The organism is Segatella buccae ATCC 33574, from assembly GCF_000184945.1.
GTDB classification, from domain to species: Bacteria; Bacteroidota; Bacteroidia; order Bacteroidales; family Bacteroidaceae; genus Prevotella; species Prevotella buccae.
This window is the reverse complement of sequence record NZ_GL586311.1, coordinates 2545888-2592948: the sequence shown is the minus strand read 5'-3', so window position 1 is coordinate 2592948 and position 47061 is coordinate 2545888. Positions and strand designations below refer to the sequence as shown.

Sequence of the window (47061 nt, the reverse complement as noted above, 5' to 3'; positions counted from 1 at the left end):
CGGTTGATATTGACCTTACCTATATTCCGATAGAGCCACGCACGGAAAGTTTGGAAAAGATAAATCAATATCTCGGAGAGCTGAAAACAAGTATAGAACGTGCCATTCCCGGAATACATGTGATACATAAATCCAAAGTATGGAAATTGCAATGCACGTATGATGGCGCCACGGTGAAAATAGAGGTAAATGGTACTAAACGGGGCATACTTGGAGAGGTTGAAATCATGGAACTCTGTCCGAGAGCGAAGGAAGAGTTTCAAGCCAACTGTAAGGCACGCATAGTTCCTTATTCTCAATTGTATGGAGGGAAGATTACAGCTGCCCTCAGCCGCCAGCACCCACGTGACATGTTTGACTGCAAATACATGAAAGACCAAACACTTGAAGATGTAAAAGACGGGCTCATCTTATGCTTATTGGGAAGCGACAAGCCTATCGTAGAATCTCTGTCTCCTAATAGCATAAACCAAGAGGAGGCACTTGAAAACCAATTCAAGGGAATGTCAGATATTCCATTTACCTATACAGACTATGAGCAGGCTCGCGAATCCATCATTAAAAAGGTAAATGACAGCCTTACAAATACAGATAAGGAATTCCTCGTTTCCTTTGAGGATGGAACACCACAGTGGGAGAAATGTTGCGCAGGGGATTTAAGCCAATATCCATCCGTACAATGGAAATTGCTGAATATAGGCAAACTCAAGAAACAGGCTCCCGATAAGCACAAAGAGGGAATAGATAAGCTAAAAGGTTATTTACAGGTATAGTGATAAAAGTCAGACATCCATATTGAATGTCTGACTTTTATTTAGCCCCTCGACATGTGTTTAGTGTCTCCACTTGGGTCTGAAACTCTGTAAACGGCTATCCTCTTCTTTATCTTGGACAGGATTGTTCTCATTTTTCATTTCGACAGAATAATTATTGTTGGGTAAATTCTCTTCTTGCTCCTTTTCTTCCGTTTCATCTTTTTCCTCCTCCGGCGGTGCAAGCGTAAGCGCAATCCGTCTGTCCAGTTCGGCAGCCTCCCCTTTGAGTGCACGGAGTTCATCCTCTTTCTTCCAAGAACTATTAGCGATGTTGGTGTAAACGTCCTTGTTGGCCACAACCTTTGCCATTTCTTTTTCATGCGACTCTATCACCTTGGGAATACGCTCCAAGGCATTAACGAAGTTCTGGCAGGCGAGTTTCGGATCAGATGCCAACTTACCATTATTGTAGGTGTAGTAAATGCTCTCCTGCCCCTTGACAAAGAAGCGATTGATGGAACAATCAAACAAATCCTTGGCACTGCTCTCCGTCTTAACCATAATAGAAAAGCCATAAATCTCACCGATTTTGTTGTATTCCCCCTTGGTGCGTGCTTTCTCGTCGATCTCCTGCAGGCGTGCAGCAATAACTTTGATGTCCGTATTATCCTCCACACCTTTAATCTTGAGTTTATTAATGGCTTCGCCCTCTGCATTACGTTCCACACGCTGCCCAAAGCAAGCCAAGTCCGCCTTAGCCTCCTTAATCTTGTCCGAATGGAAAGATACGGAACTCTCTATTTCCGCTAACTTACCCGTTGCCGCATCACGCTCGCGGAGGAAGTTCTTGCGCTCTGATTCCAAGGTAGTGATTTTCTTGTCAAGTCTTGCTTTCTCCAAAAGGTCGGTATTGCCTGAAAGTACTGCTACATACTCGGAAAAGTTCATACCGCTGTCCTCGTCCATCGATCCCTCATCAATGGTGCGACTGCCAAGCGTGTTTGTCTTCAGCTGGTTGATGAACAGTTGCTTGTTGTGCAGCAGGTTGAACTTGTAGCTGTCCAACGACCGCTCGACAGCATAGATAATCACATCGACCTTATTGTCCGCAAACTCCTTAGCGATAAGGTTTCCCTTACGCACGGCTCGCCCGTTGCGTTGCTCAAGGTCTGACGGTCGCCACGGTGTATCGAGTTGATGGACCGCAACAGCCCGTTGCTGGGCATTGACTCCAGTTCCCAACATAGAGGTAGAACCGAAGATAATGCGGATGTCGCCACGGTTCATGGCATCGACCATTGCTTTCTTTGCTTTCTCGTTCTTGCATTCCTGAATGAAGCGTATCTCGTAGGACGGAATATGATAGTCCTCCACCAACTTACGCTTGATTTCCGAATAGACGTTCCATTCGCCAGGCTTGTAAGTACCTAAATCAGAGAAAACGAACTGCGTACCTTTCTGTGCATCGTACTTTTGGTAATAGTCATTGAGCAGCTTGGCGCAGTGGCTTGCCTTGTTGTCAATATGATCTGAGTACGCATTTTCATCAATCATGCGTAAATCAAGGCTCATCTTTCTGGCGTAGTCTGTTGCGATGAGCATTTTTGCCCTTTCCTCGCTCTCACTCAGTGGTGCTCGTCCCAAGATTGTGGCATCGCCACTCTTGGCAAACTCCATCAGCTTGCCGATAAAAACTTCCTGCTCGGGTGTCGGTGGTATGTTATGCAGTATCTCATTCTTCTCCGGTCTGTCGATGCCGATGTCCTTTGCCGTACGGAAGTCGCAAATCTCCGCATAGAACGAGGCAAGCTCCGGTACCTTGATAAAGGTACGGTAACGTTCCTTCTGGATAATCTCATTGGTGATGGAGAACTCGTAGTCAGTAGATTTCTTGGCAAAGACGGCTGCCCAAGCATCAAAACTGTTGATACCCTGCTTTTCCAAAGCCTGCGGACGAAGATACTTGAACAGAAGATACAACTCTGTCAGGCTATTGGAAATAGTAGTTCCCGAAAGAAAAGTGGCTCCCAAATCCTTGCCGGACCGTTCTTGTATGGTACGAATAGCAAAGAGCATGTTTAAGGCACGTTGTGAGCCATCGGGATTGCCCAAGCCCGACACACGGTCGTGGCGTGTGTTGAACATCAGGTTCTTGAATTGGTGGCTTTCATCGACAAAAAGGTGGTCGATACCCATCATCTTGAAGTCTACAGCATCGTCCTTACGCTCAGCGATGCTATCCTGTATGTTCTGTAACTTGGCTTCAAGTGTCTGCTTGCGCTTCTCCAAGCCTTTGAGCATACCACGGGAGATGTCTCTTCCTTGTTGTCGCAACACTTCGAGATTTTCTTCCACAGAGTCCAGTTCCTTTTGCATAATCGCTTTCTGTATCTCCAATGCTTGCGGTATCATTCCGAACTGCTCGTGCGTGAGGATGATGCAGTCCCAATCATTGTTCTTGATGTCGTTGAAAATACGCTGGCGGTTCTGCTTATTAAAATCGTTTTTCCCGGGATAGAGTACCTTAGCATTAGGATAAGCTTTCCTAAAGGTATCGGCAATGTCGAATACGTTTGCCTTTAGTCCGATAATCATCGGCTTGTTTGAGAGTCCCAATCGCTTCATCTCGTAGGCAGCCGTACACATGATGAGTGTCTTTCCCGCACCCACCTCGTGGTCACAGATGCCGCCACCGTTGGTTTTGAGCATCCACACGGCATCCTTCTGACTCTTGTAGAGGTCTGCAATACCCAATCGTCTGAGGTCAAGGTCGGGAAACGTCTGGTGCGTGCCGTCAAAATTAGGTCGCACAAAACAGTTGAAAAGGCGGTTGTAACGGTCGGATAACTGCTGCTTGAACGTGTCAGGTGTCCGTCCGAGCCAATCGACAAAGCCCTGTCTGATTTCCTCAATCTTGGCATTTGCCATCTGGATGGCATGTCCGTCCCTTACTTTGATGGTCTTGGTCTCTCCCGTAACCTTGTCCGTCACCTCCTTGCTCTTGTTGATGTCGGGAATGGTATTGTGTAGGGCATGCTTTAAGAGATTGATACCGTCATAGCGGCGGAACTCACCCTGTACGGCATACTTGTGCCAGATATTGGCATTCTTATGGTCACATACAATGCTGTACTCGTCCATGTTGGAATGATAGGACACGCCAATGTCCGTCCCGAAGAACTCCGAAGCGAACCTGCCATAGACTTTAGCAGGTATCCAGCGTTCACCGAGATTGAAGTCAAGGTCTGCAAAGGGAATGGGTGTTGGCGTGGCTGCACGCAAGGCAGCAAGGCTCTGTTTTGCCTCTTCGTGGTCGGGATGGTCCAAGAGCCATGACTCGATACGCTCCGCCTTCTCTATTACATTGCCCGAAATGAACTTGTCCGCTACCTCGTAAGCATTTGTTTCAGGATTAAAGTAGATACGACCTTCCAAGGAAGAAATAATGTCGTTTTCCTCCATATCAGGTAAAAGCGAACTCATGTAGTCAAGTTCCACCGTGCCGTATTTGTTGAGCGATGCACCCAGTGCCTCCATCGGGTCTGCGGCAACGGTCAGTTCCGTGATGGCAAATGCCGTCGGATGGTCGAAGATGTCCGCCTTGATATATTTGCCGTTTTCAGAACGTTCCAAGAACAGCATTTCCACGCCTGTAGCATCCATCTTGATGATGTCGGTGTTCGCCTTTTGGTTGAAGAAGCCCCACCGTCCCACATAGCCATCGTAAAGGCGGTTGAGTTTCTCGCGTTCCTCCCTGTCCTCTGCATGATTGTTTGCTTCATAGTCATACAATCTGTGATAACTATCCCTGATGTCGATATATGCCTTGAGCCGTGAGAGTTGTGAATAAGGCAAGTCCATCGGGTTAAAGGTTGGATGTCGCTTTAGGTCAGAAAGAAACCCCACCTGACCTTTCTGCACGACAATGGAGCCGTCTCTTAAGTGAGAGTCAGGCGAAGAGAGAAAAGGGCGCGGGGAAGCGTCAAACTCCTTTCTGACTTCCGCTATCGGCTGCGGCTTGCGCTCCTCGGCTTCGTTCATGAAGTCAAAGAGTGACGGCTCACGTGGAGAGGAAGAAACTGCCTTCCTGCTGCCACGGGTACGCCGTCGGGGAACAGCTACTGACTTTTGTATCTTGCTGTCCGATGATTTTTGGGGAGCAGTTTGAGTTATAGGACGATGCGCCTGTGAAGTTCCTGAATTATCCTTGATTTCATTGTTCACACGGCTGACCTCTCTTGTCCAAAGGCTGTATTCCTCAGGGGCAAACAGTGACAGCTGCTCCGGTTGTCCGATGTCTTCCATATTATTGTCCATCACCGGATGATGATCGTCGTCAAAGAATATTGTCTGCCCATTCATCTCTCTTGGGGCTTCAATATCCGTACGGATTTCTTGTTGTTCCTGCTCGTATTGATGATGAAGTGTCAAGGCGGGTACGCCTTCGGGAGCAGGTTCAACAGTTATGGAAGGCTGTTCTGATACTAATTGTTGTGGGGCAGATTCTGATGATGACGGCTGTAATGGAATTGTCTCTCCGCCAGGAACGGTATCTTCCATTATCTGCGTATCGTTCTCAGAAGCAATGGTCACAGTCTCCTTAACCTTATTCTCTGTTTCTGTCTTTGTTACCACTTCTTCCTTGATTTCCTCTGCCACCACTTTTTCTTTAGTATATTGTCCCCTTACGATTTCTTCCAGTTCGGCTATCTCGTGCAATTTCTTAGGAGAGAAATACAAGTCGCGTTCAATGCCCAGTCCTCTTACTTTCACGCCTTCCATTTCATCGAGGGACATATTACCAAGCTCCCAGCCGTAACCCATCGTGACAGCACCGAAGCCAATGCGGCTCTTAGGGTCATATTCCAGAAGGTAGGCTGTGTATGCTCCCATCGGGAAGAAATAGCGTGCATAGGCAACCTTGTCGCCTATGAGTTTCTTTTCCGTGCTGTAAAGTTTAGGCAATTGTTTCCTGATGCTGTCGGGCATGAGATTATAGGCGTTATCCGCCTCCTTGTCCGTTTTTGGCTCCTCGTTGGGCAAATCAACCGTTATACCCAACTTCTGCAGTTGTTTCTCCGCTTCTTTCTGTCGTTCCTCTTCCGTCATCGGTATGCCAGTTTCATAGAGCTTTCGGTCAAAACGTTGCTCAACTTCCAAGGAGAGTTGTGTCCTGATACTCTCCGCCAGATCTTCAATGCTACCATCAAAGTGATACTCCCATGCAGGTTTGCCGTATGGGTCCCTGCCCATCGTGCGTTCCGTGGCAATGGTTCGGTGGGCTATATCCTTCCATTCACCGTCAAAGAGCGAATTGTGCTTGAATACGACAGAAGAACCTTCGGCTATGGGAGCGGATACGGATTCTATAAATTGCTGCTCGATGCCCTCGGAAATTATCTTTCCCGATTGTTTTTGCAGGACAATGAGGTCGCTGCCCACTTCCGTTCCAGCGTTCTCTGAAAACAGACCCGACGGCAGGCGGAGGGCAGAGATAAGCCGGCTGTTCTGCATGAGGTAACGGCGTATGGCTTCATTGCGGGGACTGTCCAAAACGCCTTGTGAGGTGATAAATGCCAGTAAGCCACCTTCCTTGATGCAGTCCAGACCTTTCACGAAGAAGTAATTGTGGATGGCACGTGTGGACTCGCGCTTTAGTGTATCCTTACCTCTACTGTACTCTCGGTCATAGACCATGAAATCACCGAAAGGAATGTTACTTGTTACAAGATCATACTTGTCCTTGTCTTCCAGCTCTCCAATGGCTTCAAAAGGCTCATTCCGGACGAAAATGTTACCTTTGCCATAGGGGTGCATGGCTTGGCTGATTCGTGCCGTGAGCAAGTCCTTCTCCATTGCGTCCACAATTCCAGCCTGCCTTGCAAAGGTTTCGGCAAAGGCACCCATGCCAGCCGAAGGATCCAAACATCGACGTATGGGTACATTTACAGAAGTGAGAGCATCGGCAATGGCGGTGACGATACGGGTATCGGTATAGAAGGAGGTCAGTACACTTGCCTTGATGCCCTCCCAATACCGCTTGGCGGTATTGGCATCTAAGGCTTCACGATAAATCATCTGCTTGAGCTGTTGGGTAGGTTCAAAGAGATTCTGCTCAGACTTGCTCCAATAGCGTATGTCGTCGGGGGTGTCCGTGCGATTAAGCACGCATTTCAAGCCACCGAAGCCCTGATAGCCGCGCAATATGCCTTTCTCTGCTTCGGTGGCTTCACGGCGTTCTTTCTCCAAGCGCAGCACGACACGGATTGCTTCCGTATTGGCTGCCAAGACTGCTTTCTTATTGTATGCCATAGTGTTTTCTTTTTAATTAAGGAGGAGGAAAAAAGTCGGGAGATAAAAATATATTACCTCCCGACCTTATCTGTTACTCTCCGTGTCTGTCGGGATTATCTCCCTCGTTGTTTTCCTTTCTTATTTTCAAATACAAAGGATGTGGTATATTCTTCATTCAGCACCAGACGGGCGTTGAACTTCTTACCGGCCTTGCTGGTCAAGCCATTGAGGACGGGTGTTCGTCCTGTGGTTATCAAGTCCTGGATATTGTCCTCTGTAAGCAGCGTGCCACAGATCTCACGGAAGACGTGGAAGTCGCAACCCTCGTTCCGACATTTTGCTACCTTAGCATAAATACCCACACTCTGCTGTCCGCACTTGGGACAGCGGTAGGTGGGATAGGACTTTTGTACCTGTGGGGAAAGGGCAAGGAGCTCTTCGCAGATGGTGCCAACGTATGAGTTAATGCCTTTCGCAAACTTCTCTGCCGGCATCTGACCTGCCTCGATAGCGGCAAGAGCCAGTTCCCAGCTACCTGTCATCTCCGCATTGGCAATCTTCTTGTCCTTGACAATCTCATAGACCGCCAAGCCTTTCTCTGTCGGGATGATGGATTTCCTGTCCCTGCGGATATAATCACGGAGGATGAGCGTTTCGATGATATTGGCTCTTGTAGCAGGTGTGCCAATACCGCATTCCGTCATTGCCTTCTTGCTTTCTGCATCCTCCACTTCCTTGCCTGCGTTCTCCATAGCGGAGAGCAGGGTGGCTTCGGTATAGAGCGGTTTCGATTTGGTCTTGTGTTCGGTAATCTCGGCATTGAGAAGTGGTAGGAGTTCACCCTCTGTTAAATTGGGCAATGTGGCAAGTAACTCTTCCTCGTCATCTGATTTGACTTCTTTCTGCACGGCTTTCCAGCCCAAGGAGATTTGTCGGCATGCTTTCCAAGTAAAGGTGTTGGTGCCGTCCGTGAACAGCACCTGCATACGTTCTTCCTCGGAGTCAGGCGAAAAGGCTTCGATAAAACGGGTTACCACCATATTATATAGGATTGCTTCATCCGTCAATAAGCCGGAAGGTGTTTCTCCCGTGGGGATAATAGCGTGGTGGTCGGTTATCTTAGCGTTGTCCACCGAGTGGCGGTTAAGCGGATTGGATAGGGGCTTACCTATCTTGTGGAGCAGGGCGGGTACTTCCTCAAAGACGTCCTCGCTGATGTATCGGCTGCCTGTGCGGGGATAGGTCGTGATTTTCTTCTCATAGAGGCTCTGAGCAATTGAGAGGGTCTTGTCTGCTGAAAAGCCGTGGCGTCTGTTGGCTTCCTTCTGCAAGGCAGTAAGGTCGTACAAGAGTGGTGGCGATGTATGCGTTACCTTTCTTGCGACCGATTCAACTTTAAGCCGGCTCTGACTGCGAAGCGTAGCGAGGGCAGTCTGTGCCGATGCTTCACTCTCATAGTCGGTAATGCCAATGGCTTTCAGCGACACGCCCTCTTTCTCCATCAGGGCGGAGAGTTTCCAATAAGGCACGGAAGAAAAATCACGGTTCTCTATGTATCGACGGCAGACCATAGCGAGGGTTGGAGTCTGTACCCGTCCCAACGAATAGCCTCCCCTGCGGGCAATGGAAAGGGCACGGCTCGCATTGATTCCCACGAGCCAGTCGGCTTCGCTTCTTGCCTTGGCGGAATAATAGAGACTGTCGTAATGGTTCCCTGACTTGAGATTTGCCATGCCCTCACGGATAGCTTTGTCCGTGAGCGAGGAAATCCAAAGGCGGTAGAAAGGCTTTCGGCAACCTAGATGTGCATAAATCCATCTGAATATCAGTTCACCCTCCCTGCCTGCATCGGTGGCGACGATGATGCGGTCTGCCTTATCAAAACAGGATCGTATCACCTTGAGCTGTTTTAGTGCTGCTGGATCGGATATATACTCCTTGTCCTTACGTACTTGTCGTACCACTAACTGAAAAGGATTGGGACGGATGGGTAGATCTTCAGCTTTGTAGGCAGAAAAACCGTAGGTTTCGGGCATGGCAAGGGCGATGAGGTGTCCCATTGCCCAAGTAACGAGATACCCGTTACCCTCCATATATCCGTCCTGTCTGCTGTTTGCTCCGACAATGCGGGCAATGTCTCTGGCTACCGAGGGTTTCTCGGCAATAATACAAGTTGTCATAGTCGATAATAGAATTAAGGGTTATATCTTACGTCCACGGGACTTCTTTTGTTTGTTTTCGTCCTGCTTTTGCTTCTGCTCGGCAGTAGGCTGTGTCTGTCCCGTCTTCAAGGGCTCTTTCACATTCTTGGTAGCTTCATTCGTCTTGCCGTGGTTGTTCACGGCTACCTGCGTTTTGTGTTCTTCGGCTACGGCAACCACCTTTTCCTTGCCGGTTTCCTGCTTCTTGTCAGGATTCCACTTGTAAAAACGTGGGCGGTTCTGCTCCTTGTCCATGCGGACATAGGCGTTGAATGATTGTCCCTGTTTGTCCACCATATTCTTTAGATATAGTGTACGACCGCTATCCAAGGCTTCACGCTGTTTATCTGACAGCTCCAAGCCGCAGAGCTTATGTGGTACGCCTTGCTGCTGTGTCTGCTTCTGGCGTTCCTTAAATCCACGGTTATTGTCAAAGATAAACTCAATGCCTTTCTTCTCGGCATTGACCTGAAGCGTGGCATCAAAGGACTTACCACTCTTGGCAGTCATGCCTTCCACCTTCACGGCTTTGCCTTCCACAAGTTCTTTGTACTGGGCATCAGAGAGCGTTACGCCCTTGATCTCCTTAGGGATGTTCACACGGTCGGCACGCAGGGCTATGATTTCATTCGTTTGCGGGTCAATAGAAACGTAGGCAGCAAAAGGCCCTCCGTTCTTTGGGGTTACCTCAATGGTCTTGCCAAGATTACCCGTAGCAAGGAGCTGTTCTTTTTCTTCGGGAGAGAACTTGTAGCCCATATAGGGAAAGTCAAGCTGTGGCTCTTTTCTCAGAGGATGAATTGCCAAACCGATATTGCCGTTATCGTCCGTACGGAACGCAAGGCGTGCTTCAGTGTAGATGGTGGTGTCGCCGATAGGAACAGCAATTGTGATGAGATTACTCTTCTGCCAGTTAAGCATTTTCTCTAATTCTCCACTCTGTTCCAATCTCTCACGGGACAGTCCAAGACTGTCGAGCATCTTCCAGTCCACTTTCTCGTGGTCGATGGCAGTGGTATTCTTCTTTTGCGGCAGATAATCATCAAAGGACACTCCAATCTCTGCCAGCTGCTGCTTGCTTTCGAGCTTCTCGCGGTTTTGCAGCATGGTACGCAGGTTGTCCACGCCCTGTTCCACATTGTCTGCCAATACCTTGTATAATCCGAAGTGAGTCGGGTTATTAAACTGCTTGAGGAAATTGGTCATGAAGTTCTTCAGCAAGCCGTCTTTGTTGTTGAACTTCAAGAAGGCTGCCTGATGCACATCTTTGGCTTCCGTTGTTTGGAGTTTGCCCTTGTCATCAATACCCGATACAACAGAAAGTTTGCCCGCTTCCTGCTCGTTCTTCACTTCCGTGCGGTCTTCCAAGACCAGTACATAGTTGTCATTGCTGTTTGATTCCATTGCTTGATAATTTTAATGATGAATACTGTTATCAAGCAGCTAAATTATAGGTATATGAAGAGATTGAAAAACTTTTGGGAAAAGCGGGAAATACAGGGAAAAAACAAGAAGCCATCATCCGAATCTGTATGGAAAGCGGATAATGGCATGTTATAAATAAATATGAACGTTTCCGGTAGAGGAACTTATTTATTTATTTCCTCCTTTTTCGAATATTCTTTTTCCATCAACAAATTGATGAGAAATTTCTGCAAGTCTTGGCCTGTGGGCACATTTAGTTTCTTACGGATATGGTTACGCGTCACGTCAACGTTGTTTTCGGTTTTGTCAAGCAACAGGCCGATTTCGCTCCGCTTCTTTCCTGCGAGAATGAGGCGGCACACATCCGTTTCTGATTTAGTCAGACAGGGAAAGTGGTGCCCCAGATCGCAGTCATCCATCAAGTGTTTTTTCAGATGCAGGCGCACGGCGTTGATAAGGTTGCGTTGCGATTTCGGCTTGAGCAAGGAAAACAAGCGGTCTGTGTCCTCGGGCGACGGGTGGTCGTTGCCGCTCATGCGCAGATAGGCCTCTATCTCCTGTCTGTTCAGCTTGACGGCGTGCATGAGTGTCGTCTCACGGTGATGTAGGTCAGTATTTTCCTTCGACACGCTCATCACATTGTGTCGCAGCAGTTCGCCCAGCGCACAGAGGAAAAACTGCACGAAGAGGAAGAAACCGAACAGGCGCCAAAGCGAAGGCTCTTGAAGATAGGCTGCCACACAACCGTAGCTAACCACACTGATAGCAGAGACGATAAAGGGGGTGAGCCGGACAAAGCTCAACACAAGGAAGAAGACGGCCAGCAGCGACGTTACCTGATTGATGAGGATGAGCTGCAGAAAATGGTCGGGACGTACGGTGGCGAAATAAAAGAAGCGCACGGCGATGGTACACTGCGCCACGAGCACCGTGAGTGAAAAAGCCTTGGAAAGTGTCAGCCACTGCGTGAGGTAGAGCAACAGCGAAAGAAGGCATGCCGCAAGGTGTATGCCGCTCATGGAAAGCGGCAGCCAGTCGTGCGAGCCACCCAGCCTCATGAACTGCAAGGAGATGACGGAAACAACGAGTACAGAGTGGAGCAAATACACGATGACGCGGTGCCGCTCGATGGTGTTTGTAGTGCGCGACCGTAGGAATGCCGATACCTTTTCTGTGAGAGAATGGATGATCATTGTTGCCATTTTTACTTTTTATAACGACCGCAAAGATACGTTTTTATTTTCTCTTTCCCAAACTTTTTATTAAGTGTTTTTAAGGGGATATTAAGGCTTTTAAGGGGTGGAAATACCTTTAAAATACTCTTTCTGCTATAAATCCTTAAAATAATAATTCGCTTTATGTTATTTTTGCATCATCTTTTGCTGCTCTCGCAAAGATTTTTCTTGTGGAATTGCTCAGAAGAGCACCATTAGACATACGAAATTCAGCAGAAAGGAATGCGAAATGAGAAAATGAGAACGTAGAAATATATTTAATTCATAATCAGCAAAAAGAGTTATTCATAAAGAGAATAAAATTATGGCAAATGAAAAACAACAGGTATCAATCAGAGGATTAGGCTCTGCACCAATCTCTTTGTCCTGGTACCAGTGGTACCGGCAGAGGTGAGAAACACTTCAAACAGGGCTGTCGTTGCTACAATCCGGAGGGATATACTTTAGATGAAAAGGACGAGAAGCCAATTGCGTCCATGAATCTGAGAAACTGAACATATACTGGAAATATACTATAAATGAAACATTTTATCACATTACTGTTTGTCATTACACTCTCCACAGGAGAAATGTATGCCGCCACTCCGGCAGACTCCATCCGCAAAGAGATGAAGCACCTCAAAGGAGAAAAACTTTTGCGGGCCTACAATAATCTTTGCCGATTGGCAGCCGCCGAAGATAATATGGGCTATGAATTACGCTGCATCCGTGAATATCTTGCCGAATCCTTACGCCAAAAAGACAAGGAGGCGGAAGCCCGGGCGCGCGTCACCCAGTTGTATTGCTATTACAACTACGAGATGACCGACAGCATCAGCTACTATTTGCCTGAAGTCCTCAGTGCTATGAAAAAGAACGGCACATGGGATTATTACTACAATGCGTGGAACGTGCTGATTGAGAGTTATCTCTACGAAGACAAGGTGCAGACTGCTTTGTTTGAAGCGCAAAAGATGTATGCCGACGCGCGAAAAAGAAGGAGCAACTATGGATTAGGCACTTCCACCTACGGCATGGCATGCATCTATCAGACAATGGGACGCTTCCGCGAAGCCGAGAAGACCATCGAGGAGAGCATTGTCGCACTTTCCAAGGTTGATGAAATCTCACAATTGCTCTCTGCCTACAACGTCTTGGGCGAAACGCTCGACGGGCTGCGGAAATATGAAAAGCTAAGAGCGAAATGCACGGAATGGAAAGCGGTCATCGACAAATACAAGAGCGAAGCCCTGCGAAAAGGCTACACACCCTCGCTCAACGGACGCTATCTCTACTGCACGCTGGCAACTGCCGTCGCTGAATTGGAAACAGGCCATTACGACCGCGCCAAGGAATTGCTGCAGCTCGCCGATAAATATGCCGAGGAACGCAAAGCCGTTGCCCGATTCAAGCTTCTGCAAGTGAAAGCCCGCTACTATGCAGCCACAAAACAGTACGACCGGGCGATTGCCTGCAACAACGAGAACATGGGCATCATGACTGCCGCCGGCGACTCCGTCAGCCTGCTCACCGTGCAGATGCAGCAAGCCGACCTCTACATGCAGGCCGGACGATACAAGGAAGCCGCAGAATTGTACAGCCTTGTCATCCCACACAAAGACAAACTGCGCAACACTGAGCTTGCCAAGCAGCTCGACGAACTGCGCACCATTTTCGAGGTTGACAAGCTCACACTCCGGAACGAGGTCATCACAACACGGCTCTATCTCTCACTCATCATCGTGGCATTGCTGCTTGCCACCGTCGTACTTTACATTATCTACACCCGCCGCTTGCGCCGCAAAAACAGGGCTTTGTACGACTCTATTCTATTATACCGCAAGGCGGAAAGCGACATGGAGACCGCGGCAAGGCTTGTTCCCGAGGAAGAACTCGACCGTGAAGGAAAAATCTATCGCCAGTTGTGCGAGCTGATGCAGAAAGAGAAAGTCTATAAAGACACGGAGTTGAACCGCGACATTCTCTCAAAGCGGATTGGAACAAATGCCGTCTATATCACCAATGCCGTGCGCAAGTATGCCGATGGAGCCACGGTCAACGAATTTATCAACGGCTACCGGCTGCGGCACGCGGTTTCGCTGCTCACCAACAATCCCGACTTGAACATCAACGAGGTGGAATATAGGTCAGGATTCAATTCCCGAGCCACATTTAACCGTTGTTTTCGGGCTTTCTTCGGGATGTCGCCTTCAGAATACAAAGCCGTTTCCAAAGAAAAAAAGAAAACGCAAAAGGGCTCATCCGAAGAGAGGGCATAGGTGTTCCGGACATTTATAAATCGTCAATTCTTAGTGAATTACAAATATGATACAAGTTTTTGCAAATATGAAACGCCCTGTTGGTCTTCGTAGAATAATTTTGCAACAGAATCAACAAACAGCAAACATGAAAAAGAACTGTTGGGTATATATTTTAAAAAATAAAACCGGAGAATTCATCATCGGCTTTTCACTCGATATGGATAAAAAGTTCACCGAAATCTCCACGCGAAAGGAAAAGCTGTCTTATCTCCGTCCGTTTGAAGAACCGTTTGACGGCTTGGCGCATAAGCATCTTTTGGATTCCCTTTCCAAAGATACGATCAACCATCTTGTACGACGTAATCGGGAACAGACAGAAATATACAAGGAAGTCTTCCGGAAAACGCAGTAACTACCCCCTCCAAAAAAATAACCAAAAGAATTTTAATTTCAATTTATATGAAAACAAAAAACATCATTCAGAGGCTCTGCCTCTTCCTCTCCGTCCTCGTGCTGGCCCTGCCGGCATTGGCGACAAATTATGGTCGTGAGGGCTACGAGATTTTCCGATCACGCGACTTAGGCAAGCACCAGACAGTAACAACACTCCGAAAGGGGAAGGTGGAAATCACATTCAGTAGTTGCACTACTTCAGGCAGCTCGGGCAACAGTGCCATCTACCAGCCCGCAAAGGGCTCTCGCATCACCGTAAAGGCCGACGACGGCTATGCCATCCGCTGGATTATCCTGCGCGACACGGAGGGTGGAAAGAGCTATCGCGACAAAGATGGCATCAAGCGCATCAGCAGCGTTACAGGGGGCTATAAATATTACTTCGAGAAGGAAGCCGTGTCGAATTCGGGGATAAAAGGACACAATGAGAATAATCTCAATGACGACGACAACAACATCGTCGTCTACCAGTACGATGCCTCGGCACAAAGCGTAGAGATCCGGACCCACAACAGGCGCGATTGGGACCAGTTCAAGGTGCGCGACATCATCGTGGGTTATGTCAGGGCACCCAAGGTGAGGTTCAAGAAGGACAGGTACGATATGTACTACATGCCAATATTTCATCCCCAAGCCAACTACGATGATCACAGCGGCTCTGTCGGGTACAAGCTGAACAACAACGATATTGCTACTGTCAACGCGAACGGACTCCTAAAGTTCAAGCGCCCCGGGACGGTAGTGCTCACCGCCACTTGCAGTGCCAGTGAGAACTGTGCCAAAGCGCAGTGCAAAACGACGGTCACGATGAAACGCGACCGCGTAACCTTTACCTCAGAAGGCCTGCCCGACGTGCTTTTCAACAATACCTCTTACAGCATACGTGACTATCTCAATAATAGCAAAACAAAGAGCGGCGAGAATTTTGATTATAACGATGAGTCCTTCAGCGTTACCAGCAGCAACAACGCCGTCCTCCGCTACGATAAGCCTTATCTCAAGTTCGGCGGCACGGCAGGCGAGGTGACCATCACCATCAAACAGGATCAGAGCAACTACTACGAGGCGGCCTCCCTCTCGCATACCATCATCGTGATGCGCACGGACCAAAACGGCACGATACTCATCAAGGACGCCAACGAATGGAAGGTGTTCTGCAAACTCGTCAACGAAAAGGGAAGGACTAATCTCAACGCCAAACTCGAAGCCGATGTCAACCTCGGCACCGACATCGCGATGCTGGGCTATGGCAAACGCTATTCCGGCACGTTCGACGGCAACGGACATACACTGAAGATTAACTGGAATAGCGGCGATAGAAAATGGATAGCTCCTTTCCAAACTGTGGACGGCGCCACTATCAAGAACCTGCGCACCGAGGGAGTGATCAATTCGAGCACCTACTTTTTGTCAGGATTGATTTACGAAGCCTTTGGCACCACCACCATCTCGGGCTGCATCAGCGCGGTGAACATCACGAGCACCTATAACGGTAGCGGATGCGATGTGGCGGGCATGATTGAATGCGTAAGACAAAATGCCAATGTTACCATCATCGACTGTGTCGTCAAGGGCAAGTTCCACGCCACGACGGAGAATGGTCGGAGGGGAATATCGGGATTTGTATATAACCAGTATGGCTCCTGCACCTTTACCAACTGCCTCTACGCCGGCGAGAACAACAGCTCCAGCGGCTACACCTTCTGCACGAACTCTTTCTCCGGCACCACCATTACGAACTGCTACTACCTCAACACCTGCGGCACGGCGCAGGGCACGAAAATAACCGAGGAGCAGCTCAAGAGCGGCGAGGTGGCCTATAAGTTGCAAAAGGGCAAAGGCAGCCAAGTATGGGGACAGACGCTCAAGACGCACGGCGAGCCGCAGCTCATCACTTTCACTAAAGGGGCAGAGAAAGTATATCAGGTCAGCTTCACCTACAACAGCCAGGTAAAAGCCACGCGCTATGCCAACAGCGGCAAGACCATCTACGGCTCCATGCCCACCTTTACCGCAAAAGACCTCTTGGGCAGCAGCTACAACGAGCACCATTATTACTCCGGAATCGCCTTTGAGGACGGCTTCAACGGCTCCACCACCGTAACATCCGACAAGCAGGTGCGCATCAACCTCACCGAAAAGGACTGCTACGAAATAGCCTCGGCAGACAACTGGAAGGAGTTCTGCAACATCGTGAACAACAGCGGACAGAACGCCGTCGACGCCAAGCTGACACAGGACGTCAACCTCGGCTCCGACATTTGGCAGGTGGGCAATCATTACGCCGGCACGTTCGACGGACAGGGACATACGCTGAAAATCAACTGGAATGACACATCAGGCTGGTTAGCCCCCTTCAAGACTGTGGACGGCGCCACCATCAAGAACCTGCGCACCGAAGGAGAGATTAAGTCAAGCTTGAACTTCTTGTCAGGATTAGTTCGCGAAGCCTATGGCAACACCACCATCTCGGGCTGCGTCAGCGCGGTGAACATCACGAGCAGCTATAACGATGGCGGATGCGACGCGGCGGGCATAATTGAATGTGTAAGAGACAATGCCAAGGTTACCATCACCGACTGCGTCGTCAAGGGCAAGTTCACCGCCACGACGGAGAAAGGCAAGAGATATATGGCCGGATTTGTAAATAATCAGTATGGCACCTGCACCCTGAACAACTGCCTCTACGCCGGCGAGAACAACTGCTCCAGGGGCTACACCTTCTGCACGAACTCTTTCTCCAGCACCACCATTACCAACTGCTACTACCTCAACGCCTGCAACAAGGTGCAGGGCACACAGATAACCAAGGAGCAGCTCAAGAGCGGTGAGGTGACAAAGAAGTTGCAAGCCGGCCGCACCGACAAATGCTACTGGGCACAGCAGTTGGGTGAAATGCCCGACTTCTACAACGCAGCCGACAAGAGCAAGGCGAACTACGTGTATTACGACGCGGCAAAGAAAGGCTGGGTGTGCGACGACTTCCGCCTCACCGACGGACAGCCGTTGCCCATCGGGCTCGACTTCACCGCCGCCAACGTTACCTACGAGCGCAAATTCAATGGCACGCAGAATGCCACGCTGTGTTTGCCTTACGACTTGTCTGCTCAGGGCTTCAAGGCCTACACCCTCTCGGGCGGCAACAAAAACGAAGTCCATTTCAAGGAAGTGGACGACAAGCTCACGGCATACACGCCGTATTACATCACGGCTAACGGTATGCCACAGCTCGGCGGCAGAAACATCGAGGTGAAAGCCTACAAGGCCGACAAGATGACGACCCCCGCCGCAGGTTACAAATTCACGGGTACGGTAGCCGGCGTGAGCAACGCCACCGCTGCCGCTGCCAACGCCTACATTCTGCAGGACGATGGCAAGTTCCACAAAGTAACGACGGCCAATTCCGCCGCCACCATTCCTGCCTACCGTGCCTACATCATCTGTCCACCGCAGGCGTCAGGTGCCAAGCAGCTCTCTGTCGTCCTCGACGGCGAGACCACCGGCATCGGCAGCACGACGAACGAGGCGACCGACGGAAAGAACGGTCCGGTGTATGACCTGCAAGGTCGCCGCGTGGCAGACCGCCTCGACGACGCACGCCACCGGCTGCCCGCAGGCGTCTACATCGTCGGCGGCCGCAAGGTTGTTGTGAAATAATGTCTCTCTTCTTATCGGGGGGGCGCTCGCCCACAGGCGGTGTGCTCCCCCGATACCCCGCAACCCTATATATATAATTAAGGTGAAAACGACAAACGCCGACAGCCTTGTCGAGGTTCGGCAAACGTCAAGACGTAACGGATGTTAAATGCCGAGGTTCGGAAAACGTCAAGGCATAACGGATGTTAAATGCCGAGGTTCGGAAAACGTCAAGGTATAATGGATGTTAAATGTCGAAGCTCGGCAAGCGTCCCGACAAACGACGGCAGACTTTCCGAAGCTCGGCAAACGTCAAGGCAAACGAGGGGACAAAAAACAAGAAATCATTTTTAATCATTTAATCAAAAAAAAAGAATTTATTATGGCAAACGAAAGCAAAGTGGCTCAGGTTGGCACCATTGACTTGCACAGCCTGACCAACGACGCTCACTTCATCTATATGAAGGACGTGGAGAAAGTGATAGAAGAAGACGAGGGGGCAAAAACCGTGGCGAGAATACAAACCGCCGTGAAAGCCCTCAAGGAAGCCGTGAAGGAGGAAGACGAACGCCTCATCCTCTCCAAGAAAAGCCAATACACCGAACAGATTGCCGCCAAGGACCGCGAGCGCGATTCCATTTTCCGAGGCTACCGCACCGCCGTGAAGGGAATGCTGCGCATGCCCGTGGCGAAAATGGCCGAGGCGGCCGCCGACCTGTGGCAGCACCTCAAGGACTACAACATCGACCCCGATATGCAGCTCGAACGCGAAACCTCGCGGATGATGAACCTCGTGGCCGACCTCGACTACAAGTTGGCTCCACAGGTGCAGCTGCTCGGTCTGAAACCCTACGTCGACGCCCTCAGGGCAGCCAACGACACGGTGGAAGAACTGCTCGCCACCCGCACCGACGATCGCTCGCAGCAGATAGCCGGCGCGCTGCGCAAGGCACGCTTGGCAAGCGACGAGGCCTATCTGGACACCGTGCGCCTGATCAACGCCATGGCCGTGGTGGGCACCGAGAAGAGCCTCACGCCGCTCATCAACTACCTCAACGCCAACATCAAGCGCTACAAGGAGCAGGTGATGACGCGCGGCAAGAAAAAGGACGACGACCGACCCGAGAAGTACGGCGGCGACAACACGACGACCGCCCGCACGGCCGACACGCTTACGGCAGCGGACGAGAATTCATAAAACAAAACTTTTACCAAAATAATAAGCAAAATGAAAACAAAAAATTTAATCGAGAGGCTCAGCCTCTTCTTGCTTGCCCTCGTGCTGACGATGCCGACGTGGGCGCAGGGCAACAATGGCATGGAAGTAGTGAGCATCTCCTCGGCTGCCGACTGGAAAACGTTCTGCCAGCGCGTGAACGACAACGGCGAGCCCTTCCTCAACGCCAAGCTGACGCAGGACGTGGACCTCGGCGGGGAGATCGTGATGCTGGGCTCTGTGAGCTACCCGTACTCCGGCACGTTCGACGGACAGGGACATACGCTCTCGTTCAACTGGAATGCGGGCGAAGATAACCAAATCGCCCCCTTCTATTATGTGGAGAACGCCACGATCAAGAACCTGCGCACCCAAGGGAAGATCACGTCGAAGGGTTACAGCTTGTCCGGAATGGTTTATGCAGCCTTTGGCACCACCACCCTCACGGGCTGCATCAGCGACGTAGACATCACGGGGGGGGGCGGTGGTTGGAATGATTCCAAAGCGGCGGGCATGGTTCAAGCTGTAGCCGACGGTGCCTCGGTTACCATCACCGACTGCCTCGTCAAAGGCAGCATCACCGACAATGCGGATGAAGACTATAGAGCGATGGCCGGCTTTGTCTTTTCTAATAGTGGCACCTACACGCTGACTCGCTGCCTCTACGTCGGCAAGAACAACGCCACCAACAACGGATACAGCAAAACCTTCGGCAAGGACGGCTACGGCGCCACCTTCACCGACTGCTACTACCTCAACACCTGCGGCAAAGTGCAGGGCGAACAGGTAACCGCCGAGCGACTGAAGAGCGGCGAAATGGCCAAGCTGTTGCAGGGCGACCGCACCGACAACGTCTGGGGACAGACGCTCGGCACGGACCTTGAGCCGCTGCCCACCACCGACGCCACGAAGCGGGTGTACGAGGTGAAGTTCACCTACAACGGCGAGGTGAAGGCAACGCGCTATGCCAACAGCGGAAAGACCGTCGAGCTGCCCACAGCAGAGGAACTCCTCGGCACGGGCTACAACCCTAAGATGACTTACACGCTCAACTTCGGCAACTTCACCGCCACCACGCCCGTAACGGAAGACAAGAGCGTGGACGTAACCGTGACTGGCACCTTCGACATCGCCACGGCCGCCGACTGGAAGGAGTTCTGCGCCCTCGTGAACGGCGGACAGACCACCCTCAACGCCAAGATGACCGCCGACGTCGACCTCGGCACCGACATCGCGAAGGTGGGAACTGCCAACAAGCCCTATGCCGGCACGTTCGACGGACAGAACCACGTGCTCACCGTCAACTGGGATGCCGGCTCGGTCAACAACATCGCCCCCTTCGGGAGAGTGAATGGCGCCACCATCAAGAACCTGCGCACCGAAGGCTCCATCCGGTCGGACGGTTACTACCTGTCGGGACTGATTGACGAAGCCTATGGCGGCAGCAACACCGTCGCGAACTGCGTCAGCGCGGTGAACATCACGAGCAGCTATACCAGCGACAGATGCGGGGCTGGAGGCTTGATTTCCTATATATTCCCCAGTGCCCGCGTTACCATCAACGACTGCCTCGTCAAGGGCAGTATCGACGCCACCACCGAGAAAGGGCAGAAAGGCATGGGCGGATTTGTATATAGCCAGAACGGCACCTGCACGCTGACCCGCTGCCTCTACGCCGGCACGAACAACGCGGACAACAGCAACAACAATTGTTACACCTTCGCCCCAACCAATACCTCCGGCGCCACCACCACCCTCAACAACTGCTACTACCTCAACACCTGCGGCAAGGTACAGGGCGAGCCGGTCACCAAGGAGCAACTCAAGAACGGCTATGTGGCTCATAAGTTGCAGGGCACGCGCGAGGAAACCGTCTGGGGACAGAAGCTCGGCACCGACAACGAGCCACAGCTCACCGCCGAGGCTGCGAAGCGGGTGTACGAGGTGAAGTTCACCTACAACGGCAAGGAGGTCGCGTCGCGCTACGCCAACCGAGGCGGCAATGTCGGCACCCTGCCCACCCCGCAGGAAATCCTGGGCGTGGCATACAACACCGCCAACACCTACAAGCTCGTCTTCGCCGATGGTTTCTATGCCGAATATCCCATTTATGCCGACCGCACCGTGGCAGTAGATGTCATCGTAAACAACATGTGCGAAATCGCCACGAAAGAAGACTGGAAGAAGTTCGGCGACCTCGTAAGATCCGGGGAGAGAAACCTCAACGCCAAACTTACCGCCGACCTTAACCTCGGCACGGACATCCTGAAAATAGGCAGCGAGAGCACCAGCTATTCCGGCACCTTCGACGGACAGGGGCACACCATCACGATCGATTGGAACGGTTACGGCGGTGGTTACTTCGCGCTGTTCCCCTTTGTAACAGACGCCACCATCAAGAACCTGCGCGTAACGGGGCAGATGACGACCGACGCTCCTATGGGCGTATTTGCTTTGAATGCGGATGGCAACACCACTTTCTCGGGCTGCGTCAGCGATGTGAAAATCACTAACGGCAACACGAACAGCTCCTACTGCGCCGCAGGAATGGTGCTCTCGGCATACAGCAAAGGCAAAATCACCTTCAAAGACTGCATCGTGTCCGGCGATCTCAACGGCACCACCGACAACAGCAAGCAGAACATGGGCGGCTTCGTATGTTCTCAAGCTGACGACGCCACCTGCACCTTCGACAACTGCCTCTACACCGGCACGAACAATTCCAAGGGCGGCTACGCCTTCGCCCCGAACCCCACGCTCAACAACTGCTACTACCTCAACCCCTGCGGCAAGGCACAGGGCGAGCGGATAGTCGAGAAGCAGCTCGCGAGCGGCGAAGTGGCCTATAAGCTGCAGGGCGACCGCACCGATAGCTGCCACTGGGCACAGGTGCTGGGCGAGTGGCCGGGCCTTTACCGCGAGACCGACAAGGCGAAGCCGAACTATGTGTATTATAACAAGGAGAACAACGGCTGGACGTGCGACGACTTCCGCCTCACCGACGGACAGTCGCTGCCCATCGGGCTCGACTTCACCGCCACGAAGGCTACCTACGACCGCACCCTCGCCGCCGGCAAGGCCACGCTCTGCCTACCCTACGAGCTGCCTGTACAAGGTTTCAAGGCCTACACCCTTGCCGACAGACAGGAAAGCCGCACCGCGGTGCACTTCAAGGAGGTAAACGGCACGCTCGGAGCCTACAGGCCCTACCTGCTCGTGGCTGACGGCACGCCACAGCTCGGCGGAGAGAACCTGCAGGTGAAGGCCGACCGTAGCAGCATCGTCCTATCTGCCGGCAACTACTACTTCAAGGGTGCGGTGCATGACGTGGTGAACTGGTGGCTCACTTCCGATCACGCCTACATCCTGCAGGCCGACGGCCTGTTCCACAAGGTAACGTCCAACAACCCCTCCGTCACGGTGCCTGCCTACCGCGCCTACATCAGCTACAACAGCCATGAGGGTGCCAAGCGGCTCTCCATCGTCTTCGACGGCGAGACCACCGGCATCTACGGCACGACAGACGGCACGACAGACGGTGCGACAGACGGTGCGGCAGACGGTGCGGTGTACAACCTCCAGGGACAGCGCGTGGCCGACCGCCTCGACGACAGCGTGCGCCGACAGATTCCCACCGGCGTGTATATCGTCAACGGTCGCAAGGTGGTAGTGAAATAAAAAAAGAAGTCTCTCTTCATCGGGGGTGCGGCACGCCGCAGGGGCGTGATTCATCACGTTCCGAATCCCACGGAAACGGGCGGTGCGCTCCCCCCGATGATTTAAAACAAACAGTTAATTAATAAAAAATGAACAATTACATCAAACCAGAAATCAAAGTGGTCCCCATCACATTAGAAAACTCTATTCTCGCCGGCTCCCTCAGCGTGGGCATCAGTGAAGACCCCGCCACGGGGCCTGCACTCTCGAAAGGCAACAACTTCTTTGACGGCGAGGAGGACGACGATGACTATGACGCCCCGAGCCGCCGCCCGTCATCGCTATGGGATGATTAAATCCATTTTTATCGAGGGCGTGGTGCATAACAGGTGCCACGCCCTTTTGATAATTAAAGAAAATGACGTACACATACAGTCCGAAAGATATTCTCTCGAACATATATCTTTCTATTCCCAATAGTAAGGTAACTTTTCTCGGAAACCTTTGCAAGGAACAGATGCTTTGAGACATCGGTTGGCAAACGGTCTACTCCTTAGACAAGTGAGCAAGAGCCGGGTCGGCCTTGATGCGTTCCTTCTCCGATTCCACAAGTGAGATAATCTCTTGTTTGACACGTTTATAGTTGGCTTCGATGGTCTCTTTGAGATTGTCGGAGCCATCTTCGTTTGTAAAGTCTGCGATTATAGGGATTGGTTGATAGGCTTTCATCTCGGCGGAGATTTTGGCACTATCCACGACTATCTCCGCATGGAAAATCTTTTGGTCGATGCGCTCATCGAAGTTGTCGGACACGGCACCGACAAACATGCCCTGTGTGAGGTTGGAAATCTTGCTTGCCGGGATAAGACTGTCCATCTGTGTGGAGATAGAGGTTGATTTGTCATTACGGTTAATGGTCATGGACTGCCGCTGCTGCAAGACCTTACCAAAGCGCTCACTCAATGTCTTGGCGGTTTCTCCCACGACTTGACCACTGAACACGTTGCCCACGGTATTTTGTATCACTTTACTTTCTTTGTCCCCATAATCGCGAGTGAGCTGTGAGAAGTCCTGAAAGCCCAAGCACACTGCTACTTTATTGCTTCGGGCGGTAGCAATAAGGTTGTCCAGCCCACGGAAATAGATAGTCGGCAACTCGTCGATAATCACAGAACTTTTGAGCTGTTTCTTCTTGTTGATGAGTTTCACGATACGGCTGTTATATAGTCCGAGTGCAGCCGAATAGATGTTCTGACGGTCGGGATTATTTCCAACGACAAGCACTTTCGGCTCATTAGGGTTATTGATGTCAAGTGAGAAATCATCGCCTGTCATCACCCAATAAAGAGCAGGTGAAATCATGCGTGAAAGCGGTATCTTGGCACTGGCTATCTGTCCCTGCAACTGGTCTTGTGCTCCGCCCTCCCAAGCATCCATGAAAGGAGAAAGATAATTGGCAAGTTCATCGTAGGAAGTGAGTATCGGAAATATCTGTGCATAGGGGCGGTTCAGGAACTCTATGGCGTGCGGAAAAGTGCAATACTTTCCGTTCTCATAGATTTTCAGAAACCAAATGATGGCAGCCAACAGGATAATTGGCGACTCCACAAAGAAGTCTCCCTGCTTTTGTATCCACGAGCGGTTCAGATTGAGCATGATGGTGTAGGCACTCTCATAGGCATCGGATATGTCCGTCATAAAGGCTGGATTGATGGGATTGCAACGATGGCTTCTTCTCGGGTCGTCAAAGTTGATGACATAGAACTGAGGCTTCACCTTGTAGGCATCCAAGTGATGAAGCAGGTGATTGTAAGCAATCTCGGAAAGGTCTGGAAACTTATAATCGTATATATACATGGCAAAGCCTTTCTCAATCTGTTGCTTGATGTAGTTGTTCACAATAGCGTATGACTTACCAGAGCCCGGTGTGCCGAGCACCATTGAGGCACGGAATGGATTGACCACGTTAATCCAACCTTTGTTCCACTTCTTTTTATAGTAGAAACGTGTAGGGAGATTGACAGAGTATTCATTCTCCATCAACCTTGTTTCCTGCATGAAGCTTTCATTTTCTGTGTTAAACACATCGTCCATTAGGTTGTTTTTGAGTAGTCGGCTCATCCATACGCCACCCATCAGCAGACAGATATAGCCAACGGACAGCGTGAAGATGTAAAGCGAAGCTGCCCCAATCTTGCCGATGGGCAATGCTAAGAGCCACCAGTTGAGGAAGAAAAGCACAAAACCGGAGAAAAGTATTGTCCAAATCTTCGGCCATGTAATTTTCTCTTCCTTCACGCCTTTCGTGCCCAAACAGGATAAAGCAAGAAATACTACACAAAAGAGTTTCGTCCAAAGGATGGAAGAAAACAATCCCGTCGTTCGCTGGAAATTCATCAGTATCTTATTGATGATACCAAGTGTGAAGTGCCACTGCTGAAATGCCTCGTAGCAGAACCAATAACAGTTGATAAGGAGGAATATCACCGATATACCTCGCATAAAGTCCATGACCTTACCTAACGCCCTTAAATCGTCTTCCTGTGCCATAATAATATTGTTTTGAAGCCTCCCCCAACCCCTCCGAAGGGAGGGGAGATAGAAATGCTCGTTTATTTAATGTTTTCTTCGTCTAAGTTTTATCTTACTTTGTCTGCGGAGTTTACGCTGCCATGCCGCTTCTTTCCAATCGTCGTTGCCCGCAGTTCCGAATGATTCACCCACCATATCCTCAATAAGTTCATCGACAAGGTTGTCGCTTTCCTCCGTATTTAGCTGCGAAGGGTGAACGGTTGCAGATTGATCCAAACGGACAGACGGACAGCCGTACAGCGTTTCGTCCAAGAATGGGTTGTCCGTTGGATTAGAGAAATAACCATTGAATATATTGGCAGCATATCCTTTGCCCAAGCGTGAGCCATTGAGCGCAACGCCCTCCTTGTCGTCAATGAAGGTGATCCCATAGATGCGCCCGCTTTCGTTCTTTAGGATAAACACACGCAAGCCTTGTTCCTCCAATCTGCTCCGCAGGTCTTTCTCTGTTTGAGGAGAGGTGCGCATAGCTTGTAACACCCTGTACCTTATGATTGATATCAATGGTTTGATAGCTTGTTTCGACTTCTGCATCCTGTTCTGTACAGCAGTATAACCCACACCACGACCTATGTCCGAGGCATGGATGGGTGTGCTTACTTTGCCTCCCTTGTCATCTGTTGGAACATAGACCAATCCGTCATATTTCTTTCCCCGAAACTCCGTCTTTACTTCTTCTACGGCAAGATTATATTTACTCAGTACGGCATTGAGCTCGCCCAAGGAACAGAAACAATAATGCTTCAGCACCATGCGGACAACATTTGCCACCTGTTCCTTGATATTTCCTTTGTTGGTGTCTATCTTGGGCGTTTCTTTCATCGCCTTGTCAGTAACCTTTGAACTTGGAATGAGACCAAATTTCCTTTCCAAGGTATCAGTAATCTTCTTGCTCCTTCGCTTTTCAAACTTGTCGTTGATTTTCTTTCCCTCACCGTCTATCCGAAGCGACACAATGTGGATATGCTCACGGGCGATGTCGTTGTGCTTGAACACAATGTAGGGCTGATTGCCATAGCCGAGTGCCTCCATATACTCCTTGGCTATCTGTGTGAGCCTTTCATCGGATAGTTTCTCGTCCGGGTGCGGATTGAGCGAACAGTGGAACACCGTTTTCTTGGTACGGCAGTTCTTCGGAATCAATGCCTCCATATCAGCAAGCACGTCCTCCATCGTATAACGTCCTTCCTTGCTCTGATACAATTCAGCGGCAAGAAGAATATTCGCTTCTCCTTTTTCCACCTTTTTGAAGTTGTAGCCGAGTGCTCCTCCGAGGTTCTCCGTTGCTGAAATTTTTGCTATCATTTTTCTAACTAAATTCTCAATACTTCTTCTTTCTATAATCAATGGTTAGATTGATAGCCTGCTCTTGTAAGGCAATGATTTGAGCCGACAATTTCTCCAACTTCTCAAGCATAATCTGTGCAGTCTTTATGCTGTGATAGCTGTTGATGGCACGCACGGCTTGGTTATACAGCACGCCAATCTTATGGATTTGCGTCGTCAGTTCTGAGAGCTTTCGGTAATATTCCACGGCAGACTTGTCCACCGTAATCACTTTGAAACTCTCTCCAAGGATACGACCACGCACAAAATCCGACTTGGTTTCCGCACCTGATTTATGGAACAAATCAATCGCCCGTTGCTGGTCTTTGGGCTTGGGAAGACGGGTATCCCATCTGTCCCATCGTTCTATCTTTTCGTTCATTGTTTTTATCCTTATCTAATTACGACTTTGGAGTAATTCTCTCCCCTTCGGGGCAAGGGTCTTTGTCGGCAGAAACGGAGTTTGTCGGACAAAGACACACCTTGCTGTTATCAAGAAATGATACGAGTGAAGTATCCACCCTTTTGGGGTGTCTGCTTCGAGACGTTACCTCCATGTATTATTCTCGCCTGCAAAGTTACGGCGAGTTTTCAAATATCTCATTATCAATGATATTCACTCTTTTTCCTTTCATTTCCCTATACTTCACAGGCATAGAAAAATCTATCGAAAAAGCTTTTATTTTGCAGACAGAACGAGCGGACAATCGGCCGGAAGTCCTATCAGATGAACGATGAGACGGACGATATTTTAATCGTTCAATCCACCGTCAGACAGAACAATCGGCATACCGACAAATCGACAAACAAAACGACAGATAGTTCGGCATATCGACAGATAGGAAAAACGATTACCCGTTCAGACGATTGGTCAAACGACCTGCCGTTCAAATAACAGTTCAAACGATTAAAATATCTATAGTATGGAACAGATACAAACATCACCCATATTTCTGGGCTTATCCTCTCAAAAAGGAGGTGTAGGTAAAAGTACTTTGGCAGAAATTGTCAGCAGCATCCTTTACTATGAAAAAGGTCTCCATCTTTTTGCTGTGGACTGCGACCTCTCGCAGGACTCTTTCTATAAACTCCGTGAAAGGGAAAAGGCTTGCATTGAGAGCGATCCACAGCTTTCCAGGCAGATGAAGCAGTACTTTTCCTCTTTGGGGCGTACAGCCTATCGCATACTTAAGGCAGATCCTAAGGATGCCATTGCAAAGGCAGACGATTATATCAGAAGACATCCGTCGGAGAAGTTTGATCTGGTCATCTTCGACTTTCCCGGTCATGCAGGTACCAGTGACCTTCTGCAACTCTCGCTGGATATGGACTATATCCTTTCGCCCTTGGAGCCGGATGTGCAGTCTATGGTTGCGTGCCTTACCTATATCAAAGCGGTAAACGACTTGGGCGTGTCCATGTCAAGTGCCCGCATTAAGGAAATCATTCTCCTTTGGAACAAGGTGGACCGGAGAGTAAAGAATACGCTCATTGAATACTACAGCAAGTATATCAGGAACGAAAATTACACGCTGCTCGACCGCCACGTCTATGCCACCCACCGCTTCAGCCATGAGTTGGAGCAATACGGATTTCGTGGAGTATTCCGCTCCACTTACCTGCCTCCCAACAAAGCCTTACGGACAGGGACCGGCATCGATGAGCTGACAGAAGAACTGCTTGCACACATCCAACTTAAATAAGACATCACTATGGCAAAAATACAGGAACAGCGGCAAAAACTGGAAGCCAAGCTCAAGGAGATGGCAGAAGACGGGGTGATGAAAACCCCACAGAAAGATACATTGGCTTTTGACCCGCCTGATGAGGAATATGAAGAGGATGTGAAGATTGAGGTCAGTCCCGGTCAAAAGGAAAAACAGCATCTGAACAAGGAGAACATGCCTGTCTCTGAAGAAACACAGGACAATCCCTTGTATAAGAGCTGCGGGAAAGGAAAGGAGAAAAGTACGGAAATATCCCGGATTTCCTTTGAGGATTACCGCACACGCTATTTGCAATCCGTCCGCCTCCGGGAGCGAACCAACTTCACCATGAGTGTGGATACGCTTCAGGTACTGAGAAACGTCTTGCAGGACTTGGGCGAGCGGGTGTCAATGGCATCCTACATCGACAACATCCTGCGTGAACACCTCAAGGAGTACAAGGAACTGCTCAACAATGCCACGGCAAAGCACCGGCGCAAGGTGGCAATAGACTTTTGAACAAAGAACCAACGACATATAAAAATCACCATTATGCAAACGATACTATTCAACATACTTCTATTTCTGATAGCGGTATGGGTGTTCATTGGAATACTCTTCCTTTGGCAGCAATTCCGCATAACGTGCCACAGATTGGAGAAAGCTTGTGAAAAGAAAAATGAGCAGGAACAAAAACAGAGTACGCTTTCTGTTACCCAAGACCAAATCGAGCAGGCACGGCAAATGCTTGTCGGCAAGAGCAAGTCGTATAGAGAACGCTATGCCGAAATCTCTAAAGAGATTACGACCAATTCTCAAAATATCCCAGCTATTCCCGATACTTCATCAAAAGAAAAACCAGCCGATAATCCCAATACCTTTGCGGCGGAAAACTCATCTATGCCCGAAGAAACAGAAGGCACGGAAGAGGACAACGAGATGCAGGTTGACTACACAATGGACGAATCTGACGAAGACAGCATCGTTCGTGAAGAGCTGCAAATCGCTGACGCTGCTTTACCCGAAGTCTCACCCTCCGCTATTCTTGCAAGGGAAGTAGTCCGTGTTACCGGCTGGCATAAGAATGATGACACGCTTGATGAGGAAAACGAAGCCGAAGTTCAGAATATGCTGCAAAGCATACGGGGCACGCAGCTTATGGACTATATCAAGGAGGCAACGCTCAAGCAGGAGAAAGACCATCAAAAGCTACTTGCTGCCATTCGCAAAACGGAGGAAGCGGAATTAGAGGAAAGTAATATTAGCTCTTCTTCTGACTTTGAAACGAACTCAAACGTAGAGAGCAGCAACAGCGATGTTTCGGAAGATGACGAGCATCCACTTTCATACTATCTGTAAAATAGTGTTTGTTCATATTGTACCGTGATCGAGGGGTGGCTCAAAAGTAAAACAATCAACCAATATCAGTCATACGATAAAACCGAGCCACCCCTTACCATCTCTACCCAAAAGAAAACAATTCATTTAACAACTTAAAATAAAAAGAACAATGAACAACAAAAAGAAAATCACAATGCTGCTCCTGATAGCTGCCACTGCCGTAGGAGCGTACGCACAGGGCAACGGCATTGCCGGAATCAATGAAGCAACGAAAATGGTAACCTCCTACTTCGACCCCGGCACGAAACTCATCTATGCCGTAGGGGCGGTGGTAGGTCTGATTGGAGGCATTAAAGTGTACAACAAGTTCTCAAGTGGTGACCCCGATACGAGCAAGACCGCAGCCTCTTGGTTCGGTGCGTGTATCTTCCTCATCGTGGCTGCCACTATCCTGAGAAGTTTCTTCCTGTAAGGCGATGGCAGCATTTGAAATCAACAAGGGTGTAGGCCGGACGGTAGAGTTCAAGGGCTTGAAGGCACAGTACCTCTTCCTCTTTGCAGGAGGTCTGCTGGCAGTCTTCATTCTCGTGGTTATTCTCTATCTCTGTGGAGTCAGCCAAATTACCTGTCTTGTCATAGGTGTAGTGGGTGCCAGCCTTGTGGTATGGCAAACGTTCACCATGAATAGAAAGTACGGGCAGTACGGACTGATGAAGAAAGGAGCAGTACGTATGCACCCACGCTACCTTGTGAACCGCCGTACGGTCTTCCACCTCATCCGTAACCTTCAACCAAAGAAAGCGAAGCAATGAGAAACAAAAGCAAGATAACAACTTTGGAGTCGAAGTTCCCGCTGCTCTCCATCGAGCAGGGCTGCATGGTGAGCAAAGATGCTGACATCACGGTCGCATTCCGTGTGGAGCTGCCCGAACTCTTTACCGTCACTTCTACAGAATACGAGGCAATGCACTCTGCCTGGCATAAGGCAATCAAGGTGCTACCCAATTACAGCATCGTACACAAGCAGGACTGGTTCATCAAGGAGGACTACCAAGGAAAGCTCTCCGATGGCGGACTGAGCTTCCTTGCCCGTTCCTCTGAACGGCATTTCAACGAGCGTCCGTATCTACACCATTCAGTCTATCTCTTCCTTACCAAGACCAACAAGCAGCGCATGGCACAGCAGAGCAACTTCTCTTCACTCTGCCGTGGACACCTGTTACCCAAGGAAATCACCAACAAGGAGGAGGTGATGAAGTTTATGGAAGCCGTAGACCAGTTCGAGCGCATCATCAATGATACCGAGCAGATAAGGATTGTCCGCATGACAGAAGACGAGTTGGTAGGCACAAATGAAAAGGGCGGACTGCTCGACAGGTATTTCTCTCTATCTGAAGAAGGGCATGCGTCTTTGGAGGACATCCGCTTGGGCGCAGACCTTGTGCGTGTGGGCGACAATCAGCTGTGTCTGCATACACTTTCCGATACGGATGACCTACCGACAACGGTCAGCACGGACAGTCGATATGAGCGGTTATCCACCGACAGAAGTGACTGCCGCCTTTCCTTTGCCTCGCCTGTGGGCTTGATGCTGCCGTGTAACCACATTTATAACCAGTACCTCTTTATCGAAGACAGCGATGCCAACTTGGAACGATTCGAGAAGCAGGCAAGGAATATGCACTCGCTGGCACGCTACAGCCGTAGCAACCAAATCAACGAGGAATGGATACAGGAGTATCTCAATATTGCCCATTCACAGGGACTGACCTCCATCCGTGCCCACTTCAACGTGCTGGCATGGAGCAGCGATAAGGAAGAACTTCGCCAGATCAAGAATGACGTGGGTTCTGCACTTGCTCTTATGGAATGCCACCCTCGTCATAACACCATTGATGCTGCAACGCTCTACTGGGCGGGCATACCCGGCAATGCCGCAGACTTTCCAGCAGAAGAGTCGTTCTATACTTTCATCGAGCCTGCCCTCTGCTTCTTTACGGCAGAGACGAACTATAAGGACTCGCTATCACCCTTCGGTATCAAGATGGCAGACCGCCTGTCGGGAAAACCTGTTCATCTGGATATATCGGATTTGCCGATGAAAAAGGGAGTCATCACCAACCGTAACAAGTTCATCTTGGGTCCTTCGGGCAGTGGTAAGTCTTTCTTTACCAACCACATGGTACGTCAGTATTACGAGCAGGGGGCGCACGTCCTCTTGGTTGATACGGGTAACTCATATCAAGGCTTGTGCGAACTTATCCACCGAAAGACCAAGGGCGAGGACGGCGTGTATTTCACCTATACCAACGAAAGCCCGATTTCCTTCAATCCATTTTATACCGATGATTACTTCTTCGATGTGGAGAAGCGAGAAAGCATCTGCACACTCTTACTGACCCTTTGGAAAAGCGCTGATGAGCATATTACTAAGACCGAAGCTGGCGAACTTGGTTCTGCCGTAAACTCCTATATCGAGCTGATATGTGCTGACCATAGCGTTACGCCCTGTTTTAATACTTTCTATGAATACCTGCGAGACGTCTATCGCAAGGATATGGAGAAACGGGACATCAAGGTAACACTCTCGGACTTCAATATCAACAATCTCCTGACAACCCTCAAGCAATACTACCGAGGGGGACGTTACGATTTCCTATTGAACTCGGACAAGAACATCGACTTGCTCAGTAAACGCTTCATCGTCTTCGAGATTGATCAAGTGAAGGACAACAAAGACCTCTTCCCCGTGGTGACGATTATCATCATGGAAGCTTTCATCAACAAGATGCGAAGACTCAAAGGTATCAGGAAAATGATACTCATTGAAGAAGCGTGGAAAGCCATTGCTTCGGCTAACATGGCAGACTATATAAAATATTTGTACAAGACGGTGAGAAAGTATTTCGGGGAAGCCATTGTCGTGACGCAGGAGGTGGACGATATCATCCAGTCTCCGATTGTCAAGGAGAGCATCATCAACAACTCCGACTGCAAGATACTGCTTGACCAGCGCAAGTACATGACTAAGTTCGATGGTATACAGGCGATGCTCGGCTTGTCGGAAAAGGAAAAGAGCCAGATACTATCCATCAACCAGAACAACGACCCGAACCGACTCTACAAGGAGGTGTGGATAGGTCTGGGCGGTATGCAGAGTGCAGTCTATGCCACGGAAGTGAGCATGGAGGAATACCTCACCTACACCACGGAGGAAACCGAGAAGGTGGAGGTAATGAACAGGGCGGCACAGCTTGGTGGGGATATCGAAACGGCTATCCGGCAGCTTGCACAAGAGAAACGGGTTGCACGAAATCGTTAATCGGACAAGACATGTAAAAAATGTATTGGTTTAGCCAAACGTGGATAAACAATTGGACAAACGTGTCCAATCAATTAGACAGTCGTGTCCAAATACTTGGACTAACTTGTCCAACTTATCCCTATAACAGCAAGCTGAATAGACATCCCTTAGTGGACATTCAGACAAACATAGTATTCACATCATAAACAAAAAGAACAATGAAAACAAGAATTTTAATGCTGCTGATGGGCATCGTCCTTTTATTCAGCGGAAAGGCCCACGCACAGTGGGTGGTGACTGATCCCGGTAACTTCGCCGGCAACATCGTCAATTCGGTCAAGGAGATAGCCACCGCCTCCAAGACGGTGAAGAACACCTTGGACGGGTTCAAGGAGGTGGAAAAACTCTACAACGACACCAAGAAGTATTACGATGCGCTTAAGAAGGTGAACAATCTCATCGGAGATGCCTACAAGGTCAAGGAGTGCATCCTGATGGTGGGCGACATCTCGGAGATTTACGTCACCTCGTATAAGAAAATGCTCTCGGACAAGAACTTCCGCCCTTCCGAACTCGCGGCGATGGCTTCGGGCTATGCCAAGCTTCTGGAGCAGAGCGGTGAGAGTCTTAAGGAACTAAAGTCCATTGTTAAGAGTAATGTCTTCTCGATGAACGACCACGAACGAATGCAGGCCATTGACCGCATTTATACCACGCTTAGGGAAAACCGCTCGCTCGTGTCATACTACACAAGGAAGAACATCTCCGTGAGCTATGTGCGTGCAAGGGAGAAGAACAACCTTGCCTCTGTTAAGGCACTCTATGGTAATACGGCAAGCAGGTATTGGTAAATCCACAGACAAAAAAAGAACTTGAAAGAACTTTCATAAAACACTTTTGCTTATGGATTTTGCCAGTTTACATGAGCTACTACGCGCCACCTATGACGAGATGATGCCGCTCTGCGCCCAGATGACAGGCATTGCCAAGGGTATTGCAGGCTTGGGTGCACTCTTTTATATTGCCCTTCGGGTATGGGCTTCCATAGCCCGTGCCGAGGCGATAGACGTCTTTCCCCTTCTCCGTCCCTTTGTCTTGGGTTTCTGCATCATGTTCTTCCCGACAGTCGTACTGGGTACGATGAATGCCGTTCTCTCGCCCGTAGTGCAGGGAACGGAAAGCATGGTGCATCAGCAGGAGACCAACTTGGCGGAGCTTACCGCCAAGCGTAACCGTTTGCAGGAGGAAGCCTACCTGCGCAATCCCGAAACAGCCTACTTGGTATCCAACGAGAAGTTCGACCAAAAGATAGAGGAAATGGGTATCATCGGTCCCGAAGACGCCGTGACGATAGCGGGTATGTATGCCGAGCGTGCTGCCTATCAGACCAAGCAGTGGGTGATGAAAATGGTGCACGACCTCATGGAGCTGCTGTTCCATGCCGCAGGACTTATCATCGACACGCTGCGCACCTTCATGCTCATCGTCCTTTCCATTCTCGGTCCGATAGTCTTCGGCATTGCCGTATGGGACGGGTTGTCGGGTTCGCTCACGGCTTGGTTCTCACGCTATATCTCTGTCTACCTGTGGCTGCCTGTCAGCTCTATCCTTACGGCACTGCTTACGAAGATACAGGTGCTGATGGTACAGAAAGACATCGAGGCGCTCAGCGACCCCAACTACCTGCCCGATGCGGGGACGTGGTACTACATCGTCTTCTTCCTCATCGGCATCGTGGGCTACTTCTGCGTTCCCACCGTTGCAGGCTGGATTATCGAAGCAGGTGGTGGTATCGGCTCTTATGGTCGTAATGTCAATCAGGCTGCACAGCGCGGTGCACAAAGTGCCTACACGGGCGGAAGATATGCCGCAGCAGGTGCCGGGTCGGTTATCGGCAATGTCGGTGGACGTATCAAGGGTGCACTGCTCAAAGGAAAATAGAAATGGAGCAATAATGCTTAATTCATCAACAGCTATAAAAGGAAAGAAAAAAATGGAATTCAAATCACTTGGTAATATCGAGACCTCATTCAGACAGATAAGACTCTACGCCTTTGTCTTTGCCATCGTCTGCGTGGCAGTAAGTGGTTATGCCCTCTATGCCTCGTACAGCTTCGCTAAGGAGCAGCGGGAGAAAATCTATGTGCTTGATCAGGGAAAGTCGCTCATGCTTGCCCTCAGTCAGGATGCAAGTCGTAATCGTCCCGTAGAGGCAAGGGAACACGTGCGTCGCTTCCACGAACTGTTCTTCACCATTGCACCCGACAAGGATGCCATTGAGAAGAATATGGAGCGTGCCTTCGTGCTGTGTGACAAGTCGGCTTTCAACTATTACAAGGACTTGGCAGAGAAGGGCTATTATAACCGTGCCATATCGGGCAATGTCAATCAGCGCATAGAGGTGGACTCTATCCACTGCAACTTTAATACTTACCCTTATGCGGTAACGACCTATGCACGGGAGTTTATCGTCCGTCAGAGTAACGTTACAGAGCGTAGTCTTGTTACGACCTGCACGCTGCAGAACTCAGTCCGTTCGGACAACAACCCGCAAGGCTTCCTGATGGAGAACTTCCTTGTGAAAGAGAACAGGGACATACAGACTTATAAACGATAAGGCTATGGCAAGGAAAAGAAACTTTTTACTCTCACGTCACTATCTGCGCTTTCACCTGTGGCTCCGCCATCGGTGTGAGAGGCTCACGATAAGGCAGAGAAAGGAAATCGTCTATGGGCTGAGTTTCATCTATCTGCTCTGCTCGCTCTGGATGATAGCGCAGTTTTTCCTTCCTCCAAAGAAGGAAAAACTACCCATCCCCACGGGAAAGCTGACGGACAGTCCGATACGGACGGACAGCACTTTACATGAGTTACACGGCAATTTTTACCTACTACATCATCAAACAATCAAAGAAAATGGATAATAAACAGAAAGAACAAATGAAGAAAGGCTTGGTTTTCGGAGGACTGGGACTGCTGTTTGCCCTCTCGATGTGGTTTATCTTCGCACCATCGGGCAAGGATAAGACTGCAGCGGAGCAGGGACTCAATGACAGCATCCCGCAGGCAACGACAGAAAAACTGACGGAGAACAAGCTGAAAGCCTATGAATTAGGTGACAAGGCACACGAGGAGGAACAGACCCGCGAGGAGATGGGCAGACTATCGGACTATTTTGCACAGAACACCGCTCCATCAGAGGAGCAGCGTGCAGAGACAGCTGCTTCTACGGCAAAGATAGAAAACTCTATGCATCGCTATGAGGAGAACAATCGCCTCTTGAACTCTTTTTACGCTCCCGACCCGCACGAGCAGGAGCGTGAAGCCTTGCGTTCGGAGATAGACAACCTTAAAAAGGAACTCTCTGTCAAAGACAGCAAGGAGGACAATGAAGAGAAACGACAGCTTGCCTTGATGGAAAAGAGCTATCAGATGGCAGCGAAGTATCTTCCCAAGGCTTCTGCCGTTCCACCATCTTTGGGTAATGACTTTACCGAGGGTAAAGGGCAAACGTCAACGAACAAAGGTCAGAGTATGGGCAGTAATATAAGCGGAGGTTCGGCCGACTTGCCTGCAATGGAAATCTTGGCGGAACGCAAACAGGTAGTATCCTCACTGGGGCAGCCGATGAGCGACGCTGACTTCATCAAGGAGTATGGCACGAAAGCACGCAACTTGGGCTTCCATTCGCTCGCAAGTGCGGCTGCACCCACGATGCGCAATACGCTCAAAGTGGTGGTGGACAGGACAACGACGCTCAAAGAGGGCGATAATGTCGTACTCCGTCTGCTTGAAAGTGCCAAAGTGCAGGGCTTGCGTATTCCACGACAGAGCCGACTCATAGCAGTCGCCAAGATTGAAGGTAACCGTATGCACCTCCTTGTTAAAAGCATAGAGGTAGACAGCCATATCATAGCCGTCAAACTCTCAGCATACGACACGGACGGACAGGAGGGTGTTTATATACCAGGTTCGGAGGACATCAATGCGCTTAAGGAAGTCGGGGCGAACATCGGCGGTTCAATGGGAACATCCTTTACCTTCGCTTCCTCTGCCAAAGACCAGATTATCTCAGAGGCTGCCCGTGGGGTGATGCAGGGTGCAAGTCAGCTGCTTCAGAAGAAACTGCGTACTATCAAGGTAACGCTTAAAGGTGGCTACCGCCTTTTCTTGGTTCAGTCCAAATAAAACAATCGAAAATGATAAGTAAAAAATAACATCAAAACAAAAGGAACAATGAAGAAAATTATTTTATCAATGGCTATGCTTGCCATGGTGGGAGCAACAGCCACAGCACAGGAAAACAATGATGGTCTGACACCAAGCCGTCCGCTTACTTCGGGAGAGCTTTTTCAAGGTATGAGCCGTTCCATTCCTAACGGGCGTGTCGTCCTGCCATACGGCTTGGACGTAACCTTTGACAAGACCGTGCATCTTATCTTCCCTTCTGCCATCCGCTATGTAGACTTAGGTTCGCAGAATATCATCGCAGGAAAGGCGGAGGATGCTGAGAACGTACTGCGTGTAAAGGCTTCAGTGAAGGACTTTGAGACGGAGACCAATATGAGTGTCATCTGTGAGGACGGCTCTTTCTATGCTTTCAACGTGAAGTATGCCGATGAGCCGGAGAAGTTAAGCATAGAGATGAAGGACTTCTTATCACCAACGGACGGACGCCTGCCAAGCAATCGCTCTGATATTTACTTTAAGGAACTCGGTAACGAGTCGCCCATATTAGTAAAGTTGATGATGCAGACTATCTATCAGAACGACATACGCAGCATTAAGCACATCGGTGAACAGCAGTTCGGTATGAAGTTCCTGCTTCGTGGCTTGTATGCCCATAATGGCTTGCTGTATTTCCACACTCGTATGGAAAACGGCACGAATATGCCTTACTCAGTGGATTTTATCACATTCAAGGTGGTGGATAAGAAGATGGCAAAGCGCACTGCCATACAAGAACAGGTGTTGCAGCCGCTTCGTGCCTATCATCAGGTGATGCAGGTGCGTGGCATGGGCAGTGAACACACTGTGTTTGCGCTCGAGCAGTTTTCTCTTGTAGAAGACAAGCAGCTTGAAGTGACGCTCTATGAAAGAAATGGCGGTCGTACGCTGACCTTTTATGTAACGGCAGAAGACCTGCAGCTGGCAAAGAAGATTGATAACCTCAAACTGAAATGGTAATGAAGAAGAACAATATTATTATGACAGTATGCGTTGCGGTGGCCATGACTTTCAGTCTACCATCGCAGGCACAGCGACTGATACCCAAGCAAAGGGGAATAGAGGTTGTAGGGAGTGTTCCGCTTATCAAGGGTGAAAAGTTCCTTGCAGCTGACAATTTCGGCATGGGAGCATCACTCACCCGCTATCTGGGACGTGAGAATTATACTTTTGTTATGGCAGAGTATGAACAACAGAATATGCTGTACAGAAGTTATAACGTAAAACTCAAGGATGCACTTTTGCACTTGGGCTATATGCACCCGATTGTCTCCGACAATGGCAAGAATGTATTTCTCTATGGGGGCATATCCGCTTTGGGTGGCTATGAGCAGCTGAACGAGGACAAGAAGCTGCTGCCCGATGGGGCGACACTGCTCGACCGTTCCCGCTTTGTCTATGGCGGTGCCGTGCATGGCTCGGTGGAAGTATTTCTAACGGACAGGGTTCTCTTTCTTGTCAAAGCGCAGGGACGTTTCCTCTTTGGAACGGACGTGCATCGTTTTCGTCCGGCTGTTTCTGCAGGACTAAGGTTTAACTTTTAAGTAGAAGAAAAGATGAAGAAGATATTGAATACGATTTGGGTAATGAGCGTGCTGACCCTTGCCGTGTTTTGCCTATCTGCTTGTGATAGGGATTTGGATGTTCAGCAGTCTTATCCGTTTACGGTGGAGACAATGCCAGTTCAGAAAGACATCATAAGGGGTCAGACGGCTGAGATACGCTGCACACTGAAGCGGGGCGGTGAGTTTGCTGATACTCGCTATGCGATACGTTATTTCCAGTCTGACGGCAAGGGCTTGCTAAGAAATGATAACGGCACTGTCTTCAAGCCGAACGACCGCTATCCGCTTACAAAAGATGTGTTTCGCTTATACTACACTTCGCTGTCATCTGACCGCCAGACGATTGACGTGTATGTGGAAGACAACTTCGGCAGAATGCAGCAACTGACTTTCAGTTTCAACAACGAAAAGGCGGAAAATAAGGAAAAGTCCTCCGCAACAGTTACCAAAGTATTGAAAGATGCAGACAACTAAACACTTTGCTTTATTCTGTATTTTATGTTTATTCTGCCAGCCCATCCTTGCCCAGCGTAGGGTGCGGTTGGCAGACTTGTCTCCTTTCGAACGTGGTGTGGTTGTTGTTAAATACTTTGAGGGACTTCATAATAAGCCGAAGGATTTTCCTTATGTAGGGTATGGTCATCAGTTGCAACCAGGAGAGCACTTCACGGCAAATATGGCGGAACGAGAGGCAGACTCACTGCTCCGTGCCGACCTTTGGAAATGCTTTGAACACTTCAAAGGCTATGGCAAGGATGCGCTGCTATTGACCTTACTTGCCTACAATGTGGGCGTGGGGAGATTGATCGGTTATGACAGGCATCCCAAGAGCCAGTTGCTGCGAAAGATAGAGGCAGGAAACAGAAATATCTATCGTGAGTATGTTTCGTTCTGCAGATACAAGGGAAAGGTCTTGAAAGGGCTGGAAAAACGAAGAAAGGTAGAGTTTGCCTTGTTTTATCTTCCTTGATTTTATAAATATACCTTTTGCACTTTTCGCGCAAGGGAACTTGTTTTTAATCGGAGAGATAAGAAAATCCATTTTTCTTTCTTAGATAAGCATTAAAAGCATTACCTTTGTAGTAATATGACAGAGAAACTACCCATACAGCAGGAACAAGTGTCCTTCGCCATTCTCATAGATGGCGATAATGTTGCTGCCGACAAACTTGGCGACATCATCTCCTTTGTTTCCTCATACGGCAATCCCATTATTCGGCGTATCTATGCCGATTGGACAAAGTCCGCGATGAAACGATGGAAAGAGGAAGCGAAGACATTCTCTTTCCGTTTGGTGGAAGCGCTTTCTTATGTCGGGATGAAGAATACGACGGATATGGCACTTGTCATCGATGCGATGGATTTGCTGCATGGAAAAACCGTGCAAGGTTTCTGTATCGTTTCCAGCGACAGCGATTATACGTTGCTTGCCCAGAGAATAAGAGAGGAAGGGCTATTGGTGTTGGGCTATGGCGAACAGAAAACACCGGCATCACTGCAAAACAGCTGTCATGAGTTCCGCTTTTCGGACAAGGCAGATCCCGTCCAACCAAATAATAACACGCCGGATTATTTCATAGACAGAGACCGTGCCTTGTTTGACAAGGCATTCGAGACGGCACGTAAAGGGGATGATACCGTAACGCTTTCACTGATTGGTGGTGAACTTAAAAAGCTGATGCCCAAGTATAAAATCAAGCGTTACGGCTGCAAGACACTCGGGCAACTTTATGTCAGATTGGGAAAATACGAACTGGTTAAGGTTGGTGACAAGGCTGTTGGCAGTGCCATAAGGATAAAACAATGAAAAGAACGATACCGAAACAGTAATTGAGAATGCTGTTTCGGTATCGTTGGTTATTGAAGACAGGGCATAGGCTTTCTTTGCTCCTTATCTTTCCCCGCCTGATTGCTCATGGAAAGAAAGGAGCGGACGGCGGATGTGCCGTCCGCTTGTACGCTGTCGCTTACTCCTTTTGAATGATTATTCGCGTTGTTTTTACTTTTGGGTGGGTAGAAAATGCCCAACTCACCTCCTCGTCGGGCAAGGTACTGTGAATGTTACCACCCATTACCAACCCACAATTTTGCAGGACTTTCTGCCGTGCGTCTTCCTTGCTTCCCGCAACCACATCAAACACTCCATCGAAGATGTATTGCGTTCGAACTCTATAAACCTTCTTCTTCATAATCTTAAAATTCAACTTTTAATAATCTGTATTCCTTTGGCTCTCCATTGGATAACTTGCGGTGTGTGAGCCAAAAGTGATGTGCGCCATAACCATAGGCGAAAAACTTGTCAAGTTCCGTTTCTTCGGCGATTTTGCCTATTGCCGTCCTTAACTCTTCCTCATTGTCGGATAGGGTTATCGCATTGATAACCCTGATGAGAATATGCGGTATCTCATCCGTCCAATTGTAGATAATGTTTTCTATCTCTGTTTTCATATCTCTGATATTTTAATGGTTCATACTTCATGCAGTTGCTTTCATTCTTCGGCTTATTAGTTCTCGATTAGCATTAACAAGGTTCACTATCTGTTCGTGATACTCCGTATTCTTGTTGCACACTCCACGACTTTGCACCACTTTGAGCGTGTCCAGATTGACCTCAATCGTTTCTATCCGTCTGCCCTCAATGGTTGCCGAAAGGATAAGCGAGTTTTCTTTGAGATAGTAAGCATTGTCGAACACGCAATGGTGCATTGATACTCCTTCCTCCAAATGTTCCTGCACACTCTCCAATACGTGAACTTGGATTGTGCCGTCCGTGAAACAGATACCGAAGAACTTGGATTTGAGTTCGTGGAAACGCTTCTCTTCCTCCATTGCCTTTTTGCGTTTCGCCGCCTTTTCTTCCTTTTCCCTTTGTCTGCGGAGTTCGCTTTGTCTTAGGTCGTGTTCCCTATGCAGGTCGGTGGGGCAAACATACTTCGGGCTGTGTATGTCTTTATTCAATCTGCGGAGCATATCCACATAGTCGCACCATAGAGAAATATCCTCTATCTCATAGCCGTTGCGAGTGGCAACTTTGTAGGACTGCCAACAAGCGTCAAATGTCGAATTGTTGTTGAGGAAATAGCGTAAATGCCCCATTCGTCCTGCTTTCATCAATGTTTCAGCCCGGCTGTCAGAAAGCAATGCAGGAATGAATATTGTCGGGGCTATATCGTGAAAATCATCCTCAAATCCATTCCTGCGGAGTGTGTCTGTAACCTTGAATTTAGGATATATCTGCGAATAGGCTGCATATCGGTAGGCTTCATTGTCGTTACGGATAGCCATAGGGGTATAGTAAGAAAAGGTATCAACATATCTGCCCAATGTGCGTGGAATGGCAACAATGGCTTGCCGTCCTTTTGCGTTCCACCAATACTGACCGATTTCAAGTGCGTGATATTGTGCCTTACTGCCTTTCTCCATTCCCACAACAAGGAGGAACATACGCAATACTTGATACTCTCCACAAGCGGTTAGCGTGGTGAAATACCGCTTCTGCTGCAATTTACGCTCAAAGGTTTCCTTGACCTGCAACTTTGCCCTGCAATGAGGGCAAGTGCAAGTTTCTCTATGTTTGTCCATTATCCAACTATGCCCACAATCCATACAAGTGGTGCGACCTTTTGGCAAGCGGTAGGCGAAATGGTCTATGCACTCACGGAAAGCCCACCTGCTTTGTGTCTTGGGCATCGGGCGAAGGTGCCTGCTCTCTGCAAGGACCGCCTTCTCAAACTCGTTTCTCGGTTTCATAGGCTTAAAAATCGAATAGGGATGGTTGTACTTGGGTTGCTATGTTCTCGGTCTTTTTCACTCGTGCGTTACGGCTCTGTATTTTGGCAAGTTCCTCACGCTGATATTGCTTAATGGCTTTCTGCCTTGCTTCGGCTTTTTCTTCCTCCGTGAGTTCTACAATGTGATTAACGGCAACTTGGCAGGAAACAGCCTTACCCACCTCTATATCGTCCTCATCGTAGTAGTGAACAGCCATAGAGAAGATTTCATCATCATCAAAGCCGTTACAACCGCTTTTCTGCACTTCATTAAGAATGTAGGTGATGCACTCCTCGATATTCTTGTTCGGCTTCATCAAGTTAGGGGCAAACAAGGGGTCTGTCATAGCACGCTGATTGAGATACTCGGCTATTGTCCGTGTGAAATGTTCTGTTCCTTTCATATTGCTTAGTGTTTTGGGATTTCTACTATTTGATTGATACGTCCATATAGGTAGGCTCTTAGGCTTGTTCTATCGGGTGCGTAATACTCTGTCCATTGTCCGTACTGATTGACAAGGTATTTCTTCAGCACGTCAAAGAAGTCAAAGCGATAGCCTTGTAGGGGAACGGCAGTACGGAAGTAGGTATTAGAGTTCACCGCTTCACATAGCCAATTCTTTTCCTCACGGCTCATACGCTCGCCACAATAGAGTTTCACACGTAGGAGATATACTTTGCTATTACAAAGGCTCTCCAAAGGGGGAACGTCCCATTGTACAAACTTAATTGCCAACACTTGCTCACTTTTTTCAGCCACAGGGTTAATGCGGTAATGAGAGGAGGAGCTATATCCTTTTCTTTTCATCGAAGATGTTGTATTTACTTTTTGCTTATCCATAGCGACATTTTTTTTATGCGTCCAAAGATCGGAGTATGCTGATTCCTTTTTGTAGCAAAATAGAGGTAGCGGGGCGAGGCTTGCACAAGGTTTTGGCGGAAAATACTACCCGTAGGTGTGGAGATTTTCCAGACAAACCCAGCGGCACTGACCTTTTGAAAGCCACAAACCCCGTACTACCTTTGCGGATAAAAAGGGAACAGCATCCGTCTTCTTCATTTCGCATATTGTGGAGCATTGGAAAGGAAGCAAAAGTGCAACGCTCGTAGTGGAAAATAGAAAAGGTGGCTATCTCAATATGCGAGATAACCACCTGATGAAATCAAATGGAAAGTTTTACTGAGCTGTGCTTCTCAAAGCACGCAAAGTAGGATGGCACAGAGAATTGCCAGCCAGAAGAGAATGCTCAGCAGCGTAATTGTCACTTTTAGAATTACCCTGACTATAAAGCGTAGTATCAGAAAACCTGCAATGACAGAGACGGCAGTTACGACTTGCGGCGTTACAATCTTCGAGATAAGCCAAATGGCACCGATAATGCTGGAAAGCAGGATAGCGAGTTCGATGAAGCGTGTCCAAGAGAAGCGGCGGACTTGCTTGGGAGAATTCGGCTGCTGCTTGATATTGTCGGTTTTGTTCGATGCGTCTGCCTTGATGAAGGCAGGTGTGTGAACGTCTTGATTCATGATGTTTATATTCATATCGGAGCTTTTAATAGTTCAAGAGCAATAACAAGATATTCTGCCTCACAAAGCCAAGTGTTTGCCCAAACTCTTGGTGTGTGGGGAAGAATAGTTATCTTGGCTCTTGACACTACAAAAGCTCCCGATGGTGTTACATCAAGTCATGTTCTCACTATCGACTGTTGGCAGACCATTAACCTCGATAAGCAGAACGATTGTCCCTGTCAGTTCGGTGTAGAGTTTCTCATACTCAGGACTCGCTCCAAAGTCGTCCGTCAGTTCATACTTGTTGAAAACGCTTTGTACGGTCTTATTCTTCAGAAGCATTGGTGTTAGTCTTTCGGGAAGAGGAGAAGGGAGTTCTTTCTCAAACTCATTCTCTAAAACTGAAACAAGGGTGTCGTACTTGGAGAAATGTAGTCCTTGATACAGAACTTCGCTTGCCATTACCTCTGCCTCCGGATGAGAGAATCCTTGTGCCATTGCATCACAGTAGGCAGTAAGGGCTTCATCAGCTCTTGCCGTTATGAATGGTTTGTCACTCAGCATTTCGGGGAAATGCTCACCAAGATAAGTCTCTAACTTCAATCGGAAGTAAGACATTTCTTTCTTTGTTTCCATAAATCTTTTATTTTAGGTATTACACATTATTGTATTAAACGCCCATTGCCGTATTGAACTTGCCGAGCTTACCAGCCAGTTCTTCCATATCATGCTCTATCTTCTTGTTGGTGATGCGGGCATAGATTTGTGTAGTCTTTATGTTGGTGTGCCCCAGCATCTTCGACACGCTTTCCATCGGAACGCCCTTACTGAGCGACATTGTGGCAAATGTGTGGCGTGCAAGGTGGAAGGTCAGCCTCTTCTTGATACCGCAAAGGTCGGCAATTTCCTTAAGATAAGCGTTAATCTTCTGGTTTGTAAGTACCGGAAGGAGTTTACCGTCCCGATAGGTCTTATGCCCATATTTGGTGATGATACGCTTAGGAATGTCAAGAAGCAGCACATTGGTTTCCACGCTTGTCTTCTGACGTTTGGTCATGATCCATTGCTTGTCGTCAAGCGTAACGATGTTGTCTGGCGTAAGGTTGGACACGTCTATATATGCCAGACCTGTAAAGCAAGAGAAGATGAAAACATCCCTTACCAGTTCCAGGCGGTTGATACCGAAATCCTTGTTGGCAATCTTCATGATTTCCTCGTCAGTGAGGAAGCCACGGTTTACCGGTTCCAAGTGGAAATGATGATTTATGAACGGGTCGTGGTTCAACACGCCCATCTTCCTTCCCAGTATGGTGATGGTCTTGAAAGTCTTCATCGTTTTCGTCGCTGTATTGGGGTTCTGTCCTGCGGTTGTACGCAGATAAATGTCAAAGTCATGAATGACGGTGAATGTCAGTTCAGACAGGCGAATGTCACAACGCTTGTACTTTTCGTTCAAGAAGGCCGCAAAGTGTTTCTTACACACGTTGTATTTCTGCAATGTTGCCACACTCACCGAGACACCAACCTGTTCCTGTATGTCCGTATTATGCTTTTCGAAAAGCTGCATGAGTGTGCAGACATTGTCCTGCCTGCCGAGATACTCAGACTTGATGCGTTCCAAGCACAGGTCGTCCGTCATTTCCAACTTGCGATAGATGGTTTGCAGGTCGTTTTGGATGCTGTCCAACTGCAAGTTCATGCTTAGGGCTTCGGTATTGCGTCCTTTTACCCGTTCTCGCGTACTGTCCCATTGGTTCTGTTCAACGGCGACTCCGGCTGAGCCTATGCACAACCGTTCGTTGTTAAGGTAAATCCTCAACATCACAGGGGTCTTGCCCTCCTTGTTTACATAGTTGCTTCTGAGATAGAAGACTGTTCTGAAAATTGATTTCATACATTGACTGTTTTTAATTGTAGCTGGATTCATGGGAAATTGTTCCACATCGAAAGGAATTTTATCGCCTAGATGGATGGAATGAACTTCCATATATCCCACTGCAAAGTTCTACATAATCATTTGAATAACAGCAATATATGAGTACTCTAAACAATCTCTGTATGTACTCTTGGTTACAATTTTTATTCGGTTCATCTTTTTGTAACCAGATTGTAACCGTAGGAGAGTATTTTGGGCGTTTCGGCACCCTCCTTACGTACTCTGAAAAAACGTGTAAGTATAAAACAAAAGTATCGTAACTTATTGAAGCTACGATACTTACTGATTTTTTGAAGTGTTTTCTGAAGTCTTCTCCAGAGTACTTCCTGCGGAGAGAGAGGGATTCGAACCCCCGGTACCTCTCGGTACGACGGTTTTCAAGACCGTTGTAATCGACCACTCTACCATCTCTCCAATGTGGAAAAGACTTCATGTGTTGGACAATTTTATATGTTGTTGTCTATTCTCTATTATATCAGAGAAACCTGCTTTCATGAAGTCAGTGCAAAGGTAAGAGAATTATTTTAGAAGACCAAATATTTTATTCTTTTTTTGTTTGAAATGTGATAAAGTAAGGGGGTAAAGAGTCAACCAGCAAGTGCAATATTACGCATAATATTTGTAAAACTCCTGCTTTGGTGTTGAAAAGTTCAATTTTTCCCTTGGTCTTCTG

General features: G+C 48.8%; 38 protein-coding genes and 1 tRNA gene. 23 read left to right on the top strand and 16 right to left on the bottom strand.

Annotation, left to right across the window (positions count from 1 at the left end):
* A partial coding sequence (locus tag HMPREF6485_RS10215; protein ID WP_004346361.1) for a nucleotidyl transferase AbiEii/AbiGii toxin family protein occupies positions 1-773 on the top strand: 773 nt, incomplete at its 5' end.
* 60 nt (positions 774-833) lie between these two features.
* On the opposite strand, the gene HMPREF6485_RS10210 is transcribed toward HMPREF6485_RS10215, so the two are convergent.
* The 4 genes from HMPREF6485_RS10210 to HMPREF6485_RS10195 all read right to left on the bottom strand — a co-directional run bounded on the left by HMPREF6485_RS10210 (position 834) and on the right by HMPREF6485_RS10195 (position 11868).
* Positions 834-7067, bottom strand: coding sequence for a helicase-related protein (locus HMPREF6485_RS10210; protein WP_004346360.1), 6234 nt, complete (start codon positions 7065-7067; stop codon positions 834-836).
* Between the two features lie 95 nt (positions 7068-7162).
* Positions 7163-9229, bottom strand: coding sequence for a type IA DNA topoisomerase (gene topB / locus HMPREF6485_RS10205; protein ID WP_004346359.1), 2067 nt, complete (start codon positions 9227-9229; stop codon positions 7163-7165).
* Between the two features lie 21 nt (positions 9230-9250).
* Complete coding sequence (locus HMPREF6485_RS10200; protein ID WP_004346358.1) at positions 9251-10654, bottom strand: DUF4099 domain-containing protein; 1404 nt, start codon at positions 10652-10654, stop codon at positions 9251-9253.
* 185 nt (positions 10655-10839) lie between these two features.
* A complete protein-coding gene (locus tag HMPREF6485_RS10195; protein WP_044126054.1) occupies positions 10840-11868 on the bottom strand; it encodes a helix-turn-helix transcriptional regulator in 1029 nt (342 codons plus the stop codon).
* Positions 11869-12428: 560 nt separating this feature from the next.
* Between HMPREF6485_RS10195 and HMPREF6485_RS10190 the strand changes: the two genes are divergently transcribed.
* From HMPREF6485_RS10190 to HMPREF6485_RS10165, 6 genes are all read left to right on the top strand, one after another.
* The gene (locus HMPREF6485_RS10190; RefSeq protein ID WP_004346355.1) at positions 12429-14168 is read left to right on the top strand and encodes a helix-turn-helix domain-containing protein; all 1740 of its coding nucleotides are present in this window, start codon (positions 12429-12431) and stop codon (positions 14166-14168) included.
* A 46-nt stretch (positions 14169-14214) separates the two neighbouring features.
* Positions 14215-14562: a hypothetical protein gene (locus HMPREF6485_RS10185; RefSeq protein ID WP_004346353.1), complete on the top strand. Its 348-nt coding sequence runs from the start codon at positions 14215-14217 to the stop codon at positions 14560-14562.
* Between the two features lie 47 nt (positions 14563-14609).
* Positions 14610-18260, top strand: coding sequence for a hypothetical protein (locus HMPREF6485_RS10180; RefSeq protein ID WP_004346352.1), 3651 nt, complete (start codon positions 14610-14612; stop codon positions 18258-18260).
* A gap of 361 nt (positions 18261-18621) precedes the next feature.
* Positions 18622-19437, top strand: a complete 816-nt coding sequence (locus tag HMPREF6485_RS10175) for a DUF6261 family protein (RefSeq protein ID WP_248622285.1) — start codon at positions 18622-18624, stop codon at positions 19435-19437.
* A 30-nt stretch (positions 19438-19467) separates the two neighbouring features.
* Entirely contained in the window at positions 19468-23133 is a 3666-nt protein-coding gene (locus HMPREF6485_RS10170; RefSeq protein ID WP_004346350.1) for a hypothetical protein, read from the top strand.
* Between the two features lie 128 nt (positions 23134-23261).
* The gene (locus HMPREF6485_RS10165; RefSeq protein WP_004343303.1) at positions 23262-23468 is read left to right on the top strand and encodes a hypothetical protein; all 207 of its coding nucleotides are present in this window, start codon (positions 23262-23264) and stop codon (positions 23466-23468) included.
* 190 nt (positions 23469-23658) lie between these two features.
* Here the strand turns inward: HMPREF6485_RS10165 and mobC are convergent, their stop codons facing one another.
* The 3 genes from mobC to HMPREF6485_RS10150 all read right to left on the bottom strand — a co-directional run bounded on the left by mobC (position 23659) and on the right by HMPREF6485_RS10150 (position 27412).
* A complete protein-coding gene (gene mobC / locus HMPREF6485_RS10160) occupies positions 23659-25662 on the bottom strand; it encodes a conjugal transfer protein MobC (protein WP_004346349.1) in 2004 nt (667 codons plus the stop codon).
* Positions 25663-25728: 66 nt separating this feature from the next.
* Positions 25729-27009, bottom strand: coding sequence for a conjugal transfer protein MobB (gene mobB / locus HMPREF6485_RS10155; protein WP_004346348.1), 1281 nt, complete (start codon positions 27007-27009; stop codon positions 25729-25731).
* A 16-nt stretch (positions 27010-27025) separates the two neighbouring features.
* Positions 27026-27412 carry a plasmid mobilization protein gene (locus tag HMPREF6485_RS10150; protein ID WP_004346347.1) on the bottom strand — a complete coding sequence of 129 codons (387 nt, stop codon included), beginning with the start codon at positions 27410-27412 and terminating at the stop codon, positions 27026-27028.
* Between the two features lie 541 nt (positions 27413-27953).
* Here HMPREF6485_RS10150 and HMPREF6485_RS10145 point away from each other — a divergent pair.
* From HMPREF6485_RS10145 to HMPREF6485_RS10075, 16 genes are all read left to right on the top strand, one after another.
* Entirely contained in the window at positions 27954-28733 is a 780-nt protein-coding gene (locus tag HMPREF6485_RS10145; protein WP_004346343.1) for a nucleotide-binding protein, read from the top strand.
* A gap of 9 nt (positions 28734-28742) precedes the next feature.
* Entirely contained in the window at positions 28743-29255 is a 513-nt protein-coding gene (locus HMPREF6485_RS10140; RefSeq protein WP_004346342.1) for a DUF3408 domain-containing protein, read from the top strand.
* Between the two features lie 33 nt (positions 29256-29288).
* The gene (locus tag HMPREF6485_RS10135; RefSeq protein WP_004346341.1) at positions 29289-30095 is read left to right on the top strand and encodes a hypothetical protein; all 807 of its coding nucleotides are present in this window, start codon (positions 29289-29291) and stop codon (positions 30093-30095) included.
* Between the two features lie 151 nt (positions 30096-30246).
* The gene (locus tag HMPREF6485_RS10130; protein WP_004346340.1) at positions 30247-30549 is read left to right on the top strand and encodes a DUF4134 domain-containing protein; all 303 of its coding nucleotides are present in this window, start codon (positions 30247-30249) and stop codon (positions 30547-30549) included.
* Between the two features lie 4 nt (positions 30550-30553).
* A complete protein-coding gene (locus HMPREF6485_RS10125; RefSeq protein WP_004346339.1) occupies positions 30554-30889 on the top strand; it encodes a DUF4133 domain-containing protein in 336 nt (111 codons plus the stop codon).
* Positions 30886-33399, top strand: a complete 2514-nt coding sequence (locus HMPREF6485_RS10120; RefSeq protein ID WP_004346337.1) for a TraG family conjugative transposon ATPase — start codon at positions 30886-30888, stop codon at positions 33397-33399. Before HMPREF6485_RS10125 ends, HMPREF6485_RS10120 begins: the two co-directional genes overlap by 4 nt.
* 200 nt (positions 33400-33599) lie before the next feature.
* A complete protein-coding gene (locus HMPREF6485_RS10115; protein WP_004346336.1) occupies positions 33600-34232 on the top strand; it encodes a DUF4141 domain-containing protein in 633 nt (210 codons plus the stop codon).
* A 52-nt stretch (positions 34233-34284) separates the two neighbouring features.
* The gene (gene traJ, locus HMPREF6485_RS10110; protein WP_004346335.1) at positions 34285-35322 is read left to right on the top strand and encodes a conjugative transposon protein TraJ; all 1038 of its coding nucleotides are present in this window, start codon (positions 34285-34287) and stop codon (positions 35320-35322) included.
* Positions 35323-35374: 52 nt separating this feature from the next.
* Complete coding sequence (traK, locus tag HMPREF6485_RS10105; protein WP_044126051.1) at positions 35375-35998, top strand: conjugative transposon protein TraK; 624 nt, start codon at positions 35375-35377, stop codon at positions 35996-35998.
* Positions 35999-36002: 4 nt separating this feature from the next.
* A complete protein-coding gene (locus tag HMPREF6485_RS13680; protein ID WP_082231318.1) occupies positions 36003-36305 on the top strand; it encodes a hypothetical protein in 303 nt (100 codons plus the stop codon).
* Positions 36298-37569: a conjugative transposon protein TraM gene (gene traM, locus HMPREF6485_RS10100; protein WP_044126396.1), complete on the top strand. Its 1272-nt coding sequence runs from the start codon at positions 36298-36300 to the stop codon at positions 37567-37569. The genes HMPREF6485_RS13680 and traM overlap by 8 nt, the downstream gene beginning before the upstream one ends.
* 48 nt (positions 37570-37617) lie before the next feature.
* Entirely contained in the window at positions 37618-38568 is a 951-nt protein-coding gene (gene traN / locus HMPREF6485_RS10095) for a conjugative transposon protein TraN (RefSeq protein ID WP_004346332.1), read from the top strand.
* Positions 38562-39152 (top strand): conjugal transfer protein TraO, encoded by a 591-nt coding sequence (locus HMPREF6485_RS10090; protein ID WP_004346331.1) that lies wholly within the window; start codon positions 38562-38564, stop codon positions 39150-39152. Before traN ends, HMPREF6485_RS10090 begins: the two co-directional genes overlap by 7 nt.
* 12 nt (positions 39153-39164) lie before the next feature.
* Positions 39165-39647, top strand: coding sequence for a DUF3872 domain-containing protein (locus tag HMPREF6485_RS10085; protein WP_004346330.1), 483 nt, complete (start codon positions 39165-39167; stop codon positions 39645-39647).
* Complete coding sequence (locus HMPREF6485_RS10080; RefSeq protein WP_004346329.1) at positions 39634-40143, top strand: glycoside hydrolase family protein; 510 nt, start codon at positions 39634-39636, stop codon at positions 40141-40143. The genes HMPREF6485_RS10085 and HMPREF6485_RS10080 overlap by 14 nt, the downstream gene beginning before the upstream one ends.
* Positions 40144-40260: 117 nt before the next feature.
* Entirely contained in the window at positions 40261-40980 is a 720-nt protein-coding gene (locus HMPREF6485_RS10075) for an NYN domain-containing protein (protein WP_004346328.1), read from the top strand.
* 160 nt (positions 40981-41140) lie between these two features.
* Here the strand turns inward: HMPREF6485_RS10075 and HMPREF6485_RS10070 are convergent, their stop codons facing one another.
* The 9 genes from HMPREF6485_RS10070 to HMPREF6485_RS10030 all read right to left on the bottom strand — a co-directional run bounded on the left by HMPREF6485_RS10070 (position 41141) and on the right by HMPREF6485_RS10030 (position 46802).
* The gene (locus HMPREF6485_RS10070) at positions 41141-41362 is read right to left on the bottom strand and encodes a hypothetical protein (protein ID WP_004346327.1); all 222 of its coding nucleotides are present in this window, start codon (positions 41360-41362) and stop codon (positions 41141-41143) included.
* Positions 41363-41366: 4 nt separating this feature from the next.
* Positions 41367-41621: a hypothetical protein gene (locus tag HMPREF6485_RS10065; RefSeq protein ID WP_004346326.1), complete on the bottom strand. Its 255-nt coding sequence runs from the start codon at positions 41619-41621 to the stop codon at positions 41367-41369.
* A gap of 27 nt (positions 41622-41648) precedes the next feature.
* Positions 41649-42923 carry a PcfJ domain-containing protein gene (locus HMPREF6485_RS10060; RefSeq protein ID WP_004346325.1) on the bottom strand — a complete coding sequence of 425 codons (1275 nt, stop codon included), beginning with the start codon at positions 42921-42923 and terminating at the stop codon, positions 41649-41651.
* A gap of 4 nt (positions 42924-42927) precedes the next feature.
* Positions 42928-43347, bottom strand: coding sequence for a PcfK-like family protein (locus HMPREF6485_RS10055; protein WP_004346324.1), 420 nt, complete (start codon positions 43345-43347; stop codon positions 42928-42930).
* 5 nt (positions 43348-43352) lie between these two features.
* Entirely contained in the window at positions 43353-43784 is a 432-nt protein-coding gene (locus HMPREF6485_RS10050) for a hypothetical protein (protein WP_004346323.1), read from the bottom strand.
* A 353-nt stretch (positions 43785-44137) separates the two neighbouring features.
* The gene (locus tag HMPREF6485_RS10045) at positions 44138-44485 is read right to left on the bottom strand and encodes a hypothetical protein (protein ID WP_004346322.1); all 348 of its coding nucleotides are present in this window, start codon (positions 44483-44485) and stop codon (positions 44138-44140) included.
* A gap of 138 nt (positions 44486-44623) precedes the next feature.
* The gene (locus HMPREF6485_RS10040; protein WP_004346321.1) at positions 44624-45088 is read right to left on the bottom strand and encodes a DUF1896 domain-containing protein; all 465 of its coding nucleotides are present in this window, start codon (positions 45086-45088) and stop codon (positions 44624-44626) included.
* Positions 45089-45122: 34 nt separating this feature from the next.
* Complete coding sequence (locus tag HMPREF6485_RS10035; RefSeq protein WP_044126392.1) at positions 45123-46346, bottom strand: site-specific integrase; 1224 nt, start codon at positions 46344-46346, stop codon at positions 45123-45125.
* Positions 46347-46717: 371 nt separating this feature from the next.
* Positions 46718-46802, bottom strand: a tRNA-Ser gene (locus HMPREF6485_RS10030).
* Positions 46803-47061 lie beyond the last annotated feature (259 nt).

What these genes read in the sequence shown, in the direction of transcription:
- HMPREF6485_RS10210 (WP_004346360.1), bottom strand. Translation starts at nt 7,067, where the DNA reads ATGGCATACAATAAGAAAGCAGTCTTGGCAGCCAATACGGAAGCAATC.
- topB (WP_004346359.1), bottom strand. Translation starts at nt 9,229, where the DNA reads ATGACAACTTGTATTATTGCCGAGAAACCCTCGGTAGCCAGAGACATT.
- HMPREF6485_RS10200 (WP_004346358.1), bottom strand. Translation starts at nt 10,654, where the DNA reads ATGGAATCAAACAGCAATGACAACTATGTACTGGTCTTGGAAGACCGC.
- HMPREF6485_RS10195 (WP_044126054.1), bottom strand. Translation starts at nt 11,868, where the DNA reads ATGATCATCCATTCTCTCACAGAAAAGGTATCGGCATTCCTACGGTCG.
- HMPREF6485_RS10190 (WP_004346355.1), top strand. Translation starts at nt 12,429, where the DNA reads ATGAAACATTTTATCACATTACTGTTTGTCATTACACTCTCCACAGGA.
- HMPREF6485_RS10185 (WP_004346353.1), top strand. Translation starts at nt 14,215, where the DNA reads ATGATACAAGTTTTTGCAAATATGAAACGCCCTGTTGGTCTTCGTAGA.
- HMPREF6485_RS10180 (WP_004346352.1), top strand. Translation starts at nt 14,610, where the DNA reads ATGAAAACAAAAAACATCATTCAGAGGCTCTGCCTCTTCCTCTCCGTC.
- HMPREF6485_RS10175 (WP_248622285.1), top strand. Translation starts at nt 18,622, where the DNA reads ATGGCAAACGAAAGCAAAGTGGCTCAGGTTGGCACCATTGACTTGCAC.
- HMPREF6485_RS10170 (WP_004346350.1), top strand. Translation starts at nt 19,468, where the DNA reads ATGAAAACAAAAAATTTAATCGAGAGGCTCAGCCTCTTCTTGCTTGCC.
- HMPREF6485_RS10165 (WP_004343303.1), top strand. Translation starts at nt 23,262, where the DNA reads ATGAACAATTACATCAAACCAGAAATCAAAGTGGTCCCCATCACATTA.
- mobC (WP_004346349.1), bottom strand. Translation starts at nt 25,662, where the DNA reads ATGGCACAGGAAGACGATTTAAGGGCGTTAGGTAAGGTCATGGACTTT.
- mobB (WP_004346348.1), bottom strand. Translation starts at nt 27,009, where the DNA reads ATGATAGCAAAAATTTCAGCAACGGAGAACCTCGGAGGAGCACTCGGC.
- HMPREF6485_RS10150 (WP_004346347.1), bottom strand. Translation starts at nt 27,412, where the DNA reads ATGAACGAAAAGATAGAACGATGGGACAGATGGGATACCCGTCTTCCC.
- HMPREF6485_RS10145 (WP_004346343.1), top strand. Translation starts at nt 27,954, where the DNA reads ATGGAACAGATACAAACATCACCCATATTTCTGGGCTTATCCTCTCAA.
- HMPREF6485_RS10140 (WP_004346342.1), top strand. Translation starts at nt 28,743, where the DNA reads ATGGCAAAAATACAGGAACAGCGGCAAAAACTGGAAGCCAAGCTCAAG.
- HMPREF6485_RS10135 (WP_004346341.1), top strand. Translation starts at nt 29,289, where the DNA reads ATGCAAACGATACTATTCAACATACTTCTATTTCTGATAGCGGTATGG.
- HMPREF6485_RS10130 (WP_004346340.1), top strand. Translation starts at nt 30,247, where the DNA reads ATGAACAACAAAAAGAAAATCACAATGCTGCTCCTGATAGCTGCCACT.
- HMPREF6485_RS10125 (WP_004346339.1), top strand. Translation starts at nt 30,554, where the DNA reads ATGGCAGCATTTGAAATCAACAAGGGTGTAGGCCGGACGGTAGAGTTC.
- HMPREF6485_RS10120 (WP_004346337.1), top strand. Translation starts at nt 30,886, where the DNA reads ATGAGAAACAAAAGCAAGATAACAACTTTGGAGTCGAAGTTCCCGCTG.
- HMPREF6485_RS10115 (WP_004346336.1), top strand. Translation starts at nt 33,600, where the DNA reads ATGAAAACAAGAATTTTAATGCTGCTGATGGGCATCGTCCTTTTATTC.
- traJ (WP_004346335.1), top strand. Translation starts at nt 34,285, where the DNA reads ATGGATTTTGCCAGTTTACATGAGCTACTACGCGCCACCTATGACGAG.
- traK (WP_044126051.1), top strand. Translation starts at nt 35,375, where the DNA reads ATGGAATTCAAATCACTTGGTAATATCGAGACCTCATTCAGACAGATA.
- HMPREF6485_RS13680 (WP_082231318.1), top strand. Translation starts at nt 36,003, where the DNA reads ATGGCAAGGAAAAGAAACTTTTTACTCTCACGTCACTATCTGCGCTTT.
- traM (WP_044126396.1), top strand. Translation starts at nt 36,298, where the DNA reads ATGGATAATAAACAGAAAGAACAAATGAAGAAAGGCTTGGTTTTCGGA.
- traN (WP_004346332.1), top strand. Translation starts at nt 37,618, where the DNA reads ATGAAGAAAATTATTTTATCAATGGCTATGCTTGCCATGGTGGGAGCA.
- HMPREF6485_RS10090 (WP_004346331.1), top strand. Translation starts at nt 38,562, where the DNA reads ATGGTAATGAAGAAGAACAATATTATTATGACAGTATGCGTTGCGGTG.
- HMPREF6485_RS10085 (WP_004346330.1), top strand. Translation starts at nt 39,165, where the DNA reads ATGAAGAAGATATTGAATACGATTTGGGTAATGAGCGTGCTGACCCTT.
- HMPREF6485_RS10080 (WP_004346329.1), top strand. Translation starts at nt 39,634, where the DNA reads ATGCAGACAACTAAACACTTTGCTTTATTCTGTATTTTATGTTTATTC.
- HMPREF6485_RS10075 (WP_004346328.1), top strand. Translation starts at nt 40,261, where the DNA reads ATGACAGAGAAACTACCCATACAGCAGGAACAAGTGTCCTTCGCCATT.
- HMPREF6485_RS10070 (WP_004346327.1), bottom strand. Translation starts at nt 41,362, where the DNA reads ATGAAGAAGAAGGTTTATAGAGTTCGAACGCAATACATCTTCGATGGA.
- HMPREF6485_RS10065 (WP_004346326.1), bottom strand. Translation starts at nt 41,621, where the DNA reads ATGAAAACAGAGATAGAAAACATTATCTACAATTGGACGGATGAGATA.
- HMPREF6485_RS10060 (WP_004346325.1), bottom strand. Translation starts at nt 42,923, where the DNA reads ATGAAACCGAGAAACGAGTTTGAGAAGGCGGTCCTTGCAGAGAGCAGG.
- HMPREF6485_RS10055 (WP_004346324.1), bottom strand. Translation starts at nt 43,347, where the DNA reads ATGAAAGGAACAGAACATTTCACACGGACAATAGCCGAGTATCTCAAT.
- HMPREF6485_RS10050 (WP_004346323.1), bottom strand. Translation starts at nt 43,784, where the DNA reads ATGGATAAGCAAAAAGTAAATACAACATCTTCGATGAAAAGAAAAGGA.
- HMPREF6485_RS10045 (WP_004346322.1), bottom strand. Translation starts at nt 44,485, where the DNA reads ATGAATATAAACATCATGAATCAAGACGTTCACACACCTGCCTTCATC.
- HMPREF6485_RS10040 (WP_004346321.1), bottom strand. Translation starts at nt 45,088, where the DNA reads ATGGAAACAAAGAAAGAAATGTCTTACTTCCGATTGAAGTTAGAGACT.
- HMPREF6485_RS10035 (WP_044126392.1), bottom strand. Translation starts at nt 46,346, where the DNA reads ATGAAATCAATTTTCAGAACAGTCTTCTATCTCAGAAGCAACTATGTA.